General features: G+C 60.5%; 61 protein-coding genes (2 of these 61 running past the window's edge). 36 read left to right on the top strand and 25 right to left on the bottom strand.

Going from position 1 to position 56,540, the window contains the following annotated elements; translation table 11 throughout:
- Positions 1-684, top strand: partial view of a methyl-accepting chemotaxis protein gene (locus VFI82_09200; protein HET7184852.1) — the 3' portion only. Its footprint begins 753 nt before the window's first position; only the last 684 of its 1,437 coding nucleotides appear in the window; the start codon falls outside the window, past its left edge; the stop codon is at positions 682-684.
- Positions 685-699: 15 nt separating this feature from the next.
- Positions 700-1,065, top strand: coding sequence for a response regulator (locus tag VFI82_09195; GenBank protein HET7184851.1), 366 nt, complete (start codon positions 700-702; stop codon positions 1,063-1,065).
- Between the two features lie 15 nt (positions 1,066-1,080).
- Here VFI82_09195 and uvrB read toward each other — a convergent pair whose 3' ends face one another.
- From uvrB to VFI82_09180, 3 genes are all read right to left on the bottom strand, one after another.
- Complete coding sequence (uvrB, locus tag VFI82_09190; GenBank protein ID HET7184850.1) at positions 1,081-3,075, bottom strand: excinuclease ABC subunit UvrB; 1,995 nt, start codon at positions 3,073-3,075, stop codon at positions 1,081-1,083.
- A 133-nt stretch (positions 3,076-3,208) separates the two neighbouring features.
- The gene (locus tag VFI82_09185; GenBank protein ID HET7184849.1) at positions 3,209-5,002 is read right to left on the bottom strand and encodes a mismatch repair protein; all 1,794 of its coding nucleotides are present in this window, start codon (positions 5,000-5,002) and stop codon (positions 3,209-3,211) included.
- Positions 5,003-5,004: 2 nt separating this feature from the next.
- Complete coding sequence (locus tag VFI82_09180; protein ID HET7184848.1) at positions 5,005-5,619, bottom strand: hypothetical protein; 615 nt, start codon at positions 5,617-5,619, stop codon at positions 5,005-5,007.
- Between the two features lie 169 nt (positions 5,620-5,788).
- Here VFI82_09180 and VFI82_09175 point away from each other — a divergent pair, with 169 nt between their 5' ends.
- Complete coding sequence (locus tag VFI82_09175; protein HET7184847.1) at positions 5,789-6,541, top strand: class I SAM-dependent methyltransferase; 753 nt, start codon at positions 5,789-5,791, stop codon at positions 6,539-6,541.
- A 103-nt stretch (positions 6,542-6,644) separates the two neighbouring features.
- Here the strand turns inward: VFI82_09175 and VFI82_09170 are convergent, their stop codons facing one another.
- Entirely contained in the window at positions 6,645-7,391 is a 747-nt protein-coding gene (locus VFI82_09170; protein ID HET7184846.1) for an HAD-IA family hydrolase, read from the bottom strand.
- Positions 7,392-7,502: 111 nt separating this feature from the next.
- Between VFI82_09170 and VFI82_09165 the strand changes: the two genes are divergently transcribed.
- Entirely contained in the window at positions 7,503-9,707 is a 2,205-nt protein-coding gene (locus tag VFI82_09165) for a dehydrogenase E1 component subunit alpha/beta (GenBank protein ID HET7184845.1), read from the top strand.
- Positions 9,708-9,868: 161 nt separating this feature from the next.
- Positions 9,869-10,363, top strand: a complete 495-nt coding sequence (locus VFI82_09160) for a ferritin-like domain-containing protein (GenBank protein ID HET7184844.1) — start codon at positions 9,869-9,871, stop codon at positions 10,361-10,363.
- A gap of 65 nt (positions 10,364-10,428) precedes the next feature.
- Here VFI82_09160 and VFI82_09155 read toward each other — a convergent pair whose 3' ends face one another.
- The 4 genes from VFI82_09155 to VFI82_09140 all read right to left on the bottom strand — a co-directional run bounded on the left by VFI82_09155 (position 10,429) and on the right by VFI82_09140 (position 12,916).
- Positions 10,429-10,860 (bottom strand): DoxX family protein, encoded by a 432-nt coding sequence (locus VFI82_09155; protein HET7184843.1) that lies wholly within the window; start codon positions 10,858-10,860, stop codon positions 10,429-10,431.
- The gene (locus VFI82_09150) at positions 10,857-12,044 is read right to left on the bottom strand and encodes a saccharopine dehydrogenase C-terminal domain-containing protein (GenBank protein ID HET7184842.1); all 1,188 of its coding nucleotides are present in this window, start codon (positions 12,042-12,044) and stop codon (positions 10,857-10,859) included. The genes VFI82_09155 and VFI82_09150 overlap by 4 nt, the downstream gene beginning before the upstream one ends.
- An 89-nt stretch (positions 12,045-12,133) precedes the next feature.
- Positions 12,134-12,694: a Clp protease N-terminal domain-containing protein gene (locus tag VFI82_09145; protein ID HET7184841.1), complete on the bottom strand. Its 561-nt coding sequence runs from the start codon at positions 12,692-12,694 to the stop codon at positions 12,134-12,136.
- A gap of 33 nt (positions 12,695-12,727) precedes the next feature.
- Positions 12,728-12,916, bottom strand: a complete 189-nt coding sequence (locus VFI82_09140) for a hypothetical protein (protein HET7184840.1) — start codon at positions 12,914-12,916, stop codon at positions 12,728-12,730.
- A gap of 3 nt (positions 12,917-12,919) precedes the next feature.
- On the opposite strand from VFI82_09140, the gene VFI82_09135 reads away from it, so the two are divergent.
- Together VFI82_09135 and VFI82_09130 are read left to right on the top strand one after the other, a co-directional pair.
- Positions 12,920-13,681: a methyltransferase domain-containing protein gene (locus VFI82_09135; GenBank protein HET7184839.1), complete on the top strand. Its 762-nt coding sequence runs from the start codon at positions 12,920-12,922 to the stop codon at positions 13,679-13,681.
- 104 nt (positions 13,682-13,785) lie between these two features.
- Positions 13,786-14,226, top strand: a complete 441-nt coding sequence (locus VFI82_09130) for a hypothetical protein (protein ID HET7184838.1) — start codon at positions 13,786-13,788, stop codon at positions 14,224-14,226.
- Position 14,227: 1 nt separating this feature from the next.
- Here VFI82_09130 and VFI82_09125 read toward each other — a convergent pair whose 3' ends face one another.
- The 3 genes from VFI82_09125 to VFI82_09115 form a co-directional block, all read right to left on the bottom strand.
- On the bottom strand, positions 14,228-14,488 hold the full coding sequence (locus VFI82_09125) for a hypothetical protein (protein HET7184837.1): 261 nt from the start codon (positions 14,486-14,488) through the stop codon (positions 14,228-14,230).
- 216 nt (positions 14,489-14,704) lie between these two features.
- The gene (locus VFI82_09120) at positions 14,705-14,860 is read right to left on the bottom strand and encodes a hypothetical protein (GenBank protein ID HET7184836.1); all 156 of its coding nucleotides are present in this window, start codon (positions 14,858-14,860) and stop codon (positions 14,705-14,707) included.
- A gap of 33 nt (positions 14,861-14,893) precedes the next feature.
- Positions 14,894-15,247 (bottom strand): hypothetical protein, encoded by a 354-nt coding sequence (locus VFI82_09115; GenBank protein ID HET7184835.1) that lies wholly within the window; start codon positions 15,245-15,247, stop codon positions 14,894-14,896.
- A 135-nt stretch (positions 15,248-15,382) separates the two neighbouring features.
- Here VFI82_09115 and VFI82_09110 point away from each other — a divergent pair, with 135 nt between their 5' ends.
- Entirely contained in the window at positions 15,383-16,051 is a 669-nt protein-coding gene (locus VFI82_09110; GenBank protein HET7184834.1) for an ankyrin repeat domain-containing protein, read from the top strand.
- Here the strand turns inward: VFI82_09110 and VFI82_09105 are convergent.
- Together VFI82_09105 and VFI82_09100 are read right to left on the bottom strand one after the other, a co-directional pair.
- A complete protein-coding gene (locus VFI82_09105; protein ID HET7184833.1) occupies positions 16,048-16,185 on the bottom strand; it encodes a hypothetical protein in 138 nt (45 codons plus the stop codon). The two genes, VFI82_09110 and VFI82_09105, sit on opposite strands and share 4 nt — an antisense overlap.
- 162 nt (positions 16,186-16,347) lie before the next feature.
- A complete protein-coding gene (locus tag VFI82_09100; GenBank protein HET7184832.1) occupies positions 16,348-17,283 on the bottom strand; it encodes a nuclease in 936 nt (311 codons plus the stop codon).
- A gap of 134 nt (positions 17,284-17,417) precedes the next feature.
- Here VFI82_09100 and lnt point away from each other — a divergent pair, with 134 nt between their 5' ends.
- The 6 genes from lnt to VFI82_09070 all read left to right on the top strand — a co-directional run bounded on the left by lnt (position 17,418) and on the right by VFI82_09070 (position 23,319).
- Positions 17,418-19,109, top strand: coding sequence for an apolipoprotein N-acyltransferase (gene lnt / locus VFI82_09095; GenBank protein ID HET7184831.1), 1,692 nt, complete (start codon positions 17,418-17,420; stop codon positions 19,107-19,109).
- Positions 19,110-19,236: 127 nt separating this feature from the next.
- Positions 19,237-20,350 (top strand): peptide chain release factor 2 gene (gene prfB, locus VFI82_09090; protein HET7184830.1). Its coding sequence is split into 2 segments (ribosomal slippage): positions 19,237-19,305 and positions 19,307-20,350, totalling 1,113 coding nucleotides; the frame shifts between segments, so codons are not numbered across the junction.
- A gap of 14 nt (positions 20,351-20,364) precedes the next feature.
- Positions 20,365-21,003 carry a cation transporter gene (locus tag VFI82_09085; GenBank protein HET7184829.1) on the top strand — a complete coding sequence of 213 codons (639 nt, stop codon included), beginning with the start codon at positions 20,365-20,367 and terminating at the stop codon, positions 21,001-21,003.
- Between the two features lie 6 nt (positions 21,004-21,009).
- Positions 21,010-21,690 (top strand): HD domain-containing protein, encoded by a 681-nt coding sequence (locus VFI82_09080; protein ID HET7184828.1) that lies wholly within the window; start codon positions 21,010-21,012, stop codon positions 21,688-21,690.
- On the top strand, positions 21,678-22,796 hold the full coding sequence (locus tag VFI82_09075) for a hypothetical protein (GenBank protein ID HET7184827.1): 1,119 nt from the start codon (positions 21,678-21,680) through the stop codon (positions 22,794-22,796). The genes VFI82_09080 and VFI82_09075 overlap by 13 nt, the downstream gene beginning before the upstream one ends.
- A 112-nt stretch (positions 22,797-22,908) precedes the next feature.
- Positions 22,909-23,319 carry a CoA-binding protein gene (locus VFI82_09070; GenBank protein ID HET7184826.1) on the top strand — a complete coding sequence of 137 codons (411 nt, stop codon included), beginning with the start codon at positions 22,909-22,911 and terminating at the stop codon, positions 23,317-23,319.
- Between the two features lie 68 nt (positions 23,320-23,387).
- Here VFI82_09070 and VFI82_09065 read toward each other — a convergent pair whose 3' ends face one another.
- Positions 23,388-24,740, bottom strand: coding sequence for a replication-associated recombination protein A (locus tag VFI82_09065; protein HET7184825.1), 1,353 nt, complete (start codon positions 24,738-24,740; stop codon positions 23,388-23,390).
- Positions 24,737-25,594, bottom strand: coding sequence for an RNA methyltransferase (locus VFI82_09060; GenBank protein HET7184824.1), 858 nt, complete (start codon positions 25,592-25,594; stop codon positions 24,737-24,739). Before VFI82_09060 ends, VFI82_09065 begins: the two co-directional genes overlap by 4 nt.
- A gap of 123 nt (positions 25,595-25,717) precedes the next feature.
- Here VFI82_09060 and VFI82_09055 point away from each other — a divergent pair, with 123 nt between their 5' ends.
- Positions 25,718-26,362 (top strand): L-threonylcarbamoyladenylate synthase, encoded by a 645-nt coding sequence (locus VFI82_09055; GenBank protein HET7184823.1) that lies wholly within the window; start codon positions 25,718-25,720, stop codon positions 26,360-26,362.
- Between the two features lie 35 nt (positions 26,363-26,397).
- Positions 26,398-27,024: a YdcF family protein gene (locus VFI82_09050; protein ID HET7184822.1), complete on the top strand. Its 627-nt coding sequence runs from the start codon at positions 26,398-26,400 to the stop codon at positions 27,022-27,024.
- A gap of 12 nt (positions 27,025-27,036) precedes the next feature.
- Here VFI82_09050 and VFI82_09045 read toward each other — a convergent pair whose 3' ends face one another.
- The 3 genes from VFI82_09045 to VFI82_09035 all read right to left on the bottom strand — a co-directional run bounded on the left by VFI82_09045 (position 27,037) and on the right by VFI82_09035 (position 28,761).
- Complete coding sequence (locus tag VFI82_09045) at positions 27,037-27,546, bottom strand: cyclase family protein (protein HET7184821.1); 510 nt, start codon at positions 27,544-27,546, stop codon at positions 27,037-27,039.
- Between the two features lie 85 nt (positions 27,547-27,631).
- Positions 27,632-28,045 (bottom strand): arsenate reductase ArsC, encoded by a 414-nt coding sequence (locus tag VFI82_09040; protein ID HET7184820.1) that lies wholly within the window; start codon positions 28,043-28,045, stop codon positions 27,632-27,634.
- 5 nt (positions 28,046-28,050) lie between these two features.
- Positions 28,051-28,761 carry a DUF92 domain-containing protein gene (locus VFI82_09035; GenBank protein ID HET7184819.1) on the bottom strand — a complete coding sequence of 237 codons (711 nt, stop codon included), beginning with the start codon at positions 28,759-28,761 and terminating at the stop codon, positions 28,051-28,053.
- A 124-nt stretch (positions 28,762-28,885) separates the two neighbouring features.
- Between VFI82_09035 and VFI82_09030 the strand changes: the two genes are divergently transcribed.
- The 14 genes from VFI82_09030 (at position 28,886) to holA (ending at position 40,436) form a co-directional block, all read left to right on the top strand.
- Positions 28,886-29,752, top strand: a complete 867-nt coding sequence (locus VFI82_09030) for a Ku protein (GenBank protein ID HET7184818.1) — start codon at positions 28,886-28,888, stop codon at positions 29,750-29,752.
- A 130-nt stretch (positions 29,753-29,882) separates the two neighbouring features.
- On the top strand, positions 29,883-31,127 hold the full coding sequence (locus tag VFI82_09025; protein ID HET7184817.1) for a YncE family protein: 1,245 nt from the start codon (positions 29,883-29,885) through the stop codon (positions 31,125-31,127).
- 46 nt (positions 31,128-31,173) lie between these two features.
- The gene (locus VFI82_09020) at positions 31,174-31,467 is read left to right on the top strand and encodes a DUF962 domain-containing protein (GenBank protein ID HET7184816.1); all 294 of its coding nucleotides are present in this window, start codon (positions 31,174-31,176) and stop codon (positions 31,465-31,467) included.
- Positions 31,468-31,654: 187 nt separating this feature from the next.
- The gene (locus VFI82_09015) at positions 31,655-32,797 is read left to right on the top strand and encodes an acyl-CoA dehydrogenase (protein ID HET7184815.1); all 1,143 of its coding nucleotides are present in this window, start codon (positions 31,655-31,657) and stop codon (positions 32,795-32,797) included.
- A 66-nt stretch (positions 32,798-32,863) separates the two neighbouring features.
- Positions 32,864-33,817: a methylmalonyl Co-A mutase-associated GTPase MeaB gene (gene meaB / locus VFI82_09010; GenBank protein HET7184814.1), complete on the top strand. Its 954-nt coding sequence runs from the start codon at positions 32,864-32,866 to the stop codon at positions 33,815-33,817.
- A gap of 88 nt (positions 33,818-33,905) precedes the next feature.
- The gene (gene mce / locus VFI82_09005; GenBank protein ID HET7184813.1) at positions 33,906-34,313 is read left to right on the top strand and encodes a methylmalonyl-CoA epimerase; all 408 of its coding nucleotides are present in this window, start codon (positions 33,906-33,908) and stop codon (positions 34,311-34,313) included.
- Positions 34,314-34,384: 71 nt separating this feature from the next.
- Positions 34,385-35,101, top strand: a complete 717-nt coding sequence (gene tsaB, locus VFI82_09000; protein ID HET7184812.1) for a tRNA (adenosine(37)-N6)-threonylcarbamoyltransferase complex dimerization subunit type 1 TsaB — start codon at positions 34,385-34,387, stop codon at positions 35,099-35,101.
- A 63-nt stretch (positions 35,102-35,164) separates the two neighbouring features.
- Positions 35,165-35,632, top strand: a complete 468-nt coding sequence (gene rimI, locus VFI82_08995) for a ribosomal protein S18-alanine N-acetyltransferase (protein ID HET7184811.1) — start codon at positions 35,165-35,167, stop codon at positions 35,630-35,632.
- A 153-nt stretch (positions 35,633-35,785) separates the two neighbouring features.
- Complete coding sequence (locus tag VFI82_08990) at positions 35,786-36,016, top strand: DUF465 domain-containing protein (protein HET7184810.1); 231 nt, start codon at positions 35,786-35,788, stop codon at positions 36,014-36,016.
- Between the two features lie 140 nt (positions 36,017-36,156).
- Positions 36,157-36,837 (top strand): phosphatidylserine decarboxylase, encoded by a 681-nt coding sequence (locus VFI82_08985; protein ID HET7184809.1) that lies wholly within the window; start codon positions 36,157-36,159, stop codon positions 36,835-36,837.
- Entirely contained in the window at positions 36,834-37,703 is an 870-nt protein-coding gene (pssA, locus tag VFI82_08980; protein HET7184808.1) for a CDP-diacylglycerol--serine O-phosphatidyltransferase, read from the top strand. The genes VFI82_08985 and pssA overlap by 4 nt, the downstream gene beginning before the upstream one ends.
- Entirely contained in the window at positions 37,700-38,758 is a 1,059-nt protein-coding gene (locus VFI82_08975; GenBank protein ID HET7184807.1) for an Asd/ArgC dimerization domain-containing protein, read from the top strand. Before pssA ends, VFI82_08975 begins: the two co-directional genes overlap by 4 nt.
- A 28-nt stretch (positions 38,759-38,786) precedes the next feature.
- The gene (locus VFI82_08970; GenBank protein HET7184806.1) at positions 38,787-39,311 is read left to right on the top strand and encodes an LptE family protein; all 525 of its coding nucleotides are present in this window, start codon (positions 38,787-38,789) and stop codon (positions 39,309-39,311) included.
- The gene (gene holA, locus VFI82_08965) at positions 39,312-40,436 is read left to right on the top strand and encodes a DNA polymerase III subunit delta (protein HET7184805.1); all 1,125 of its coding nucleotides are present in this window, start codon (positions 39,312-39,314) and stop codon (positions 40,434-40,436) included.
- Here holA and VFI82_08960 read toward each other — a convergent pair.
- Both VFI82_08960 and rpsT read right to left on the bottom strand, forming a co-directional pair.
- Positions 40,396-42,186 (bottom strand): tetratricopeptide repeat protein, encoded by a 1,791-nt coding sequence (locus VFI82_08960; protein HET7184804.1) that lies wholly within the window; start codon positions 42,184-42,186, stop codon positions 40,396-40,398. The two genes, holA and VFI82_08960, sit on opposite strands and share 41 nt — an antisense overlap.
- An 84-nt stretch (positions 42,187-42,270) precedes the next feature.
- A complete protein-coding gene (rpsT, locus tag VFI82_08955) occupies positions 42,271-42,537 on the bottom strand; it encodes a 30S ribosomal protein S20 (protein ID HET7184803.1) in 267 nt (88 codons plus the stop codon).
- Positions 42,538-43,029: 492 nt separating this feature from the next.
- Here rpsT and VFI82_08950 point away from each other — a divergent pair, with 492 nt between their 5' ends.
- The 4 genes from VFI82_08950 (at position 43,030) to era (ending at position 46,943) form a co-directional block, all read left to right on the top strand.
- Positions 43,030-44,097 (top strand): PhoH family protein, encoded by a 1,068-nt coding sequence (locus VFI82_08950; protein HET7184802.1) that lies wholly within the window; start codon positions 43,030-43,032, stop codon positions 44,095-44,097.
- A gap of 2 nt (positions 44,098-44,099) precedes the next feature.
- Positions 44,100-44,666, top strand: coding sequence for an rRNA maturation RNase YbeY (gene ybeY, locus VFI82_08945; protein HET7184801.1), 567 nt, complete (start codon positions 44,100-44,102; stop codon positions 44,664-44,666).
- On the top strand, positions 44,663-45,919 hold the full coding sequence (locus VFI82_08940; GenBank protein HET7184800.1) for a hemolysin family protein: 1,257 nt from the start codon (positions 44,663-44,665) through the stop codon (positions 45,917-45,919). Before ybeY ends, VFI82_08940 begins: the two co-directional genes overlap by 4 nt.
- Before the next feature lie 76 nt (positions 45,920-45,995).
- Positions 45,996-46,943 carry a GTPase Era gene (era, locus tag VFI82_08935; protein HET7184799.1) on the top strand — a complete coding sequence of 316 codons (948 nt, stop codon included), beginning with the start codon at positions 45,996-45,998 and terminating at the stop codon, positions 46,941-46,943.
- 10 nt (positions 46,944-46,953) lie between these two features.
- Here the strand turns inward: era and VFI82_08930 are convergent, their stop codons facing one another.
- The 5 genes from VFI82_08930 to VFI82_08910 all read right to left on the bottom strand — a co-directional run bounded on the left by VFI82_08930 (position 46,954) and on the right by VFI82_08910 (position 53,762).
- Positions 46,954-48,306 carry a sigma-54 dependent transcriptional regulator gene (locus VFI82_08930; GenBank protein HET7184798.1) on the bottom strand — a complete coding sequence of 451 codons (1,353 nt, stop codon included), beginning with the start codon at positions 48,304-48,306 and terminating at the stop codon, positions 46,954-46,956.
- A 93-nt stretch (positions 48,307-48,399) separates the two neighbouring features.
- On the bottom strand, positions 48,400-50,637 hold the full coding sequence (locus VFI82_08925; protein ID HET7184797.1) for an ATP-binding protein: 2,238 nt from the start codon (positions 50,635-50,637) through the stop codon (positions 48,400-48,402).
- Positions 50,638-50,781: 144 nt separating this feature from the next.
- A complete protein-coding gene (locus tag VFI82_08920; GenBank protein ID HET7184796.1) occupies positions 50,782-51,642 on the bottom strand; it encodes a hypothetical protein in 861 nt (286 codons plus the stop codon).
- Complete coding sequence (locus VFI82_08915; GenBank protein ID HET7184795.1) at positions 51,608-53,239, bottom strand: hypothetical protein; 1,632 nt, start codon at positions 53,237-53,239, stop codon at positions 51,608-51,610. Before VFI82_08915 ends, VFI82_08920 begins: the two co-directional genes overlap by 35 nt.
- Before the next feature lie 157 nt (positions 53,240-53,396).
- Positions 53,397-53,762 carry a Smr/MutS family protein gene (locus VFI82_08910; protein HET7184794.1) on the bottom strand — a complete coding sequence of 122 codons (366 nt, stop codon included), beginning with the start codon at positions 53,760-53,762 and terminating at the stop codon, positions 53,397-53,399.
- 38 nt (positions 53,763-53,800) lie between these two features.
- Between VFI82_08910 and VFI82_08905 the strand changes: the two genes are divergently transcribed.
- Together VFI82_08905 and VFI82_08900 are read left to right on the top strand one after the other, a co-directional pair.
- A complete protein-coding gene (locus VFI82_08905; protein ID HET7184793.1) occupies positions 53,801-55,273 on the top strand; it encodes a TldD/PmbA family protein in 1,473 nt (490 codons plus the stop codon).
- Between the two features lies 1 nt (position 55,274).
- Positions 55,275-56,540, top strand: partial view of a TldD/PmbA family protein gene (locus tag VFI82_08900; protein ID HET7184792.1) — the 5' portion only. Its footprint extends 114 nt past the window's final position; only the first 1,266 of its 1,380 coding nucleotides appear in the window; the start codon lies at positions 55,275-55,277; its stop codon lies off the right edge, out of view.

The following is a 56,540-nucleotide window of genomic DNA, read 5'->3' as shown; positions in this document are numbered from 1 at the left end:
GAGCAGGGAAGCCGGGCGGTACGGGACACCGCGGAAGGCATGCAGCGGGTTCGCGTCTCCATGCAGGCAACAGCGGAGAAAATCAAATCGCTGGCCGACCGCTCCCTGGAAATCTACGAGATCATTAACCTGATTCACGAAACCAACCTGCTGGCACAGAACGCGATTGTGGAGATGTCGCGCGGCAACCAGGGCAGCCATGCGCTCGAAGTACTGTCCGCCGAACTGAAAAAACTGGCCGAGCACTCGCGTTCTACGACACGCGACATCGTGAGCTTGCTGAAGTCCATCCAGGCGGAAGGGAACCAGGCGGTATCCGTAATGGAAGAAGGAAATCGCGTCGCCGCCAACGGCACGCAACTGATGGAACAGGCAAACCGAGCCTTCACGGGCATCTCCACCGTGCTGCACCAGACGGCGGACTTCGCACAGGCTATTTCGGCGGCTTCCTCGGAGCAGGTGCAGGGCACTGAACACGTCGCCGGCGCGGTGCAAGAGCTCGCTGCCAACTTGCGGCAAAATTCGACAAAGGCTAGACAGAGCGCGAAAATCGTGGAGCAGGTGGTACGATCAGCCGAGCAGCTCACACAGGCCATCCCCCAGTCGAAGCCGGCACTGGGACCGGCAGTCGTCAAGACCGATAAACCGGAAGCGGCATCGGCGGCGGTGTTCGGGCGAGCCTAACAGCTGGCAAGATCGATGCCGCGAAGAAAACACACCATCCTCTGCGTCGACGACAACCAGGTTGCCGTTTCCGGCTGGTCCCTGTACCTCCAGCAACACGGATACGCGGTGATCAGCGCATTTAGCCCTGACGAAGGGTTACAACGGTTTGCCACCCAGCCGGTGAGCGCGGTCATTCTCGATTACAACATGCCGGAGCGGGACGGCACGGCGGTCTCGGCGCTGATGAAGCGCATGAAGCCTGAGGTGCCGATCATTCTGTTCACCGGCGTCTCCGAGATGCCAACCGATGTTCTGGCGACGGTGGATGGATTCATGGTGAAGGGCAAGCCGCCAAGCGAAATGTTGCAGATCATCGATAAGCTGTTAGGAATCGAATAACGCGCCGCCTTGTGCCTAGGACGCGAAGAGAAATTCCTTGGTGCGTAGTTCGCGGATGCTGTCGCGCAGCTTGGCGGCCTTTTCAAATTCGAAGCGCTTGGCGGCCTGGCGCATTTCCTCTTCCAGCTTTGCGATGTAAGCATCCAGGTCTTCCTGCGATTTGAATTCCGGAATGCCCTCGGCCTGTTCGGTCACGTCCACGTAATCGGCCTCGATGATGTGCGCCAGCGACATGTCGAGGGGCCGTACGATGGACTCAGGCGTGATGCCGTGCTCTTCGTTATAAGCCTGCTGGATGGCGCGGCGGCGCATGGTTTCGTCCATCGCCTTCTTCATGGAGTCGGTCATGCGATCAGCGTAGAGAACAGCGCGCCCATGCAAGTTGCGGGCGCAGCGGCCCATGGTCTGGATGAGCGATCCCGCGGAACGAAGAAAACCTTCCTTGTCGGCGTCCAGAATGGCCACCAGCGAGACTTCCGGCAGGTCGAGGCCTTCACGCAACAGGTTGATGCCGATGAGAACGTCGAACTCGCCCTTGCGCAGGTCGCGCAGAATTTTTACCCGCTCCAAAGTCTCGATCTCGGAATGCATGTAGCGACAGCGCACGCCGACCTCACTGTAGTATTCGGCCAGGTCCTCAGCCATGCGCTTGGTAAGCGTGGTGACGAGCACGCGCTCACCATTCTCAACACGTGCGCGGATCTCGTGCAACAGGTCGTCAATTTGCCCCTTGACCGGACGCACTTCGACTTCAGGGTCGATCAATCCAGTCGGCCGGATGATCTGTTCGACCACCACGCCGGCGGATTTTGTAAGTTCGTAGGGGCCCGGCGTCGCAGACACGTACACTGCCTGGTTGACGCGGTGTTCGAATTCTTCGAACGTCAAGGGGCGATTATCGAGCGCCGACGGCAGGCGAAAGCCGTACTCGATCAGCGTTTCCTTGCGGGAGCGGTCGCCGTGCCACATGCCGTGCAGCTGCGGGATGGTCTGGTGCGACTCGTCGATGAACAACATGAAGTCGCGCGACACATAATCGAGCAGCGTGGGGGGAGGCTCGCCCGGCAACCGCCCGGTGAAATGGCGCGAGTAATTTTCGATGCCGTGGCAGTACCCGACTTCCTTCATCATCTCGACGTCGAAGCGCGTGCGCTGGTGCACGCGTTGTGATTCCACCAGGCGGCCTTGTTTTTCCAGTTCGACCTCCCACCAGGCGAGTTCCTTCAGGATGGACTCGATGGCGGAATTCTTGGTCTCCGGTTTCATGACGTAATGCGTTTTCGGATAAATCGGCAGCCGCGCGTACTTCTGCTTCACCGTGCCGAAGAGAGGATCGATCTGGGCGAGCGATTCGACTTGATCTCCCCAGAGCTCGATGCGATAGGCATTGTCCTCGTAGGTGGGGAAGATCTCGATGACATCGCCACGCACGCGGAAGGTGCCGCGGCGGAAATCGGTATCGTTGCGCTCGTAAAGAATTTCGACCAGCTTGCGGAGGATGTCCTCGCGCTTGATTTTTTGCCCTTTTTCGAGGAAGAGCAGCATGCCGTAATAGGCTTCCGGCGAGCCCAGGCCATAAATGCAGCTCACGGAAGCGACAATGATGCAGTCACGGCGCTCGAACAGGGACTTGGTAGCCGACAGGCGCAGCTTGTCGAGTTCGTCGTTGATCGTGGCTTCTTTTTCGATATAGACGTCGGCGGCAGGAATGTAGGCTTCCGGCTGGTAATAGTCGTAATACGACACAAAGTATTCGACCGCATTATGCGGGAAAAAGCTCTTGAATTCATGGTAGAGCTGCGCCGCCAGCGTCTTATTGTGCGCGAGCACGAGCGTTGGACGGTTGACCTGCTCGATGACCTTGGCCATGGTGTAAGTCTTGCCGGAGCCGGTGACGCCGAGCAGCACCTGGTGCTTGTCGCCATCAAAGACACCGCGGCCCAGCGACTCAATCGCCTTCTCCTGGTCGCCCCGCGGCTTGTAGTCGGAAACCAGCTTGAAATCAGCCATTGAAAGCTCTTTTAGACACCTGGCCGGCCTTGCTCCGTCGGCGTTTGGCGCCCACAGAAACCAATCTCGACGGGTAGATATCTCTTGATTATAACGCGAGCTTCGGTCCCAACAGTCGCAACGCGCAGAATCACTAAACGTCGAGGCCGATGCTGCGCATCAGTTCCAGGGCGTTGCTCTTGGTGACGACGCCATCGCGCAGGATGTAATCGAACCGCATCCGGCCATCTTCGACATGATCTTCAAAATGGGCGTTGCGGACCCGGCCATCCGGCGCAGTATTAGCGATCGCGGTGAGCGCAAGATCATGGGTGGTGGCGATCCCGATCGCTCTCCGTTCCAGCAGTGCGCGCAGGATTCCTTCCGCGCCGATCTTGCGATCGTGAGAATTGGTTCCGTGCAGCAGTTCGTCGAGCAAGAACAGCACGGGCTTGCCGGCCTCGGTAAGCGACATTACTTGACGCAGGCGAACAATCTCTGCGTAGAAGCCAGAACGGCCGGCCTGGAGCGAATCGGTAACGCGGATCGAAGTTCCCATTCGCACCGGGGACATGGTGAGGCGAGCGGCTCGGACCGGCGCGCCCGCCTGTGCGAGCACCGCGTTGACGCCAATGGCGCGCATGAGCGTGCTTTTGCCGCTCATGTTGGAGCCGCTGACCAGCAGCAGTTGCGTGGGGTTGCCGAGACAAACCCGGTTGCGAACGCAGCCCGCAGCGGGTAAGAGCGGATGTCCGATCGCTTCGGCGTCGAACAGGCCAGGCACACGCTGGGGAACAAATTCAGGGAAGGGATCCGATGGGTGCTCGAAGGCGTATGCAGACAATGAGACCAGCGCCTCGACATCTCCCATCGCGCGCAGCCACTGTCCGACCGAACGGCCGTGCTTCCGGCGCCAGGATTCGGCGGCGAAGGCAACCTGGACCGAGTATAGCAGCGGGATATCGATTAATTTTACGAACAGGTTATGGGTGCTGTTGGCGAGATCGGCGAGCTGGCGAAGCCGCGCCAGGCTGCGCGATGGAGTCATGCCGGAACTCGCCAGTCCGGCGGCGCGAGCGCGAAGCCAGGCTGTGGTGAAGGGTTCCCGTTCAATGCGCGCCATGAGGGCAGAGACGAGCGCGAGTTCATCGGCAGCCGCGCTGAGGGCGTCGAGCACCAGGTGAACCCGGTGCCGTAGCCGGTTGGCGATCAAAGAAGTCGCGGCGACGACCAACAGCAACGGGACCCAGTCACGGTGTAAGCCGCCATAGACCAGCGTTGCCACCCCCGCCAACGCCAGTAAAGCAGCCAATACGCGCAATGCCGGACCTTGCAAGGCAATCGGCGACTCGCCCCATTCCACGAGCCACTCGGGCCGGCGAGGCGAGGGTAAGTCGCCGCCGGTGATGGCAAGGTCTTCGCGAAAATCGAGACGGAAGCGGAGTTCGTCGATTGATTTCTGGCGCGCCTGAACTTCCTCGGCAGGTGCGGCGTCAAGGAGCCAATTGGCGAGGGTCTGTCGGCCCATGGGGGTGCGGGCAGTGCAGAGCAGTTCGAAAAGGCTGCCGCGCCCAAACAGGTCAAGATCTTCAGCGTAGACGTGATCAGGTAAGCGGAACTCTTCGCCGGGATCGCCCGCCCCGGACCAGCGATCCTCGATCCGAGCCAGGCCGCGGCGGTAATAATCGCCGGCTTTTTCGCTGCGTTGCCTGGACCTGATCACGCGATCGTGTACGACAACGAGGACGGCAAACGAGATCACCGGGATGAGCAGCCAATACGGCGAGAAGGAATGCTGCTTGACGTAAAACGCGCCGGCGACGAAGAAGGCGATTACGGCGGCGAGCTTGATGTTGCCAAGCAGGGCCGAGCGGCGGTCGAGGCGTGCGGCTTCAGTGGTGCGGTCCGCGGTGCGGCGGGTGTACTCGGCGAGTGGCGACGTCGTCACGGTTACTTCCAGCGGTGGTCGGTCAATTCGGCGCGAAAAAGGCGATCATCGACCGGGCGGAAATGCTTCGCCATGGCAGGGGTCACAAGTTTGAAGTGGGGAATCTCGCACAGATATTCGGCGATGAACCAGGGATCTTTTTCGGCGGTCATCCAGTGGAGGTGGTCAAAGCGAGCAAGGTTGACCGGGCGCGAGTAGCGGCGGAGAGTGCGCTGCTTGCGGCGGTTGCAATAAAGGTTGAAGAAGGTCAAGGCCAGCTCGCGCAGGCTGCGATGAATGGGCTCCCGATATCGGCAGCCGCTCCAGTTCGATTTGGCGACCGCGCCCCAGTGACCACGAACTTTGAAAATCGCCAGAACGTGGTCGGTGTCGTGGTCCGCTTCCAGGTCCCAGAGCAGCGGGGGGAAGCCGATGACTCGAAGCGCCGCAGCGGCAAAAATCGCGCCTTCCAGGCAATGCGCGGTGCGCTCGTGGAGGACCCTGCGTGGTGACCACGAAGTGTCTTCCAAGTGATAGGGGAGCGAATCGAGAAACTTCTGGACGCCATACGGAGTTTTCAGCGAGCGCAGCTTGCGCAGTTCGGCAGGAGTGAAGCCAAAGGTCGAATTGGTGGACATTGAAGGTTTCAGTTTCAGTTTCGGTTTCGGCAGGACAAGACACGTCGGTCTTTCTCCAGCCGTCACTCGAAACGAACTCTTGAACCTGCAATAATGCGGGTTAAGGCGCGAATGCGCAAGCGCAGATCGAAGGCGGATCATCGCGCGCGCGAGCGCCTACAGTATCGATATGGACGCGACCCAACGATTCTCGAATCGAGTGGAAGACTATGCCCGGTACCGGCCCGGCTATCCGCCGCAGGTGCTGAAGACGATGCAGCGAGAATGCGGGCTGAAACGGGAGTCGGTGATTGCCGATGTCGGATGCGGAACGGGAATTCTGTCGCGCCTGTTTTGCGACGCCGGAAATCACGTGTTCGGAGTGGAGCCGAACGCATCCATGCTGGAGGAGGCGCGGAAGTCTCTGCGGGACTGCGCCAACTTTGTGGCCGTGCTTGGCCGGGCAGAAGCGACCACGCTCAAGTCCGGGCTCGTCGATTTCATTACCGCGGCCCAGGCATTTCACTGGTTCGATTTACACGAAACGCGCCGCGAATTCGCGCGCATCGGGAAAGCCGGCGTATGGGTGGTGCTGCTGTGGAACGAGCGCCGCATGCAGGCCACGCCGTTCATGATCGCTTACGAACAGTTGCTGCTGCGCTTCGGCGTGGACTACCACAAGGTAAAGCCGCTGTGGAACAAGAACTCGCTGCCGGAATTCTTCGCTGACCATAAATTCCAGAAGGCAGTGTTCGAAAATTCGCAGCGATTCGATCGCAAGGGGCTGACAGGACGAATCCTGTCGGCGTCTTACATGCCGCATCGCGGACATCCGAACTTTGCGCCCATGCTGGGAGCGATCGATAATCTCTTCGACGAGTATCAGAAGAATGGGATCGTCAAACTGGAACAGGAGACGAGGATGTTCTATGGGAAGCTGTAACGCGCTCCACGCATTCCGGGATTGCCGAATTACAGAATTGCGGGATCGCAGAAATTAGGAATGATGGCCTAATGCCGACGTTCGACAATTCGCAATACGGAAATCATGCTGTGATCCCGGGGATTTCGGCGTATTCGTCCCCTTCCGGCGGGTGATTTTCAAATACCAGCGGCAGTTCGTGGGGTGAGGTGACCAACACGTCTGGTGGCGCTTGCTCGAGGGAATGCGGCGCAAAGCCGTAGCTTACGCCGCAACTCCACATGCCGGCATTGCGGGCGGTGAGGACGTCGATATCAGAGTCTCCGACGATCAACGTGTCGCCTGGTTCTACCTCGTTTTCTTTCGCCAGAGTCAGCGCCCCGAGCGGGTCAGGCTTCTTGGTGGGAAAGCTGTTGCCGCCGTAAACCTGGGTGAAAAATTCTGCCAAGCCGAGCGCTTCCACGATCGCACGCGAAGGGTTCACCGGCTTATTGGAAAGCACGGCCATGCGACGCTCACTTCCGGCGCCATTGGCCGGAATGCGCACGGCCCGCAAGGCTTCGATGATGCCGGGATACACGACCGTGGTGTCGAGCTTGTGCTCGCGGTAGTAGGCGAGAAAAAAATCAATTGCGGCGCGCAGGTACTTCTCGTCTTCTGGATCGCCCAAAGCGCGGCGGACGAGCATGGGTGCACCGTCGCCGACATAGCTGGCGATAACCTCCAGCGGCAACTCGGGACGGCCGAAATGACGCAGCATGCCATTCACGGAATTGGCAAGGTCAAGACGCGAATCGACCAAGGTGCCGTCCAGGTCGAAAATGACCAGCCGGATCGTATCTCCCGGAACGCGCTTGTTGATTTTTAACATCTGACGAAAGTAACCGGGCGGCAATCCCCCGCTATCCAATTGAGTATATCCGCTGTTTGCGCAGGCATTTACAATGTCGCCTGGCACATCTAAGGGGTTGAGGAACCGCGCATGGCAACTACCAGAACCGAGCCGAAGACGGCGCGGCGCGAGAGCAAGCCCGAGCGCAGCTATGAAGGGCTGACGGCGGAGCAACTGGTCCGCATGTATCGCCTCATGTTCATGTCTCGGCGTGTGGACGATCGCGAAATCCTGCTCAAACGGCAGCAGAAGATTTTTTTCCAGATCTCCGGCGCCGGACACGAGGCCCTGGGCGTCGCAGCAGGAATGGCGCTGAAGGGCGGCTACGACTGGTTTTATCCCTATTACCGCGACCGCACGCTATGTCTGACATTGGGCATGACGCCGTACGAGCAGCTGCTGCAGGCCGTGGGCGCCGCCGAGGATCCCGCGTCGGGCGGGCGACAAATGCCGTCTCACTGGGGCAGCAAGAAACTGAATATCGTCACCCAGTCCTCGCCGACCGGCACCCAGCTTCTCCAGGCGGTGGGCTGCTCCGAGGCTGGACGCTACTTCACTCGCCATCCAGAAGCGGCGAAAAAGAAGAGGGGCGATTACCGCGAGTTCAAGGATGTCATCTTCCATCCCGACGAAGTGGTGTACGTCTCGTGCGGAGAGGGCACCACCAGCGAAGGCGAATTCTGGGAGGCCATGAACACCGCCTCAACGGGCAAGCTGCCGCTGCTGTTCTTGGTCGAAGACAACGAATACGCGATTTCCGTGCCAGTCGAAGTGCAAACGCCCGGCGGCAACATCTCGCGGCTGGTAGCCAATTTTCCGAATTTTTATTTCGCCGAAATCGATGGCACCGACGCCATTGCGAGTTACGCAGCCATGACCAAAGCGGCAGGGTACATCCGCGCCGGCAACGGGCCGGCGTTCGTACACGGCCACGTCGTCCGTCCGTACTCACACTCGTTGTCCGACGATGAGCGGCTCTACCGGCCCACTTCGGAGCGTGAAGACGAAGCTAAACGCGATCCGATCACGCGCTTGCAGCTGCTGTTGCTGCGTGAGGGCATCCTTGACGAGGAGGGAATCAACAAGCTGGAGAAGGAGGTCGAGGAAGAAGTGCAGGAAGCAAGCGACCGTGCCGCGACCGCCGCATTCCCGGAAGCGAAGAGCGTAACCAACTTCGTGTACTCACCGAATGTCGACCCACGCTCCGAAAGCTTCCACACGCAGCCGCAGTTCCCGCATGCCGAGCCCGGCAAGCCAGCGCCCGGTGACAAGACCATGGCTGACCTGATCAACGCCACGCTGAAGGACGAGATGCGGCGCGACGAACGGATCGTGATGTTTGGCGAGGACGTGGCGGATTGTTCGCGCGAGCAGTACCTGCAGCAAAAGCTGATTAAGGGCAAAGGCGGCGTATTCAAGCTGACGTCCGGACTGCAGTGCGAATACGGCTCCGACCGCGTGTTCAATTCGCCTCTCGCCGAGGCCAACATTATCGGAAGGGCGATCGGCATGGGCACCAGGGGCCTGAAGCCGGTGGTGGAAATCCAGTTCTTCGACTACATCTGGCCGGCGATGCAGCAACTGCGCAATGAAATGCCGCTGATCCGGTGGCGTTCGAACAACGCTTTCTCGTGCCCCCTGGTGGTACGCGTCGCCATTGGCGGGTACCTGACTGGCGGCTCGATTTATCACTCGCAATGCGGCGAGAGCATCTTCACCCACATTCCCGGATTGCGAGTGGTGTTTCCGTCGAACGCGCTGGACGCAGCCGGGCTGCTGCGCACCGCCATCCGTTGTGACGACCCGGTCCTGTTCCTGGAGCACAAGCGGCTCTACCGTGAAACGTTCGGACGCGCACCCTATCCGGGGCCGGATTTCATGCTGCCGTTCGGAAAGGCCCGCGTCGTGCAGCACGGGGAAGACCTGACGGTCGTGACCTACGGCGCGGTGGTGCCGCGGGCGCTGCAGGCGGGGCAACGGCTGGAGCGCGAGCATGGACTCAAAGTCGAGCTTCTCGATTTGCGCACGCTGAATCCATACGACTGGGAGGCGGTGGCGGCGTCGGTGCGCAAGACCAGCCGAGTGATCGTGGCGCATGAAGACACGCAGAGCTGGGGCTACGGCGCCGAGATTGCTGCGCGCATTGCCGATGAACTCTTTGAGCACCTGGACGCGCCCGTGAAGCGGGTTGCGGCAAAGGACACCTTTGTCGCTTATCAGCCGATTCTCGAAGACGAGATCCTGCCGCAGTCGGAGGACCTATACCGGGCCATGCTCCAGCTCTCGGAATTCTGAGTTACGGTTCCGTTCAGGCCTTCAGCAGATTCACTGGAAATGCGGGAGCTGCAACTCCCGCATGACAACCCATACCTCCCTCCTGGATTCTTACTAACCCCAAATCAAGACCGATTGAGATCAGCTCGACCGAAACCCTACTTCCAAAGAAGGAGAACCCTGTGAAAATCGAGAACCTGCAACAACTATTTGTGGATGAACTTCAGGACTTGTACTCAGCGGAAAAGCAGATCATCGAAGCGTTGCCGAAGATGGAGGAAAAGGCTTCATCTGGTGAATTGCGCCAGGCTTTCAACAAGCACCTGGAGCAATCGCGCGTGCACCTGCAGCGCCTGGACCGCGTTTTCGACCAGCTCCGAGGCGTCGATCGTGAGGATAAAACCTGCGATGGCATCAAAGGGATCATCAAGGAAGGCGAAAAGCTGATCAAGGACGCAAAGGATCCGGACACGCGGGATGCGGGCATGATTGCCGGCGCGCAGCGAGTGGAACACTACGAAATTGCAGCGTATGGAACGGTGCGCACCTATGCCGCCCTGCTGGGGCAGCAGGAAGTTGCGCGTATCCTGCAGGAGACGCTTGACGAGGAGAAGGAAACCGATCGCCTGCTGAACCAGATCGCAGAACGGATTAACGTGGAAGCGCGTGCGGCATAGCTCAATGACATAAACATTCCCCACTCCCGTGGCGCCCAGTGGGCGGTACGGAGTGGGGATAATTTTTAGCGCCCGCGATCGAGAGTGGGCCTTCCGCTGAAGATGGTGTCGAGCGAGATGGGTCCGGCGCCGAAGAAAATCAACGCGAATGCGATTGCCACCACGGCCAGAGGAAATTCAAAACCGCCGGGCCCGCGCAGGCCCGCTTTCGCATGCACTTTCACGATGGCAACCGCCAAGTCGATCGTGATGGCCAGCGCGCCCAAGCGCGTCAAAACGCCGAGCAATACCAGGATGCCGCCCCCGAACTCGGCCGCTGCCGAAAGATAGGCCATCCACGCCGGGAAGCCAATGGCGGACACCAGTGACTCGTGCCGCGGCATTCCGCCGAAAACCTTCTGCGAGCCGTGCGCGATCATGATCGTCGCCAGAACCAGGCGCAGGATCAGCAGGGCCAGAGGCTGCAGACGGTCGAGATACTTGGTCAACGCTTTCATCTCTCTTCGTAATGAATTTGGATGCCGCGGCGAGCCATGGCAGCCAGAAACGCTTCCGCCGGGACATCCAATTCCTGCCGGACCGCGCCGCGCGTTGCGATTTCACCGGCGGCGAGCATCTGCACGATGATCGAAGCCGGCCATGCGGTCGTGCGCATCATCGAGGTCATTCCGGTGCGCGGGTCGTAGTGGTCCACCAGGGTGAACGAGAGAACGCGAGCCGGGCGTTTCTCCGCCAGCAACGCGCGCAGGCCGCCGGGACGCTTTTCGTGCACCTCGATGCGCAGGATAGTGATGTCAGGATCCATGCCCGCGAAGCGTTCCTCGAACAACTGGGCCATCAGTTCGCGCGGGCCGACCTCAACTTTTCCCAATTTCCTTTTCTCTTTTGCAAACAGACCCAGGTCATAGAGCGCGCGAATCATCGCCAAGTGACCGCGGTAGCGCAGCGTCTTCTCGAAACATTCACCCACCTTGCCGCGATAGGTTTCGGGCAGCGTTGAGGTGCCTCCCGAAGTGTGGAATGCTTCCAGCGGTGGAAAGCCTTCGAGGCGGAAGACCTCGGGCTCGGTAAGCGGCTCGATTTCGACGATCTTTCCGTTGCGCAGGATTTTCGCTGGTTCGGCGTATTCGTTGATGAGACCTTCTACGGAAAACACGAGCTGGTAGTTGAAAGGTGGCTTAGGATTTTCAGGCAGTCCGCCGACATAGATTTTCAGCGCGGCGGCCTCGCCGCCGATCCTCCGCATCAATTCGCCCGCAAGAATTGACGCCATGCCGGGGGAGAGGCCGCAATCGGGCGCAAGGGCGACGTCACGCTTGGCGGCCTTGCGGTCGAGAGCGAATTCCTGGCGGACGACGGTGTTGTTTCCCCCGAGGTCGGCGAAGTGGCAACGAGCCTCCACCGCCGCGCGTGCCAGACCCAGATTGAAGAAGTACGGCACCGCGGAGAGCGCGGCATCATGTCCGCGCATCAGTTTCACAGCCGATTTTTCGCTTCGCGCGTCGACCTCGACGGCCCGCACTTTTTTCGTTCCGGCCAACTTGTTGATGTGCGTTGCCGCTTCTCTGGCGCGCTTGCGGTCCATGTCAGCCAGCGTGACCGACTCCACCGTTTCCGCGCGCGCCATGTCGTATGCTGCCGCCGATCCCATCATGCCTGCGCCGATCACCAACAGCTTCAACTCCGCACCTCCCTACCGGAGGCAGGTTATCGAACCAGCGGGTGCAAGCGCAATGCGAGCGCCGGAATCGGCCCAACCGCCAGGTGAGGTTATTCCTGCCAGCCGCCGAGCGAGGCACGCAACGGGTCGAGTCGGAGACCGCGTTCGCGAAGGATGAGCGCGGCAAGGGAAGTATCGGAGTGGAGCAATCCGAGCAGCAGGTGCTCGGCTCCGATCTGGCGTGAGTTGAGGCCGCGAGCTTCACGCGCCGCCGCCACCAGGGCGCGCTGCGCATCGTCACTGAAGGGAAGGTCATCGCGGTAATCCACGATGGCCCCGCCGCCGACGCGGTCCCTGATCTCCTCCCGAATGGCTTGGTGCGAATCGGCAGGCAAGTAGCGCACGATCGCTGGCACGGCGACATGCAGCAGCCCAAGAAGCAGATGCACGGGTTCGATGGTCGGCGATTGCAAGCGTTCGGCCTCGACGCGCGCAAAGGCGATGGCACGTTGCGCTTCGCTAGTGAAGCGAGTTTCACGATGTCGCGCCGAGCGCAGCAGCCACAGATAAGCAAACAAAAGCAGCAGCACCGCCGCCAGCGCAGCCAAGTCGGCGCCGGTGACGTTGTATCGCAACCCGCCTACCGGCAGTCTGAATACAACCCTGCCCATCACTTCTACTATACGGTGTTTGTGCCGCCGGGATCAGGCGATCCCGAGTTCATCCGGCGACTCCAGTGGAGTGCCGCAGGCACGGCAAATCACTGCCGAGCAGTCGCCGCAGGTGAGCGGGTCGGAGACTTCGCGGGCGCAATTGGGGCAATAGAGGATGGGCAGCTGAGTCTGCGGCCGGTTGGGATCAGCCATCGGCGCGTTACTGTAGCACACGTGCACGAAATGAAATCTCCTCGCTACAATAAAGGCATGACTCCCGAACAGCAGCTACGCGATGAGTTCAACCACTGGGCCGAGACAGGCCGCGGCGCGGAGATGGAAAAACACCATCTCGACATCACCGAAAAAACGATCCGGATCATGGACCTGCGGCCGGGCGAGCGTGTCCTGGATTTGAGCTGCGGCACCGGCTGGGCTACGCGCCTGCTGGCCCGCCTGGTCGGCGAAGGGCCGCAAGGCTTTGGGCAAGTGATCGGCGTTGACATTTCTGACGAAATGATCCGCCAGGCGCGCGTCGCGTCGAGAGATTTCGAAAACGTCATGTTCATATGGGGCTCGGCGCAACAGATTCCCTGGGAAGAGAACTTCTTCGACAAAGCGCTATCGGTCGAGGCCTTTTATTATTATCCCGACCAGGAGCGCACGCTCGCGGAGTTGTTCCGCGTGTTGGCACCGCGCGGCCGGTTTTTCCTGCTTATCAACCTGTACAAAGACAATCCTTATTCCCTGCGTTGGGTAGAGGAGTTGAAGATCCCTGTCCACGTGCGTTCCGAGGCCGAGTACGTGCAGTTACTGAAGGCGCATGCTTTCGAAGATGTCGAAGCCATGCGCATCCCCGACGAGACACCCACACCCGATGAATACAGTGGAAAGTGGTTCCGCAATGCCGCGGAGCTTCGCGATTTCAAACGTATTGGAGCGCTGCTGCTGACCGGGCGCAAGCCGGACGTTCGCTCGATGGCTCCTGCCTACCAGATCTACTGAAATGGATTTACGAATCGGCGCGGATGTAGGACACTGGGGCCACCGTGCCCGCCACCGAAGCTCCAAAGCGTAAACCCATCCATCTTTCGGAACCCTTTCGTCCCTTGCCAGTCCGCTTTTTTGAATTGTGGGAGCACAACGGATGGCGCGTCAAGGTGTATGGAACATCAAGCCAGCATCAACGACCTGCGCAATCGCTGGTTGACACCGCGAAGCGCATCGCGGCACAGCGGCTGCCCGTTGCGTGCGACGACAACGGCGCGCATAGCGTCGGATTCCTTGCCATCCATGAGGGTCGTGACGCCAACTTTGTTTTTGTTGCCTGGTGGAGCCGGGAAAACGAGTTGCAGCGCTACGTTTACCGCTCGGCAACCGGAAATCCGGAAGCGCTGGACGACGTCACCGCCACAGGATGTTTTGGGACGGTCTGGGACCTGCAGATTCTCTGGTTTGAGCGCAACGCCTGGGTCGAGAAGGTGCTCGGAAACGCGCGCGGGCCGGACATCGAAGCCTACCTAAAGAAATTGTTGAGCGACCAGGCCTGAGCTACGCCGCTTTTCCTGGCTTCCCAGAATCCAACCCGATTTGCCGCTCCAGCAATTTCTCCTCGCGGGTGGCGAAGGAATCCTCCGTGCAGGGGTCGGGAAGACTGGAAGGCGGATCGCTTGTGGGGAAGCTGTCGGCGATCGTCTTGTCGAGCATCTTGTCGCGAATGGATTCCGGCGCCAACGCAACGAGCCGGTCTTCGGGATCGCGTGGAGTTTCTTCTTGGAACGTGACCTGCGGCTCGGCGGCGAATTTCGTCATCGTGACAAACCTCCCGGTATTGGATGCTCGCGAATTGCGGAAGGAAGCGGGCAACCCGCCTCCACAAGACATCTTCGCGCCTGCCTTCTCCATCCCATTCTTGAATCACCTATAACCAGGAGCACACATGCGAACACGATGGACGATGATTGCTGTCACTTTGCTATTCGCGACCGGAATGGCCGTGGCGCAAAGCACAGCCGGTACAACACCGGGTCAGGCAACCGGAGCAGCCGGCACCACCGCCACTCCGGCCCAGGGCACCAACACAACGCCATCAACCACCGGCACAAACAACACGGCGACGACCACCGGTATCACTCCGTCGAATACCACTACCGGCGTCACCGGCCCGACGACCACCACCGGCACTCAAGTTGGAAATACTGCCGGGACTGGGACGAATCAAGCCGGAACCACTAGCGTTCCGAGCGCCACCTCCAGCACCGGGGCAACCGGCACGAGCGGAGTTTCGAATCCGTGCCCGGTGACGCCGAATCTCGGTGCGGGCACCACCGCCACCGGAACGGGTGCGGGCACGACTGCCTCCGGAACAGGTGCCGCGACCACGGCCACTGGAACGGGCGCGACAACCAATCCGTCCACAACCGGCGCCACTGCGACCACTGGAGGAACCACCACGACGCCGAGCGGCACCGTAACCGGCACAACTCCAGGCGCTTCCAGCACGTCTGCCAATCCGAGCTCGGCGACGAGTCCCAAGACCACCACCAGTGCGACGGTTGGCACTGGCGGCATGGCGAACTGCCCGCCCCGATAAATTGACAGTCCACTCTTATGAGAAGAGACCGCCGCGGCGCTGACCGCGGCGGATTTCTTTACACCGATCATTTCCCGGGACTAGCATTGTCGGATGGTGGCAAGGGGTGAATCGTGGCTTCAGGCAATGATCTGATTGCAGGCATCAAGGCGAATGACCTCATCCGCGCCCGGGAAGCTTTGCGGGCCAATCCTGCACTCGCGACCGAACGCGACGAAAACGGCATTTCCGCGGTAATGAACGCACTTTATCGCGGTCAGACCGTGGTCGTGCAACTGCTGCTTGCATCGGGTATCTCCCTCGACGTGTTCGAAGCGGCGACGCTGGGCAACATCGCTCGTTTGCGGGAGTTGCTGGATGAGAACCGCGCGCAAGTGAATTCCTGGTCCCCCGATGGCTTCACCCCTCTCCATTTGGCTTGCTTTTTTGGACAAGAAGAAGCAGCGAAGTTCCTGTTAGACCGTGGCGCGGAGGTGACGGCGATAGCGCAGAATCCAATGCGCGTGCAACCTCTGCACAGCGCTGCCGCGGGACGCCGATTGCCTATCGTCCGCGTGCTGCTGGAGCGCGGAGCGCCCGTGAATGCGCGTCAGCACTTGGGCTGGACGGCGCTGCATGAAGCGGCGAACCAGGGAAATCGTGAAATGGCGGAGTGTTTGCTGCGGCACGGGGCCGATCCAGCTGCGGGCAACGATGAGGGAAAGACCGCCATCGAGATCGCGAACGAGCGCGGGCACACTGAACTGGCGCAGATGTTCAGCCGGAAGCGGGCGGCCGGTTAGTCTTCCGCGTTGACCGCCGGATCGAACGGGGATTCCAGTTCCAGCAAGTCGGCATGGCTGTGGTTGCCTGACTGGATTTCTTCCCGGTTCGTCCGTCTGCGGCACTCGAAGCAGATAATGATCGCTTCTTTCATTGGTTCACCCCAGTTGCATCAACTGTAGCCGCATCGACACGCGGGAGAAACGTTGCGCCCGTAACCAGGTTGGGTCACGAAGGTAATGTCCGGCGGCAAATGTTGAGCTTGGAGGAGTTGGAGGCCGGATCGGATTCCACGATTTTTTCAATAGCTCGTCGCTTATTTTCCGCTTGCGGGAGTTGGGGAACGCGGTGGCACGGGCAATGCGCTTTCCTCCCACGCTGTGTACCAGAGGTTGAGCAGCATCTGCGCGCCGGCGGCCAGGCGCTGGCGCAGGAATTGGCGTGATTCCGGAGTGCCCGTGTCCTTCCATTCGCCAGCCTTTTCGAGTTGATAGACCTTTTCGACCAGATGGTTGGAATCGCGAAGGTATTGCAGGTAATCGTGCCAGGGATCCTTCTGGCGTACAGGCTCCTGCACCAGGCTCGCGATCTCCATCTGGTCCAGCGTGCGAGTGACAAAGCGTCCTTCAAACTCTGCGTGAATGCCCTTCTGCGTGGTGTAGCCGTTCGGGTTGGGACCGACCCAACCGTCGTAACTGATCGTGGTGTGCAGGGGGTTGGACCCGTCAGCAACGTAGTGCCCGAGCCATCCCGCGTACAAGACGGCGTTCTGCTCGACCGCTTCGGTCGGCAGGTTCTGCTGCTTCATACGCCGGTATTCACGGAAAGCGACTTTCAGCCGATCATAAATCTCGATCGTAATGTAGGGCTGCGTGCCAACCGTTTCCGGCAGAAACTCGTCGCCGTTTTTTTTCGCGGCCACGCGCTTGGCATAGAGCAGGCGGTAATAATCGTAGCGTCCCTGGGGAAGGTCAGGAACGTCGGCAACCATCTCCATGTTGAGGTAGTGGTCGGGCTCTTGTGAATTCTTGAGAGAGAACTCGGAACGCTCGCGCCAGCGATCCGGTTCCGGGCCGAGGTAGGCGAGGCGTTCGGCGGCCAGGCGCATGAAAGAAGGCATGCTGGCGGGCACCTTCAGCGCCGCGGTCCGATTGATCAAGACGTGCCCGTTGTCCCACCATGGAGAAGCGGGCTGAATGGCAAGAATCGTCAGAACGATGACCAGGAAAATGCGTTGCACAACCGGGCGCATGAAATCTCCAGGTTTTGATCGTGTCCCGTTTGCCCCACCAGCAAGTGCGGAATGTTGGGCTGAGGAGTTTTATTCGGGAACCGCATACTGTAACAGAGCTGAACGGATTCAACGCGGTAGAATCGCGACAGGCCATGGATGATGCCAACGGCAATGATCGCAAAGACGCCCGGCTGGTGGAACTGGGTCGGGGCGCGCGTCCGTTCCTGGTTGCTCGCGGCGAACTCGCGAGTCAACCTCGCTTGGCCCGCTCGGCATGGATCCTCGCGGTTGCATCGGGCGTGCTGCAGAGCCTCATCTATCCCCTGCCTGCATTAAGTTTCCTCGCCTGGCTTGCCTTAGCACCCGTCTTCGTGGCCATTGTGCGCGGCCAAAAAGTAGCCGGGGAGGACTTCGCGCCGGTCAGCGCCCGCCAGGGTTTTCTGCTCGGTTATGTGGGCGGGGTGATTTGGTCGTTTGGAACGACGTACTGGATCTACCACGTCATGCACAGCTATGGCGGGCTGGACGGTCCCACCTCATTGGGTGTCCTGATTCTGTTTTGCCTTGCGCTGGGCGTGATGTGGGGGGTCTTCGGCCTGCTGCTGGCGATCCTGGCCAAGGGCCTGCTGCGCCAGAAGGCGTTGTTGCTGGCGCCGTTCCTGTGGGTGCCGCTGGAGATCGTCCGCGGATTCCCTTTCGATTTTCCCTGGGATCCGCTCGGCACTGTGGTGGTGAATAACATTCCGCTGACCCGCATCGCGACCGCAACCGGGGTCTACGGCCTGTCTTTTGAAATCGTTCTGGTCAACACCGCATTCGCCGCGGCCTTCCTGGTAGACGCGAAACGGCGTCGCATGGTGCTATTGGCAACCATATGTGTGGCTGGCTTGCTGCAAGCGGGCGAACTAGTGCAGCCGGCGCGGCTCCCCGCCGATCGCACCGCCCGGCTGGTGCAGGCGAATATACCGATCCTCAACGGCGAGCAGTGGACCTCACAATATTTCCAGAGTACCTTGCGCGAACTGAACGAACTCAGCGTGCCGCGACCCGGCGAACTCGGCCCCACCGAGTTGTCGCCCGACCTGATCGTGTGGCCGGAGTCGCCGGCGCCGTTCTTCATCAACAATCCCGAGTTTCGAGCTGCCGTCAGCGAAGTTGCGCGCCGCACCCACGCGACGCTGGTGGTGGGCAGCCTGGGCTTGCCCAACGGTACTCAGTCAGCGTCACAGCTGTACAACTCGGCCGCGGTTATTGCCCCGAGCGGCGACTGGATCGCACGGTACGACAAGATCCACCTTGTGCCCTTTGGCGAGTATGTTCCCTTCAAGCGCCTGTTGAGCTTTGCCGGCAAACTCACGCGCGAGGTTGGCGACTTCATTCCCGGCACATCGCGCCAACCCCTCGCTCTAGGCGACTACCGCATGGGCGTCTTTATCTGCTACGAGGCGGTGTACCCGGCGGAAATCCGCGAGTTCGCGAAAAACGGCGCGCAGGTCTTCGTCAACATCTCCGACGACGCCTGGTTCGGCCAGACCGGCGCGCCGGTGCAACACCTGAACCAGGCGCGCATGCGCGCGATTGAAAACAATCGCTGGCTGGTGCGCGCCACCGATACCGGCATCACCGTTGCTATCGATCCCTATGGCCGCGTGGTGGCGCAGGCTGCGCGCAACGTGAGGACTTCCATCGACGTGCCTTACAGCGTCGTGCGCGGTACCACGTTTTACACCCGGCACGGAAACTGGTTCGTCTGGCTGTGTGCGATAATTTCCTTGATAGCGTTGCTCGCAACTCTGCCCTTTGTTCGTCACCTGTTATTCGAGGGCTGGCATTTCAATCGATGAATTGCCACCTTACCTTTAGGGTCGGCACCGGACTGGACAGAGCCCGCCGGGCGGCAGTTCATAGCCCGGCCCGTAAGTGCCGGGACCGAGCGTAATTTCATTCTGAGTCCCGTAGGGACGGTACGAGATGCTGGAAGAATTCGAACAGCAATATCTCCCGTTGCGCGACAAAGTGCGTGAGCTGCGGGAGTATCTTTGACGTTCCCCGGCTGCGCGAGCAGATGCAGCGGGTGGAAAAAGAAGCTTCCAACCCCAACCTCTGGTCGAATCCTGAAAAATCCCAGACTGTGATGCGGGAGCGCAAGCGCCTGGAGGACATGCTGTCCACGGAAGCCGAACTGGCGCGCCGCATTAGCGATCTCGACGCCTATTTCGAACTCGGACGCGAAGGCGAGGATGTTTCCAACGACCTGCAGCGCGAGCTTGCGTCGCTGCGTGATCGCGTCGAGAAGCTTGAAACTGAAACGCTGCTCTCCGGCGAGAACGATGCGCGCAATGCGATCGTCACCATCCACCCTGGCGCCGGCGGCACCGAGTCGCAGGACTGGGCCGAGATGCTGCTTCGCATGTACATGCGATGGGCGGAGCGCCAGGGCTTCAAAGCCGAACTGAACGATTACCAGCCCGGCGAAGAAGCGGGCATCAAGTCGGCTACTTTCACGGTCAACGGAGATTACGCTTATGGGCTGATGACCAGCGAGATCGGCGTGCATCGCCTGGTTCGCATGTCGCCCTTTGACCAGGCCAAGCGGCGCCACACTTCCTTTGCCAGCGTCTTTGTGTCGCCGGAAATCGATGAGTCCATCCAGGTGGACATCCGGCCGGAAGACCTGCGCGTCGATACCTATCGATCCGGCGGCAAGGGCGGACAACACGTCAACACCACCGATTCGGCCGTGCGCATCACGCACTTGACCACCGGCATCGTCGTGAGCTGCCAGAACGAGCGATCGCAGCACAAGAACCGCGATCGCGCCATGAGCATGCTGCGCTCCCGGCTTTACGAGCATGAATTGGAAAAGAAGCGCGCTCAGAGCAAGAAGATCGAGGACTCCAAACTCGAGATCGATTTCGGCTCGCAGATCCGGTCCTACGTGCTGGCGCCCTATCGCATGGTCAAGGACCTGCGCACTCGTTTCGAGATGGGGGATGTAGACCGCGTGCTCGACGGAGACCTGCAGCCCTTTATCCGGGCTTACTTGCTCATGCGGCGCAGCGAGCAGCAACAGTTAAACACCTAGGGCTTCACCCTGCTATGGTGACAGCATCTTCTCAAGATTTTTCGGCCGTCCGGCTTGGGCGAAGACTCGAGTACCTCACCCTGGCGTGGAACTCGCTCGAAGCGTTCGTCGCCATCGTGGCTGGCGTCATCGCCGGCTCTATCGCGCTGGTCGGGTTTGGGCTTGATTCCGTCATTGAGTGCTTCTCCGGCGGCGTCCTGCTATGGCGGCTTCGGGCGGGAGAAGAAGGCGAGCGGCGAGAACAATTGGCGCTGCGGCTGGTCGGCCTGAGCTTTTTCGCGCTCGCAATGTACGTTACGTATGACGCTGTCGCTTCACTGGTGAAGCATGAAAAGCCGGAAAGCAGCTGGTTCGGTATCGCGGTTGCGATCGCGTCATTGATTGCCATGCCGCTGCTTGCGCGTGCCAAGCGGCGGGTTGCGGCCCAATTGAACAGCAGCGCGCTGCGCGCAGATTCGCGCCAAACCGACATCTGCGCTTATCTCTCGGCCATTCTGCTCGGGGGACTGCTGCTGAATGCGCTGTTGCGGTGGTGGTGGGCCGATCCCGTCGCCGGGCTCATCATGGTGCCGATCATCGCTCGCGAGGGCCTGGAAGCTCTGCGCGGAAAAACTTGCTGTGAGTCCCCAACATGCGATAGGAATCATGGGTAAGCATTCATGCCCGATTCTCACAAGCTCAAGAAGCGCATCCTCTCTCGCCCACTGAGCGAGAAGTTCAACGACGCGCTGGTCTATGCAGCTCGCCTGCACCGCGACCAGCCGCGCAAGGGGCAGGACATCCCTTACCTCGGGCACCTGCTGGGGGTGGCCTCGCTGGTGCTGGAATCCAGTGGCGATGAAGAGATGGCGATCGCTGCGCTTCTCCACGACGCGGTCGAAGACCAGGGTGGACGGCCGCGCCTGGAGGAAATCCGCAGGATATTCGGCGCCAAGGTTGCGCGCATTGTGAACGGCTGCACCGACTCTGATGAAATCGATCCCGACTGCAAGGCGCCATGGTGCGAGCGCAAGGAGAAGTACATCGCCCACGTCGAGCGCGAAGCCGATGCCGAGGTGAGGCTCGTGTCCGCGGCGGACAAAGTCCACAATGCCCGAGCCATTCTCTCCGACCATTACGAGATTGGCGACCGCGTCTTCGACCGTTTCAGCGGAAAGAAGCAGGGCACGTTATGGTATTACCGCGCCCTGGTAGGCGCATTTCGCATCGCCGAGGGACGCGACGATGCAGATCAAGCGGCTGCTCACGGCCGCAAACGCCTGGTGAACGAATTGTCACGCGTGGTCGAGGAACTGGAACGGCGCGCCGGCGGCCCAGGAGTGAACCCATGCCGCGGATGATCGACCTGATCAAGCAATCCGAGGTGCCGGCTAACGTAGTGCGCTCAGCCGCGAAAGGCGCGCTCGCCCTTCCACCCGCCGAGATGATCGAGATTCTCGTACACCTGGCCTCCACTCCGATCTTCGGGGAGGATGCCCGCCTCACGCTCGCCGGCTGGGACGAGGCCGCCTGTCGCCAAGTCTGCTCCGATCCCGACAGCCCCAGGGAAGTTCTCGATTATTTTCTGAAAAACCGGCGGCCCCGCCTGATGCCGGCGCTGCTCGACAACCCCGCGACCCCGGAATCGGCATTGCTGGAAATGGCGCAGGAACATTCCACCGAGTCAGCGCAGTTGCTGCTGGCGACCGCTCGCGCCAGGGCATCGCGCGAAATTTTGCAGGCGCTCAGTTCGAATCCGGCCCTGCTGGCCTCGCAGGTGCAGCAAGTGAAAGCGGCGCTCGAACAGATGCCGCCACCGGAGACTGCGCCCGAGCACGCGGATGACCTCGTGGTCGAGGAAGCCGCCATTCAATATATAGCGGAGCACGCTGACGAAATCGCGGCCGACGAGGGCAAAGAGTTTCAATTGGTCGGGGAAGATGAATCCGAGGCGCCGCATGCCGAAGAGGCGCCGGCGCCGCCACCAGTGCAAGACTCCGGACACAGGATTGCGAAGCCTTCGAATAGGGATCAGGAGCGCATCTCGCCGTTACAGAAGATTGCGCGCCTGACCGTCGCCGACCGCGTGCAGTTGGCGATCAAGGGGAACAGGGAGGAGCGCTACATCCTGATCCGTGATGCTTCCAAGGTCGTCTCTTCCGCCGTGCTCGAGTCACCGAAGGTGAACGAGCAGGAAGTTGAAGTTTTCGCTTCCATGAAAAACGTGCAGGAGACAGTCCTTCGTGGCATTGCCGGAAAACGAAAGTACATCAAGATCTACGCCGTCGTACGGGCCCTGGCCAACAATCCGCGCTGCCCGCTCGATGTGCAACTCAACATCGTCAAGAACCTGCTGAACATGGACTTGCGCGCGCTGTCGATGAACAAAAATGTCACCGACACCATTCGCAAGGTCGCACTTAAATTGTTCCGGGAGCGCACCGAGAAGAAGAGCGCATTGGAGTGATCGATGCGTAGTCGGCATTCGGCCGGCCGGTCGCGTCGTTATATGTATCGTCATGCGACCTCTGGTCGCCGTGCGGATGCTATACAATGGCCGGTTGCCGGCGGAGTATCACGTGCCCCTCACGAAGTCCGATCAGATTGGCGACCTTCTTAAGAACGCGCGAAACATAGCCGTCGTCGGGCTCTCCGACAGCCCCTTGCGTGCCAGTCACGGGGTGGCTGCGTACATGCAGTTGCAGGGTTACCGCATCATTCCGGTGAATCCCACGATCAGCGACGTACTTGGAGAGCCGGCATATGCCTCGCTGCTCGACGTCAAAGAAAAAATCGATGTCGTAAACATCTTTCGGCGGCCGGAGTACGTGCCCGAAGTCGTGGACCAGGCAATCCAGTTGAAAGTTCCCGCCATTTGGATGCAGGAGGGTGTGGTGCACCAGCAGGCGGCTGAAAAGGCACGCCGCGCGGGCATTTTCGTGGTGATGGACCACTGTATTCTCAAGGAACACCGCGCCCGCTTCGGATAACCTGGTAGGTGGGAGTTGGTAGCTGGTAGCTCGGGGGAGTTCGGAGTCCCCAGCTACGAGCTAACCAGCTACGAGCTACTGTCTGTTTCAGTATTTAATTTCTGCGCCTTCCGCCTGCGCCTGATCTCTTCGATTCGCTCCCGAATCCGTTTCTCCACCCCTTCCGCGGTCGGATGGTAGTAGCTACGATTGCGCAAATTGTCCGGCAGGCATTGCATGTCGGCGACTTTTTCCGCGGTATCGTGCGCGTACTGATAGCCAGCGCCATATCCGAGCTCCTTCATCAGTCCCGTCGGCGCATTGCGCAGGTGCAGCGGCACCGGTTCTGCCGCCGTCTTTTCGACGTCCTCCTGTACCGAGCCATAGGCGGTGTAGAGCGCGTTCGACTTCGGCGCGATTGCCAGATATACCGCAGCCTCGGCCAGCGCGAGATTCCCTTCCGGCATGCCAATGAAGTCGACCGCATCGCGCGCGGCCATGCACAGCGAGAGCGCATTGGGATCGGCTAGTCCGATGTCCTCCACCGCCATGCGTACCAGGCGTCGCGCCACGTACAGCGGGTCCTCTCCCGCTTCCAGCATGCGCCCCAGCCAGTAGAGAGATGCGTCGGGATCGCTGTTGCGCACCGACTTGTGCAGCGCCGAGATCAGGTTGTAGTGCTCTTCGCCGGTCTTGTCGTAGAGGAGCACCCGCCTTTGGAGCGCGTCATGAACCAGCGAGTCGGAGATCTCTCCGTTTTCGCCCGCGCTGGCGGCCGCAACTTCCAGCACGTTATACGCAGACCGCGCATCGCCGCTGGAATAGGCGGCAATCTTCTGCAGCACTTCATCATTGGCCCGCAGGTTCATCTCACCCAGTCCGCGCTCGCGGTCCTCCAGAGCGCGCCGCAATAGCAGCACGATCTGCGCTTCCGTAAGCGGGTTCAGCACGTAGACGCGCGTGCGTGAGAGCAGCGCGCCGATAATTTCAAACGACGGATTCTCCGTCGTCGCGCCAATCAGCCGGATGTTGCCTTTTTCCACGTGCGGCAGGAATGCGTCCTGCTGCGCCTTGTTGAAACGATGGATTTCGTCAATGAAGACGATCGTGCGCGTGCCGAACTCGCGGGCTTTGGCTGCGTCCGCCATCACCTGCTTGATTTCCTTGATCCCGGAGAGCACGGCGGAAAATTCGATGAAGTCCGCCTTGGTCACGCGTGCGATGATTTTCGCTAGCGTAGTCTTACCGACGCCCGGCGGTCCCCAGAAGATGATCGACCCGGGATCGTCGCGCTCAATCTGCAAGCGTAGCGGTTTGCCGGGCGCGAGCAGGTGTTCTTGCCCGACAAACTCATCCAGGGAGCGCGGTCGCATCCGATCGGCCAGCGGCGTCGATCGGTCCGGCGGCTCATCTCTGCTGGGAACTGGCTGGAACAGGCTCATTCTTTGGTCCGCCTCTGCCGTGCAGCTTCGTACAACACGATAGATGCTGCAATTCCTGCATTCAATGACTCGACCTTGGATTTGTGCGGAATGGCAATCTGCTTGTCAACCTGCCGCATGATCTCTTTCGGCACGCCAGCACCTTCATTGCCGATGAGCACGACAGCTCCAACTGTCAAGTCCGCTTCGTCCACGGGTGTGCCTTTATGCGACGAGGTGGCCAGCAGTTTCAGGCCGCGCTCGCGCAGTTCCGCCAGGACCGGCTCCAGTTCCACCACCAAAACCGGCAATCGGAACAGCGATCCTGCCGAAGCCCGCACCACCTTCGGATTGTAGGGAGACACCGTTCCCTCCCCAGTCAGCAGGCCGGCGGCGGCAAATGCTTCGGCGGACCGTATCATCGTGCCGAGATTGCCGGGGTCCTGCACGCCGGCGGCGGCCAGGATCAGCGGCTTTGTCGCGGCGAGAAGGTCCTCAAGCTTGTGTGTTTTCAGGCGGACCAGCGCCGCGACCCCCTGCGGCGTCTCGGTCGCAACCACACCCTGGAAAACCTCGTCGGGCAAGAGCAGCGTTTCCACCTGGGTCGAGAGCTGGGGCAACAGCCGCTCTGCCCGGGCCTGCCCAGATTCGCTGAAGAACACGGTGCGGAAACGTAATCCACTGCGGATGGCTTCCTCGATCGTGCGGACACTCTCAATCGCTATCGAGCCGTCGGAGGCGGGCTCCCCGTCGTGAAACGCGCGCCGGAGCTCCTTGACCAGCGCGTTGTGGCGGCTGGAAACGCGACGCAGGCGATCCTGGTGTGGCATCGACAAAATAATACGCTCCGCGGTTTCGCCATCGTGCGGGTCCAATTCGGGCCTCGGCCCGCCTGGCCAAGGGCGCGCTCGCGACTGGTTTGCTTCCCTTGCGATTGCGCCGATGGTAAGTTAGTATTCGCGGTTTCAGCCATGCAGTCTGTGCCTATAAGGATGAGTGTGCGCGCCGAAATCCTGAAAATCAGCAGCGACACGCCCGAGTCTTCTTTGGTGCATTACGCGGCGGAACAGATCAAGTCCGGGCAAGTGCTGGGCATGCCGACCGATACTTTTTACGGTCTCGCGGCCGACCCGTTCAACCTCCGCGCCGTGGAGCGTGTCTACGAAATCAAATCGCGGTCGCGCCACAAGCCGCTCTCGCTGCTGATCGAGAGCGAGGAGCAGGCGGAGATGCTCGCGCGCGATCCCCTGCCGGACGAATTCTATGAACTGGCGCGCAAGTTCTGGCCCGGGCCTCTGACCATCATTGTCCAGGCGGCCTCGCGCCTTCCCCTGAAAGTGACGGCGAACACCGGCCACATTGCGATTCGCGTGCCTTCGGCGAACATCCCGCTGTCGGTGATCCGCGCCGCCGGCGTGCCGATCACCGCGACCTCGGCCAACCTCAGCGGCGCCAGCGAGTGCACCACCGCCGCCGCCGTGCGCGACCAGCTGCAGGAACGGATATCGATTATCGTGGATGGCGGCCCCTCCCCTCGCGACGTTTCTTCCACCATCGTGGATCTCAGTGAGGGCGGATGGCGCCTGCTGCGTGAAGGCGCCGTTCCACGCCAGGACATCGCCGCTACGCTCGGCGGAGAATGAAACCGGGCTCTGAACCTGCTTTGAACGTACCCGTCGTGTCCTCCCGACAACGTGTTCGCCACACGGGTGCGATCCTGGCCCGACTGGCGCTGTGGTTCGTGGCAATTGCCGCGGTAGCCTTTGCGGTCTCGGCTTTGCTGATTGTGCGGCAGGCACACATTGATGAAGCCCAGCGCGCCGACGCCATCATTGTTTTCGGAGCCGCGGAATATTCCGGCCGGCCTTCGCCCGTCTATCGGGCTCGTCTCGATCATGCCTACGATCTCTTCGAGCGTGGTTTGGCGCCGATGGTCATCACCACTGGGGGCGCCGGTGCAGATCCCAAATTCACCGAGGGAGGAGTGGGCCGCGATTACCTGTCGCGCCGCGGCATTCCCGACGGCAACCTGATTGCCGAGACGCAGGGGGAGGACACGGCCGAATCGGCGCAGCGCGTCAGCGGTATCCTGCGCACCAACGGCATGCGCACCGTGGTCGCGGTCAGCGACGCTTACCACATTTTTCGCATCAAGCGGCTGCTGTGGCGCTACGGTATTGTCGCGTACGGCTCGCCGCGCCCGGCTTCGGTGCCTCGTACTACGAGCGCCAAACTCTCGGCCGCGCTCCGCGAGGCGGCTAGCTATATTTTTTGGCGGATTTATCCGTCGTGGTTTCCGCAGTAGGCCAGTTTTCGCTTATTGGTTGACGCCGCGGTAAACCAGAACCACCGAGCGCCCGCTGTCAGGAGTCTCGGTGCCGAGGCCATAGACGCCTCGCGCTTCTACCAGGAAGCGGATTGCGTCCTCACTGAAGCCAGGGAAGTGCCCGGCGTTTCCGGCTTGCGGGCGAAGGTCCCGAACCAGCCAATCGGCGGATACGTCACTACGCGAAAGAACGACCGCATTCCAAGGGACATGTCCGTGTACTTCTTCCCAGGCGGCGATATCATCCATGGTCAGGCGGTAATGCGCATTGGAACGCACTTTCGAGGTGACATCTACGACCACCAGCGGCGCGACCACCCGCTGCGGGTGGCCGGAATTGGGATTCCACTGCCGGTTGGGTGCGGAATGGGGTGTCGCGGCGTAGGTAAGTTCAACCACTGCCGTGCCTACATCATGGTTGGCGCTTCGCCGTTTGGGATGGGCGATGAGCAGCACCAGCAGTGCCATCGTCCAGCCGATCATGAAAGTCCGCCAACGCATCGAGGAGAGCTCCCTCACTTAGACGCAAATCGTATCCCAGATGTTTCGCCAAAAAATACAGAACTGAAGAATTAGCACCTTGGAGTTAACAGGAAGGATTCGCCAGAATTCCCTCGGACCGGAGAAGGTCGATGACCCGGCCCTTGATTTCATCGCGAATCGTGCGCACGACCTCGATCGGTTGCCCGCGGGTGTCGGCGATCGGCCAATCCCGGCGTTTTACTCCAGGGATGACAGGGCAGGATTCGCCGCAGCCCATCGTGACCATGTATTCAGCGCCACGCACCAGTTCCGGGGTCAGCAATTGCGGTCGAATGCCGGCGAGGTCAACGCCCGCCTCCCGCATGGCTTCGACTACCTGGACATTGAGGTGCGGTCCTGGTTCTGTTCCGCCGGAGAGCACTTCCACGCGCCCCCCGGCAAGATGACGCGCCCAAGCGGCGGCGATCTGCGACCTTCCCGCATTGTGCACGCAAGCGAAAACAAGTTTCTTAATCATCGCGTTTACCGGAGCAGCAGCGCCAGTAGTCCCGCCGAAACCGTGCCCGCGAAATTTACGCCGTTATTGCCGATTGCGCCGCGCGTTTCGAGGGTGGCGCCAAGCACGCTGTCAACGATGGTTCCCAACACGCCCGCTGCCGCAATCGCAGGCAATGCCGGCCACGGCACGACGTGCGTGACGGCTGCAATCGTCGACACGATCGCTGCAGCCACCACTGCGGCCAGAGTCCCCGGTGCGCTGATCCCGCCATTGGCGCCGGCGGGAACGGAGCGCATCGAGACAATCAAGTAGGCTCGTTCGCTCAGCGCCTGGCCGCACTCGCTGGCGGCAGTGTCGGCGGCAGCTTCGGCAAATGACGCCATAGCCGCGACCAGCAGGGTGCGGTGACCTGTGATGGCGGCAGCAACGGAGAATCCAGCGGCGGCGCCCAAGTTGGCAAGCACCTGAGCCGCCGAGCGGCCGCGCGCGTCCTCCGCGGTGCCCAGCATTTGCTTGCGCCGATAGCCCAACCTGGTGGTAAGCCAAGCCACCGCAAACACCGTGACCAGCACCGCAAAGCTGCCAGGGCCTGAGGTGGCGAAGACTGCCAGCGCAATCAGAAATCCCGCCATCGCGCCGCCCGGAGTGACTCCGCGCAGCAGCCATGCGCCCCCCGCAAATGCCGTGGTGACGGCCACCGCGACCAGCGCTTCCGACCTGATAAGAGTCTGCACGACGGCTGGCGACACCAGATTCGCTGACCAGCATCGTACCAAAGGGCGGGTGTTGCGCGTTTTCGGCGCTGAGGCTGGATATCGGCGCAGAAACCACTTACTCAACTTTGCTCTGGAGCTTTGAATGCCTTCCTCCGTTTGGTCTGGTTACCTGACGTTTGGTCTGATCTCGATGCCGGTGCGCTTGTTTTCAGGCGCCCGCGGCAGTCGCATTTCCTTTCACATGCTGCATCGCGACGATCTCACGCGTATCAAGCAGCAGCTCTACTGCCCGCACGACGAGCGCGTGGTGGAGCGCAACGAGATCGTCAAGGGCTATGAGTACCGCAAGGGTGAGTACGTGGTTGTCGAGCCGGACGAAATCAAGAAAATCGAGCCTAAGACCGCCAAGGCGATGGAGATCCTGGAATTCGTCAAGGATGATGAGGTCGATCCTATCTATTACGAGACCTCTTATTACCTGATGCCCGAGGAAGCGGGCCGACGTCCCTATGTGCTGCTGGCCCGGGCGCTGGAAGACACGCAGACCGTCGCCATCGCTAAGCTCACCATGCATAACCGCGAGTACACGGTCATCCTGCGGCCGTACAAGAACGGCATCCTGCTGCACACCATGTATTACGCCGATGAGGTGCGCCAGATGGAAAATTTCGGCAATGAAAATGTCGAGGTGCGCGAGGGGGAGATCAAGATCGCTCACCAACTCATCCACGCCCTGCAGGGAAAGTTCCAGCCGGAAAAGTTTCACGACACGTTTGAAGACAACGTTAAGGCCCTGATCAAGGCGCACTTGGAAGGCAAGGAAGTCACGGCGATCCCTAAGCCCAAACCGGCGCCGGTCACCGACCTGATGGCCGCCCTGAAACAAAGTTTGGCGCAGATGGAGAAAAAGAAGCCTGCGGAACGCGTCAGCCAAGTGCAGGAAGCGTCACAATCGCACATCAAGGGTGGTCGTGGAAAGACGACAGCGGGACGAAAGAGAGCTGCCTAGCGGGCTGCGCTTACGATGTTCGGCTGCCACGCGTGTTGGGTGATTCGTCGTGTGCATTGCTTTGCCGGTCGTGCACCGCGGAACCGCCCTAGCGCCAAAGCTGCGCTGCCGATACAATAGAAATTTCCTCATGGGCAGACCTGCTGAATGTCCGGCGTTGCCGGTGCAATCATCCGCCAGTTCTTGGAAGACACGCGGCAGCGTGCTCGCCGGTCTAGCCGCCGCGCTCGCTTGGGTCATCCTGACGGGCTGTGGAGACGTCTATCGGCCGGTTGCCAACCCGGTTCTCAAACCCGGAGGCGACCCGCAGGCATCGCGCGCGGCAGTCGTGCTCAGCAACAACAACGGCTCTCCCGGCGTGGCAACCGCCATTGACATTTCCGGCGATACCAACATCGGCAATTTCACGGTTGGACGCGGCCCCGTGCACGCCGCATTTTTGCTTGGCGCGGGTGCACTGTTCGTCGCCAACAAAGGGGATGATTCGGTTGCAACATTCCAGGCTTTTTCGCAGGGTTCCACGGTCAGCATTATCACCCTGCCGAGCGGATCGGCGCCTGTCTTCGTAGGCTCGACCGAGAGCTCTTTCATTTACGTGGCCAATTCGGGCGCGAACACCGTCGGGCAGATTTCGACTGTCTCGCACGCGCTGCAGAAAAGCTTTCCCGTCGGACGCACGCCGGTGGCGCTCGCCGAGACCCCCGACGGTACAAAGCTGTATTGCGTTAACCAGGGAGACGGGACGGTCAGCGTGATTACTCCGGCCAACGGAGCGGTTGTAGCGACCATTCCCGTCGGCAGCTTGCCTTCGGCGATTGCCATTAATTCCGACGGCAATACGGTCTACGTCGCAAACCAGGGCAGCGGGTCGGTGACGGCGATCAATGTGGCCAGCAATTCAGTAGTTGCGACGGTTGCCACCGGCGCCTCGCCGCGCTTCATGATTTTCGACGCACGTTATCGCCGGCTTTACGTGGCGGATGCCGGGTCGAACACAATTTCGATCTTCAACGCCGATGTCGGCCTGACCTTGTTGACCAGGGTAACGGTCGGCGCCGGCCCTACTTCGATCGCCCCGCTGCCGGACGGATCACGAATCTACGTGGCGAACGCCGGTTGCGCCGACGCAGTCAACCTGACCGGTTGCACCGGCAATACGGTGTCCGTGGTGGATGCGGTCAGTCTGGCGGTGCGTAAGACCATTACCGTGGGCGCCGCACCGGTATCTCTCGCAGCCGACGCTGGTTCCACCAAAGTCGTGGTCGCCAATCGCGATTCGAACAACATCTCCTCGATCCGCACCTCCGACGACACCGTGGTCAACACCAACGCTTCGGGCTCGCCACAGCCCATGTTCGTAACCATTAGCCAGTAGAGCCATTTTTGGGTACACTCTCCCAACCGCGGGGGAGGATGGCACGATGAAGCTCTTGTCGCTCTACGACGATCAGCACACGCATCCCGTGAACCGTGCGCTGCACCTGGTCGCGATTCCATTGGGATTTTCCTCGGTCGTAGTGGTGTGGTGGCACCCCATCCTTGGCCTGCTTTTGATTCCCGCAGCCCTAGGGCTGGCCACGCTTGGCCACGTGATCGAAGGCAATCAACCCGCGTTCACGAAGAACCCTGCCGCTATCCTGATAGCGCCGGTATGGCTGTGGAAGTTCGTTGCCAGCAAGATGCACAAGAGCGAAACGGTTTCTTCCGCGAAATAAGTACCTGAGCATCTAATTACTCAGATACTTCGCCCTTTCTACCCTGTCAAATTCTTGACATCTGGCTCCTCTAAGTTACTGAAGTTCCTCACTTCTTCATAAGCGACTCTTTGCCTTACCCCCAGCGTATGTTATATGTGTTTGGGTTCGGTTTGCGGTCGACCGCCGCACTGGTCGGAGGCAGGATTTGGACTTCCAACTCAACGACGAGCAGTTGCAACTGCAGCGGAGCGTGCGCGAGTTCGCAGAGCGTGAAATTCGTCCCCACGTGATGGCTTGGGACGAGGAATCACGTTTTCCCCTGGAGACGATCAAGGAACTGGGCCGGCTCGGGCTGCTGGGCATCATCTTTCCGCCTGAATATGGCGGCGCGGGAATGGGCTATATCGAGTACGTACTGGCGATCGAGGAATTGTCGCGCGTGGACGGCTCGGTGGGCATCATCGTTGCCGCGCATACTTCGCTGTGCGCGAATCACATTTTTGTCGCCGGGAACGAGGAGCAGAAGCGGAAATACGTTCCCAAACTCGCCACCGGCGAACACCTCGGCGCCTGGGGCCTGACCGAGCCGGGCAGCGGCTCTGACGCCGGCAGCGCGCGCATGACCGCCGTCCGCCGCCGCAATTGCTGGGTCCTGAACGGCACTAAGACTTTTATCACGAACGGCCACTACGCCGATGTTGTGGTCGTACTCGCTGTCACCGACAAGGCGGCGCATACGCATGGGCTGTCCGCGTTCATCGTTGAGAAGGGCATGAAAGGATTCCGTCCCGGCAAAAAAGAAAATAAGCTTGGCCTGCGCGCCAGCGATACCGCGGAGCTGATTTTCGAGGACTGCTGCATTCCCGCGGAAAACCTGCTCGGCAAGGAAGGCGACGGTTTCATCGATGCCATGCGCATCCTGGATGGGGGCCGCATCTCCATCGCCGCGCTCGGCTTGGGCATGGCACAAGGCGCGTTCGAGGCGGCTCTGAATTACTCAAAAGAGCGCAGGCAGTTTGGCAAGGCGATCAGCGAATTCCAGGCCATTCAGTGGAAGCTCGCCGACATGGCCACCGAGATCGATGCCGCCCGCCTGCTCACCATGCGCGCCGCCGATATGAAGGACAAGGGCATGAAAACCACGCAGGAATCCTCGATGGCGAAGCTTTATACCAGCGAAGTCGCGGTGCGCTGCGCCAATGAGGGCGTGCAGATCCACGGCGGGTATGGCTTCATCAAGGATTATCCGGCGGAAAAGTTTTACCGGGACGTCAAGCTGTGTACCATCGGCGAGGGGACCAGCGAAATTCAAAGGCTTGTGATTGCACGCCAGCTTCTGAAAGACTAGCTTTTGGCTTTTGGCGCTTGGCGGCTGGCTTATTCCGGCCAGCCAATTGCCAATGGCTAATAGCCAATGGCATTGGATATAAAAAATTGGGTTGAGCGCATACGCGCCGGCGATCCTCGCGCCCTGGCGCGCGCCATCTCCTCAGTAGAAAACCGTTCTCCCGAATCCCTGGAACTGCTGAAGGCGCTGTTTCCCCATACCGGACACGCGCGGATCATCGGCCTGACCGGCGCGCCGGGAGCCGGCAAGAGCACGCTCGTCGACCAGCTCGCGAAACAATACCGGAAGCAGAACAAGACTGTCGGAATCATTGCGGTCGATCCGACCAGTCCCTACACCGGCGGAGCGATCCTCGGTGACCGCATTCGCATGGGCTCGCACTATTCCGACCCCGGTATCTACATCCGCAGCATGGCCACGCGCGGCTCGCTGGGCGGGCTGGCAGGCACCACCTCGGATGTCGCAACTGTGCTTGATGCCAGCGGGCGCGACCTTGTGCTCATTGAGACCGTCGGCGTCGGCCAGGATGAGGTGGACATCGTGCGCCTCGCCGAAATCACGGTCGTCATGCTTGTGCCCGGCATGGGCGACGACGTGCAGACCATCAAGGCCGGCATCATGGAGATTGCGGACGTCTTCGTCATCAATAAGAGCGATCGTGAAGGCGCCGAGCGGGTGGAGCGCGAAATACGCGCCATGCAGTCGCTCTCCATGCGCTCCGACAATTGGACGCCCCCGATCGTGAAAACCGTCGCCAGCGAAGGCCAGGGAACGCTGGAGCTGGCCAACGCGATCGCCTCCTATGAGAGTTTTTTGCGGCAGAACAATCTCGGATTGTCGAAAAAAGTGCAGAACTGGCAGGAGCGCCTGGTGGAGATGTTGCGCGAATCGCTGCTGGAGCGCGTGCTGCGTGATCAGATGGGCGACGGCGCGGTGAAGCGCTATGCCGCTGAAATCGCCGAGCACAAGCGCGACCCGTACTCGCTGGTAGAAGAGATCGTAGCTAAACTGGGACGATAAAGAGTACCTGAATACCTAAGTACCTGAGTGTTCCTGAGTCGATGCTCAGGACACAACTGAGGTACTCAGGTACTGAGGTACTGAATTTATGTTTGAAATCGATCATCTCGGAATCGCGGTCAAATCCCTCGCCCAGGCGAAATTGTTTTACGAAAAACTCGGTATGACGGTCATGCCGGAAGAAACCGTCCCGCAGGAGAAGGTTCGCCTGGCCATGGTGCCGATTGGCGAGAGCCGCATCGAGCTGCTGGAACCGCTCTCCGACGACTCCCCCATTGCCAGGTTCCTCGCCAAGCGCGGCGAAGGCCTCCATCACGTCTCGCTGCGGGTCGATGATTTGGCGTCCACGGTGGAGAACCTGAAGAAGTCAGGCGTGCGATTGATCAATGAGCAAATCCAGGTAGGCGCCGGCGGGCACCTTTACGTGTTCGTCCATCCGTCCAGCGCCGGCGGCGTGCTGCTGGAGCTGTGCGAGGAGCAGCCAGAGGGGGTTTAGAGAATTGTGTAATTGGGAATTTGGGTGCAAGTCCGATTAAACAGTTACCGCTTACGCAGTTACTCGGTCCAATGTTGATTCTTTCCATAGACACGGCCGGTGCGAGTGGCAGTGTAGCCCTTTGCAAATGTGGCGCGGACGGCCGCGACTGTGAGTTGCTTGAAATTGTGTCCCTCGCCGGCCGCACCTATTCGGCGCAACTGATGCCGCAAATTTCTGCTCTCCTGGCGCGCCACAACTTCGACAAAAGCGCGATTGACGGCTACGTCGCGGCCTCGGGTCCCGGCTCTTTCACTGGTTTACGCGTCGGGCTCTCAACTGTGAAGGCACTGGCGGAAATTACGCAGAAGCCGATCGCTGCCGTGTCGCTGTTGGAGGCGATGGCCTGGGCGGGTGTGGATCGGGGTTCTTTGCAATCCAACAGTCACTCCGATCTGCCGGTCATCGCCGCTCTCGATGCCATGCGAGGTGAGGTTTATGTCGGCGAGTACGTCATCGTCGAAAGTGCGCTGCCGAAGCTCCAGCGCGAGGTTCTGATGCCGCTCCAGGAATTCGCGGCAGAAATGCAGGTCGCGCCGAATATGCCTGTCGTTACTACCGACGAATCCATCGCGACGGCGCTGCGCGAACGTGGCGCCGAGGTGCGGGTGGCGCCGCGTCCGCAAAGTGACGTGATCGCTCGCCTGGGTGCCATGAAGATCGCAGCCGGCCATGTCACCTCACCCGAAGCGCTGGATGCCAATTACATCCGCCGCTCGGATGCGGAGATCTTCTCTAAGCAGACTTGAATTGAAATTTGAAAATCTGAAATTTGCCCAGCGGCGAACATCCGTCTAATCTCAATTTTCCAAATGAGTATTCGTCCCGCTACTCCCGGTGACATTGCCGCCATGCGCTCCATCGAAGCGCAGGCGGGCACCGGCACGCGCTGGAGCGAGCAGGCTTACCAGCGCATCTTTTCCGGCAATCCGCCCCGTCTCGCACTTGTGTTCGAAGATAACGACGTGCAGGGCTTTCTCGTCGCCAGCCAACTCGGTCCCGAGTGGGAGTTGGAAAACATTGCGGTGGTTCCCCACGTCCAACGACGGGGCATCGGATCGGCACTCCTGACGCATTTCATTGCTGTGTTCAAAGACCACGGCGGGATGAGTGTGTTCCTGGAAGTGCGAGAATCGAATGCAGCGGCCCGGAAGCTCTATGAAAAGCATGGATTTGTCGAGGCAGGCCGCCGTCGTGACTACTACCATAATCCCGCGGAAGACGCGGTGCTGTACCGTAAAACCGGTATTCCGCCGTTAAAGAACCCGGCGTGCGGCTGAATGCCGACGGCCGGTCGCTGGCGGCTGCAGTCTCAAAATTGCACTTCCATTGGGGCAGTTAAAAAAACCAAGGCCGCTCCTGCAAATCCGATTGAAGCCGCTCTGGCCTCGTGCTAGCCTTTAGCAGGATTGAACCCTCCGGAGGTCTGCTGGATGGCTTCTCAGGTTCGGGATGTGCTCATCGCCAGCAATGAAGAATTTCGCCGCCTCGCTACAGAACATTCACAATACTCACAACGGCTCGAAAGCCTCATCCAAAAGAGATTTTTATCCGAGGATGAGAAGATCGAAGAGGTTCGTCTGAAGAAGCTGAAACTGCGCCTCAAGGACCAGATGGAGTCCCTGGAGCAGCAGTTCCGGCACCAGGGCAACAACGTAGCGTAATCATTGACTAGCCCCCTCTCGGGGATATTGCCGCCACGCGGCAAATGAGTTTCGTGTACGACCAACGCGGCTTCGGTCGCGTTTTTTGTTGCCCGGTCGCCCGGTCAACCTGCCCCCGCCCTTTATAATTGCCTAAGCCCATGGTTCGCGACGGCTACTATTACGCGCTCGGTTCGCTGGTCGCTGCCGGACTGCTTGCCTGGCTGGCTTCTCCGGCCTGGGCGATCATTCCGCTGGCGCTGGGCGCGTTTTGTGCCTGGTTCTTCCGCGATCCGGAGCGTGAGATCCCCGCGGTTCCCGGCGCCATCGTCTCTCCCGGAGACGGTCGTGTCACCGACATCGTTCCAGTCGAGATCGATGGTCGTCCACGCACGCGGATCAGCATCTTTCTCAGCGTGTTTGACGTGCACGTGAACCGTTCGCCGATGGGGGGCATCATCCGCGACGTCCAGTACCGCAAAGGGCTGTTCAAGAATGCGTTGGGCGCCGGCAGCGCAGACTGCAACGAGCAGAATATCGTCACCGTGGATGACGGCTCGCAAACCGTGATCTTCAAGCAAATTGCGGGACTGATTGCGCGCCGCATCATCTTCACCAAGCACGTGGGCGACACCGTGTCGCGCGGTGAACGGATCGGCATGATTAAGTTCGGCTCGCGTTGCGACGTGATTTTCGACTCCACATTCTCCGTTCAAGTCAAGGTCGGCCAGCACGTTTCCGGCGGTTCGAGTATCCTTGCCGTCGCGCCGGTTGCCGCGCCAGCGGGTGAACGTGGCGATGTACTCACCGGGGCGCAACGCGAGAAGGGAGCACGTCCATGAGCGGACCATTGCTGCGCCGCGCCGGCGATCGTCCCCGTTCCCGCCGTTTCCGCCGCGGCATCTACCTCCTGCCCTCGCTGTTCACCACGCTCAACATGGCGCTTGGCTACTACGCCCTCTATCACGCGGTTCAGGGCTCGGTCGCCGAACCTTGGCATTACGACAACGCTGCCAAGGCAATCGGCTTCGCCGTAATCTTTGACGGCCTCGATGGCCGCATCGCGCGCATGACCAACACGGAAAGCGATTTCGGCCGCGAGTTTGATTCCCTGGCCGACGTCATTACTTTTGGTGTCGCGCCCGCCTTCCTGGCCTGGATGTGGGGATTCCGCACGCTGGCACCGTTGAATGGCAATGACATGATGGCGCGCATCGTGCAACTGGGAGCGATCGCTACATTTCTGTTCCTGATCGCCGGCGCCAGCCGACTGGCCCGCTTCAACATCCAGGTCAACCCGCAGCCCTCGAATCCCGGGCGTCCCGGCAAGAAGTATTTTGTCGGCATGCCGATTCCGGCCGGGGCGGGCGTGATTGCCGCCATCGTGCACTTCACTGATGGCGCGCCCGTCATGACTTGGTGGATGGGTCTGATCTGGGCCGCGCTGGTATTCGTAACCGGTTACCTGATGATCAGCACCTGGCGTTTTTACAGCTTCAAGGACCTCGATTTTCGCAGCCGCCATCCCTTCTGGGTAGTGCTGATCGTCGGCGGCATCATCGCCTGCATCCGCTACTTCTCCGAGTATTTCCTGTTTTTCCTGGCCTTGTTCTATATGCTGTCGGGCGTATTCGCGCGGCTGCTGTATATCATCCGGCGACGCGGCAGCCCGCCCGCGCCTCCGCTGGAGGCCACGCCCGCCCGATGAACCGCCCTCACCAACTCGCCAGGTCAGAAAACGGGCTGTACAAGGTTGCCATCGTGGGCGCCGGCACCCTGAAGGGAAAAGAACTTGCTGAGGTGCTGCCACAGACCAGTTTTCCCGCGGTGGACGTGAAGCTGCTCGATGACGACGAATCGCTCGGCCAACTGGAGGCTGTCGGCGAGGAAGTTACGTTCGTGCAAAGCGTGCGCCCGGAAAATTTCCAGCACATCGATTTCACTTTCTTTGCTTCTCAACCCGATTTTGCCCGCAAGCACTGGCGCGTGGCGCAACAGGCCGGAAGCATGATCGTCGATCTCTCCTACGGGCTGGAAGACGTGCCCGGCGCCCGCGTCCGCTCGCCCTGGTTGGAGCGCGAACTGGGCCACTTGCACATGCCGGAGCTGGAGCCCGCGCCGGTGATTGCCGCCCATCCTGCTGCTGTCGTTCTCGGGCTGCTCATCACGCGCGCCCAGAAGCTTGCCAACGTGCGCTCCGCCGTCGCCACCGTTTTTGAGCCCGCCTCCGAACGTGGCCGCGCCGGCATGGACGAACTCCACGAGCAGACCGTGAACCTCTTGTCATTCCAGGAACTGCCGAAGAATGTCTTCGACGCGCAGGTCGCTTTCAATCTGCTGGCGCGTTATGGCGAGATGTCCTCTCCGTCTCTAGACCTCGCGGAACGACGTATTCTTGCGCATTACCGCCAAATCAGCGGCCAGGATGCGCTGGTACCTTCGCTGATGCTCATCCAGGCGCCCATCTTCCACGGCCACGTGTTTTCGCTCTACATTGAGCTGGACGAGTCCCATTCGTTGGGCGACTTCTCCCAGGCCATTGCCGGCGAGCATGTGGCGCTGACCCGCGGCTCGGAGGAGTCGCCGAGCAACGTTGCCGCCGCCGGCCAGGAGGATGTGATGGTGTGGATCCGCGCCGATGCGCAGCGCGAGACCGGTTTCTGGATTTGGGCCGCAGCCGACAACCTTCGCGTGATGGCATTGACCGCCATCGAATCCGCCCAGCAGATGGCAACGGCGATGCCGAAGGGAAAGCTGCAGTAGGAATACGCGCGAAGGTACTTCTCGAATTGTGACGAGGATTTCACTCATCGCCGCTCTCAGTTTGTTTACACTGCTCGCCGCGAGCTGTGGTTACCACACGACCACGCATTACGTCCGCCTGCCTGACTCGATCCACGCCATCGCCGTTCCTGCATTCACCAACCAGACGCAGAGCTATCGCGTGGAGCAGGTGCTGACCTCTGCCGTGGTGCGCGAATTCGTTACGCGGACGAAATTCCGCATTCTCAGCGAAACGAAAGACGATGCCGACGCCATTCTCCACGGCAGCATTACCACCATGCAGCTGGCGCCGCTCACCTACGATTCGCAGACCGGACGCGCCTCCAGCGCGCTGGTCACCGTTACCATGCGCGTCTCCCTGGTGGACCGCAAAGGCGCGGTGCTGTTCGACAACCCGAATTACACCTTTCGCGAGCAGTACGAAGTCTCGCGCGAGCTGACCAGCTTCTTCGAGGAAGACTCGCCCGCCGTGGATCGCCTCTCCCGCGATTTCGCCCGCACCCTGGTCTCCAACATTCTGGAGGCTTACTGAATGCGCGCATTCGCGGCCGCGGAAAAATTCGTTACCGAGATCAAGCAGCGCAAGCTGAAGTCCTGCTACCTGCTCGCGGGCGACGAGGCGTTTTTTCGCCGACAGTGCCGCGAGGCGGTTCTCCAGCACCTGGTTCCGGCTGATCTGCTCGACTTCTCGCTCCACGAATTCGATCTTGCCGAAACGCCGCTGGTCGAGATCCTGGACGCCGCTCGCACGCCGTCGCTGATGGCGCCATTCCAGGTGTTTTTCATCCGCAGCGTAAAAGCGCTCTACACTCGCGGCTCCCACGATGCGGAATTCAAGGCGCTGGAAGACTACGTCGCCAATCCCAATCCCGACGCTCTGCTGATTTTTGTCGCCGATCACATCAGCATTCCCGCCGACGTGCGCCGCATGGAACTCACTGACCGGGACCGCTACGAGCGCATTCGTGAAACGCTCGGCCAGTTCTGCGGCATTATCGAGCTGGCGCGGGTTGAGGAGGGCGAGGCGGTGCGCTGGGCCATTGAGACCGCATCCGCCGAAGGCGTGAACACTGACCCGGATGCCGCCCGCGAACTAGTGGACGCACTCGGCGGCGACATGATGCTGGTCGCCAACGAACTGGAGAAGCTCATCCTCTACGTCGGGGACAAGAAACGGATCACGCTGGGCGACGTCGAGACCATGGTTCTGGCCGCCAAGCAGCGCTCGCTCTACGAGCTGACCGACGCCATTTCCGCAAAGGACCGCGTGCGTGCGCTGGGTGTGCTGGAAGCGATCTTGTCCTCTGGGGAAGGCGAAGAGGCTGCCATTGGCCATCTTTACATGCTGGCCAAATCCTTCCGCCAGATGCTGGTCATCTTCGAGAAGCGTGTGCGCGACTCGCGTGCGCTCTGGGCGGCGCTGTGGCAAGGCTTCCGCGTGCCTCCGTTTGCCGCCGAGGACATCCTCAAGCAAGCCCGCCGCTACAAATCGCGCCGTGAACTCACGCGCGCCTTGCGGCTCATCGCGCGCGCCGATCTCGATCTCCGCTCCAATCCGCCCAGCAAGCGGTTGGTGCTCGAACGCCTGGTGCTGGATCTCTGCTCCGAGCCGCCTGTCACCGAATCCGGCTGGGAGCAGCAGCAGTTGCCGGTTTAGTTCCCAACCTCGTCGCCAGCTGCTCCGCCCGCTCGCGGATGGCCGCATTTCCGGGAGCATGCGCCAGTTCCGCCCGTGTTTCCTGCAGTGCGCCCCTCAAATCACCCTTGCTCTCCAGCACGTAGCTGAGAGCGAGATGGAAACCCAGATGGCCCGGCCGCATGCGGACTGCCTGCCCGACTTCGCGCTCCGCGATATCGAGTTTTCCTTCCCGCATCGCCGTGAGCCCCAGGTAGAGGTGCATGAAAGGATTGGACGGCTCGCCTGCGGTCGCCCGCACCAGGTGCGGCTCCGCTTCGGCGTAACGCCCCTCGCGATACAGGGTGTAGCCCAGGTTGTAATGCGCAAGAGCCGAATCCGGGTTGCGGCTCAGGATGTCGACAAACAGGGTTTCGGCGCCGCGGAAGTCCCCGCGTTCGGCCAGCACGCGGCCCAGGTTATTGCGCGCCCGGTCGTTGCCCGGCGCGATCGCAACCCCGCGCTGGTAGAGCAGATAATCATTTGCCCAGTAAACCTGTTGCGGCAAGTTCAGTGCAACAAGAACGACGGCCAGCGCTATGGCTGCTGCCGCAGTCACTCGCTCGCGGTTGGCAGGCGCTGTACTTGCCAGCATCTGTTCCAGCCCGAGCGCGATCAGGATCGAGAACCCCATCGACGCCAGGTAAAGATAGCGATCGTGCGCCGCGCCGTCGTGTGGGAGTTTGCGAACATCGAGTGCCGGCGCCAGCGTGAGCACGAACCAACAGGTGGCGAAGGCGATCAGCCGCGATTCTTTTGCCCTGCGCTGCCACAGCCAGACTGCGCCCGCTACCACCGCAAGCACGATCAACGGCAAAAAGAAGTCTCCGAAGCTTGCCGTCCTGATATACGGGTTGTCGTAGAACCCGCTCAGGCCGATCGGCACGAACAGCTTCTTCAAATAGAACATCACCAACGACGGTACGGTGAGCAGCGCCGTGGTGAAACTCAGGTTCATTTGGTTGCCCACCACCGATCGTGTCAATTCCTCGTGCACGTATAAATACGCCGCGGTGATGACAGCGAAAGGCAGAGCGCTTGAGATAGCCCGTCTCGCCTTGTCTTTCCAATTGCCGTCGGTATAGATGGCGGCATAGGCGACGATCAGCGCCGGAAGGGCAACCGCGCCTTCCTTGGTTAGAAGCGCCAGCACATACGCGGCCGCGGCTGCCGCTTTCCATGTTGTGGAAGATCGCTGCTCCCCGTGCACCCACGCCAGGAACGCAGCGAGCAAGAAGATCGCGCTCAGCGGATCGCAGGCGTCCGATATCCAGGCTGCGCTCTGGATGTGAATCGGGTGTACTCCGAAGATAAGCGCCGCGATTAGGGCCACCGTCGTGGTTCCGCCGAGGCGTCGCGCCAGCGCATACACCAGCGCCGTCACTGCCACGTGCAGGGTCACGCTGCACAGGTGCCATCCTGCGGCATTCGCTCCGAACAGGGCATCGTTGATTCGGAACCAGGCCAGCAGCAGCGGCCGATAATAGGGCGTCGCGAAGGTCGCAGAAGTGAAATATCCGAAAAAGTAACCCCACGAGTGGATGGCGGCCGTGTCCAGTACCTGGTAAACGTCGTCGAGCACGAATCCGAACCAGGCCGTACCCAGGTACAGCACGAACGTCGCTGCGCAAATGCAGGCGAGAATTGCGCCCGGCCTCGCAACGAAGGTGGCCCTTTTCTCCGCTGCCGGAACTGCCACGGTGGCAATCATCTCGGTTGTGGTGAAACCCATTGTCACCGATTATGTCATCGTCTTGCTTGCCGCAAAACAAAAACGGCAGGCACGTAGCCTGCCGCTAACTCCTAAAAAATCCGACTACTTTCCAACCGCGTTCAGTCTCTTGCCCAGCCGCGATTTATAACGCGATGCCGTTTTCTTGTGCAGCACGCCTTTCTGCACTGCTTTATCCAGCTGCGAAGCGGTTTCGCGGTACCCGGCTTGCGCCTGTTCCTGGTTGCCGGCGGACAGCGCCGCGCGGAAGGTGCGCAGAGCGCTGCGCAGGCGCGACTTGTTGGCGCGATTGGCGGCGGTGCGCTTTTCCGTCTGCCGCGCGCGTTTCAGAGCCGAGAAGTGATTTGCCATATGGAACTGATTATCCTCTGAGAATTTTTCCTGTGGGCCAAACCTGTATTTTACGGGTTGATGCCGCGCCGGTCAATTGCGCTCTGCCCCCAATCGCGGCGAATTTGCTGATAACGAGCTATTTAGGCGCGGCGCAGCCCTCATTCGCCGGCCAGAATTGCGGCCCAGAGCCGTTCTTTTCATTGCCTTTTGACATCTAATTCGGTGGAAGACATCTAAGCTGGTGGACGAAGGGGCTTGTATCTGGTGGACGAAAGGGCTTGTCAACGTCGTCCGTTCCCGTTTAGTGGGCAGGGGGAGGCTGTTAATGCACGCCCTCGAGGCGCGTTGGCATTGACTCTGTCCAGAGCACGTCGTACTCTAGGCTCAATGGTAGTTGCTTCCACCTGGTGGCGAGCATCGGCCCTTCTGACCATTCCAGACATGTCCATGTCCGCAGACGCAGGCGCCGGAGTTCCCGGCGTCACAGCGGGAGGCTACGCTCAGCATTAAATGAAGAAAAACGTCGACATTACTCCAAAAATCGAGACCCTGTTTGGCACCCGGGACGAAAACCTCCACCTCCTCGAAGAAGGCCTTAACGTTACCATCGACCTGAAAGCGGACTTCGTCGAGATTGAAGGCGCCGCTCGTGACGTCGCCCGCGCCGAGCAGGTCTTCACCGATTACGATCACCTCCAGCGCACCGGCTTCGTCTTCAACAACGGCGACCTGGGTTCCATGCTGCGCGTTTTGGGTTCCGACCCGACCGCCACGCTGCGCGGTCTCGCCGAGGCCGGACGCCAGCGCTCCTTCGGCAAACGCACGGTTCAGCCCAAGAGCTTGAATCAGCGCCGTTACGTGGAGGCGATCGAGAAGAACGACATGGTCTTCGGCATCGGTCCGGCGGGCACCGGCAAGACCTATCTTGCGGTCGCCATGGCCATTTCCGCCCTGGTCGCCAAGACGGTGAACCGGATCATCCTTGCCCGGCCCGCGGTTGAGGCCGGCGAGCGCCTCGGCTTTCTGCCCGGCACATTGCAGGAGAAGGTTGATCCCTACCTCCGGCCGCTCTATGACGCGCTCTACGACATGATGGACCCGGAGAAGATCGACCGCTACCTGGAGAAGAACATCATCGAGATTGCGCCTATTGCTTTCATGCGCGGGCGCACGTTGAATGATTCCTTCATCATTCTCGACGAGGCGCAGAACACGACCTCCGAGCAGATGAAGATGTTCGTTACCCGCTTGGGCTTTAATTCCAAGGCGGTGATTACCGGCGACGTCACCCAGATCGATCTGCCTGCGACCAAGCGCAGCGGGATGCTGGAGGCGGTGGACATCCTGGGCAACGTCAACGGGATTTCGTTTGTGCATTTCGACGAAAGCGACGTGGTCCGCCACCACCTGGTACAGCGCATCATTCGCGCTTACGACGATCACAAAACGCGCGTGAGCAGCGACCAGATGGTGTTGCCGATTCACGGTAAGGCAAACGGCAAGAGCAACGGCGCGCCTCCGCCGGTTGAGGTCGTTTTGCCCGACCAGGACGACGCGGCTCAGCACGTCGAAGAATAGAATTGTTGGCAGTCGCGGGAGGGTACCCCTATGCCCTCCCGTTCGCTTTTATGGTCATTGTCAGGAAAGCGGCGCCGGGAACCTCCCAGGTGGCGCTGCAGCGTTTTGCGCAGCGCGCGCGCGAAGCTGTTGGCTTGCGCGGGGAGGTCAATGTCCTGCTGACCTCCAGTCGCGACCTTCGCGCGCTGAATCGCCGCTTCCGCGGCAAAGACGCGCCCACCGACGTGCTGTCGTTTCCGCCGATCCCCGTTGTCCCCCAGAAATTTTCCGGTGACATTGTGATCTCGGCCGACATTGCCGCCAGCAATGCCCGTCTGTACGGTCATGACGAGACGCAGGAGCTCAAGATCCTGATTCTTCACGGCATGCTCCATCTCGCCGGTCACGATCACGAAACCGACCGCGGCCAGATGGCGCGCAAAGAGGAACGCCTCCGCCGCCAACTGGGGTTGAGCAAAGGTTTGATAACTCGCACAGAAGAGAGGCCGCCCAATGCCAATGGCGGTCAACATGGTCGAGCCAATGGCCAACGGCCACAGGCCAATGGCGTTCGGAGGCGATTCCGATGACACTCACCATCGCCTTCATTATCCTTTTGTTTGTTCTTGCGCTGGTGTCGTATGTCGAGCGTGTCTACACCGAGCGCGGCAAATTTCTTTCCCGGGAATTCGAAGAGAACATCGAGACGTTCGAGCAACACGTCGAGCCGCGCCTCGGCATGGGACGCGATCGCGCCTCTCTGTCGGTCGCAGTTCTCGAGCAGCTCTCCACCGCCGCGGTGGCCATGCTGGCCGCGTATGCGGTGTTTCGTCACGGCACCTGGACCGCCGCCGAGCTGGCGCAAGCGGCCCTGGGGATGGTTCTGGTTGTCGTCATCTTCAACCGCCTGCTTCCGTTCCTTCTGTTCTCGCGCACCCGCGGCGCATGGATGGCAAAGTTCATCCTTCCGCTGCGCGCGTTGCTCTATCTTGCGCTGCCCGTCACTCTGGTGATCGGCTTCTGCCACTCCGTGCTCGCTCTGACCAAGGAACACGCGGAGCGCGAACCGGAGCACCCGTCGGAAGCCGTCGATGCGCTCATCGAGGCCGGCCAGGAGGAAGGCATCCTGGAGGAGAGCGACCGCGAACTCATCCAGTCGGTCGTCGAATTCGGCGACAAAATTGTCCGCGAGGTCATGAAGCCGCGACCGGAAATGTTTATCGTTTCCGCCGACACCACCGTCGAGAAGCTCACCGACATGTTGCGCACCCAGACCTTCTCGCGCGTCCCGGTGTACGAGGGCACGATCGACAAGATCGTAGGCATCGTGCACGCCCGCGACCTGCTCCAGGTCCCAGATACGGAAGCGCGCACCCGCACCGCGCGAGAGCTGATGAACCCCGACGTCAAGTTCGTCCCCGAGAGCAAGCGCGTCAGCGACCTGTTACGGGAGATGCAACGCGACAACATCCGCATGGAGATCGTGGTTGACGAATACGGCGCCGTCGCCGGCCTGGTCACCATCGAGGACATGGTCGAGGAAATCGTCGGCGAAATCCGCGACGAGCGCGAAAAGGACATCGTCCGCGAGAACGATCATTCCTTCATCGTTCCCGGCAGCATGGACGTGGACCGGCTCGACGAGTTGTTCAGCATCCGCATCGAGGGGCACGAGGCCACGACCGTCGCGGGCCTGGTGAGCGAGATTGTGGGCCGGATACCGCAGCAGGGGGAAGTGCTCAATGCCGAGGGACTCCGCTTCGAAGTGCTGCAGTCCACCGACCGGCGCGTGGAACGCTTGCGAATTTCGACCTTGCAGCATGCGAAGACGAGTAGTAGTTAGGAGTTGGTAGTTAGGAGTCAGTAGTTAGGCGCTGTTCCCGCTAACTCCTAACTCTAACTCCCAACTCCTAACTCCTATGAAATCCGGCTTCGTCACCATTCTCGGCCGTCCCAATGCGGGCAAGTCGACGTTGCTGAACGCGCTGGTAGGCGAGAAGCTCGCCATCGTGACCCACAAGCCGCAGACCACGCGCAATCGCATCCAGGGCATCCTGAATCTTCCCGCGAGGAAGGGAAGGCCGAAGGCCCAAGTCGTCGTGATCGACACTCCCGGCGTGCACCGTCCCGAAACCCGCCTCGACAAGAAAATGATGCAGGAGGTCCGCGAAGCTCTCGAAGGCAGCAACCTGGTGCTGCTTATCACCGACATCACGCAGAGATTCGGCACCGGCGAGCAGATCGTGATTGATCTTGCCCGGCGTGCGAAGACGCCCGTCATCCTGCTGCTCAACAAGATTGACCTGGTCGACAAACGCCGCTTGCTGCCGCTGATTGAGCAATGGTCGAAGCTGCACGAGTTCTCCGAGATCATTCCCATCAGCGCGCGCAAGAAGCAAGGGCTGGAAGAATTGCTGGACGCGGTGGTGGCGGCGCTGCCCGAAGGGCCGGCGTACTTTCCCGCCGACCAGCTTACCGATCAGCCCGCGCGCTTTCTCGCCGCCGAAATCATTCGCGAGCAGGTGCTGATTCAAACCCAGCAGGAGATCCCCTACGCAACCACGGTGCTGGTCGACAGCTACGAGGAGGAGCAGCGCTTGGTGCGCATCGCCGCGACTATCTACTGCGAGCGCGAAGGGCAGAAGGGAATCCTGATCGGCAAAGGCGGCGCCATGCTGAAAAAGATCGGCACGGAGGCGCGCCACCAGATCGAGCGTGCGCTCGGCAAAAAAGTTTTTCTCGAACTGTTCGTCAAGGTGCGTCCTGGCTGGCGCGATTCCAGCGACTTCGTCGAGGGCCTCGACTGGCGACGCCAGTTGGAAGACATCGCCGCCCGCGCGGAGTGGAAACGGGAAAACAGGGGCTAGCGACAAGTCGCTATTCCTTCACCGCAATCCCCAGCGTCTTCATCTTGCGATACAGGTGCGATCTCTCTAATCCCAGAACTTCCGCGGTGCGGCTGACGTTGCCGTGGTTCTGGTCCAGGGTCTTGAGGATGAAGTCGCGCTCGTAGGCCGCTCGAGCCTGGTGTAGCGTGGAAAAGCCGTCGCCGCTCTTGCGCGAGCCGTCCCGATAGACCAGCGGCGGAAGGTGCTTGCGGTCGAGCTTCACCACCGTAGGATTCATGATCACGATGCGTTCGATCACGTTTTTCAGTTCGCGCACGTTGCCCGGCCAGGAATAGCGCATGAGCGCTTCAATGGCGTCGTCGGTCATCTCCTTGGGGTGGCGGCTGTATTGCGAAGAAAAGTCCTTGAGGAAGTGCCGGGCCAACAGGGGCACGTCTTCCAGGCGCTCGCGCAGCGGCGGGACGTAAAAGGGAATGACGTTCAGCCGGTAAAAGAGATCTTCGCGGAAATTCCCCTTGGAGATTTCTTCCTCCAGATCATGATTGGTAGCGGCGATGACGCGGGCGTCCACGGTGACTACCTCGTCGCCACCCACCGGCGTGAAGCTCTGCTCGTCGAGCGTGCGCAGCACCTTGGCCTGAGTCTTGAGGCTCATGTCGCCGACTTCGTCGAGGAAGAGAGTGCCGCCGTGCGCTTTCTGGAACTTGCCTTCCTTGTCGGCGCTGGCCCCGGTGAACGAGTTCTTGCGATGGCCGAATAGCTCGCTTTCGATCAGGTCTTCGGGAATCGCGGCGCAGTTGACCTCGACGAACATGGCTTCGTTGCGCGGGCTCTCAGCGTGAATGGCCCGCGCCACCAGTTCCTTGCCGGTGCCGGATTCGCCGAAGATGAGGACGCGGCCGTTGGTGGGGGCCATGAGCACGATCTGCTGGCGCAGCGCCTTCATGGGAATGCTGCTGCCCACGATGACGCTCTTGGGCTGTTGCCGCTTGAGGTCGCGGTTCTCCAGCCGCAGCCGCCGCGCCTCGACCGCGTTCTTCACCAGGATGAGCGTTTTCTCAATCGACAGCGGTTTTTCCAGGAAATCGAAGGCGCCGAGCTTGGTGGCGCGCACCGCGGTTTCGATGGTGCCGTGGCCGGAGATCATGATGACCTCCGGTGGATTGTCGGCTTGCTTGATCTTGTGCAGCGTCTCCAAACCATCCATGCCGGGCAGCCAGATGTCGAGCAGCACCACGTCGAAGGGCCGCTTGTCGAGCATCTGCAGGCAAACCTCGCCGCTGCCGGCCATGCCGGTGGCGTAGCCTTCGTCCTCGAGCACACCTTTCAGGGAGTCGCGAATTCCGGGCTCGTCATCAACGATGAGGATGTTGGATGTCATGCACGCCCCGTCCCGGGGGAACAGGTGATTCTAGCGGAGTTTGACTGCGGACGGTCGTCCTGGGCTGCGATGCGTCTGTCTTCACCGAATGCATCAGCCATTAGCAGCCGCTTGGACGACGGCATCGCCAGCAACCGGCAACTCCACAATGAAGCGCGCGCCGACCGGCTTATTCTCCTCGACGCGAATGGTGCCGTGATGGTCCTCAATGATCCGGCTGACAATCGCGAGCCCCAGCCCGGTGCCACGCTGCTTGGTGGAGAAGTAAGGAAGGAACAATTTTTCCTTGAGCTCGCGGGTGACGCCGTGGCCGGTGTCGGCGACAACGATTTCGATGGCTTCGCGCGAGCCGGCCAGCGAGGTCGTGATCTCGACTTCGCGGACCATGGCTTCCTGCATGGCTTCCGCGGCGTTGTCCACCAGGTTGGCGATGGCGCGCTTGATGGCCTCCGGGTCGGCCATGACCTTGGGCAGGTCGGGAGCAAGCTGGGCCTGGACACGGATGCCGTCGAGCCGTCCATTGAACATGGCAAGGGCCGATTCGACGATGCTGTTGACATCGGCCGGCTGTGGCTGGGCTTGCGGGAAGCGCGCGAAGGTGGAGAACTCGTCGACCAGCGTACGCACGGTCTCGACCGCTCCGCCAATGGTTTCGGCGCAACTGGTGATCACGTCCAGAGACTGCTTGTCCGGCGGAGTCCCTCGCTCCAGGTGGCGGCGGATTCGCTCCGCGGAAAGAGCGATCGGAGTCAGAGGGTTCTTAATTTCGTGCGCCACACGCCGTGCGACCTCGCGCCATGCCGCCTGCTTCTGCGCCTTGAGCAGGTCGGACAAATCCTCGAATACCAGCACGTACCCCTGGCCCTGGCCGTCATGTTTCAGCGATGCCGCCGTCACCGCAACCGTGAGGTGATGACGCTGAAAAGGAATTTCCATCTGACTCGTGGCCGAGCCCATGCGATCCGCCTTGCGCAGCAGGTGATGCATCTCCTGCATGACTTCGGGCGGAAAGATGTGGTCGATGCGGACGCCGTCATGGACGCTGTTGCCTTCCGGCCAGAGGATGCGATGGAGCGCATTGTTGGTGTGGGTGATGCGGCGCTCGGCGTCGAGCGAAAGCACGCCAGTAGGAATACTCTCGAGAATGGTCTCCATGTGCCGGCGGCGCTGATCGAGGGCGGCGTTGGCCTCCGCCAGTTCGTGGCTGGAAGCTTCGATCAGGCGGCGCGACGATTCCAGGTCCTCGGCCATGCGATTGAACGAGCGCACCAGTTTGCCGAGTTCGTCGCCGGTATCAACCGGGACGCGGTAATCGAATTTTCCGCGGGAGATCTGCTCGGTGGCCTCCGCCAGGGCGGCAACCGGCCGGGTGACGAACTTGGACAAAAACAGCGCCAGCCAAGTGGCGGCGAACAGCACCAGGACGGTGAGGAGCAGCAGCAAGCCCATGTAGGTTCGTCGGACGAGCTTGCGTTGCTGAGCGAGTTCCAGATAACGGCGCTGGCTGGCTTCGATCTGCGTCATGGTGCGCGAGAATTCCTGGGGCAGGGGCATGCCCACCAGCAGCCATCCGCCGCGGCCGCCGACCATGGCGGCGCCGAGCATGTATTCGACCCCGTTCAGATGGAGCGATTTCGGTAACGGGAGCAACGTGCCCTGGTGCTCGCCGATTCTCTGGCGCAACATTGGCCAAGGCTCGGGAAGGTGGTAGGCAGCCTCGGCTTCGCCATCGACGATGGCCACCGCGAAGCCGCCCTGTAGCGCCGCATCGTGATGCCGGAAGACCCCGACCACAGGGCCGAAATCACCCTTCTCGAAACCCCGCTGTACCGGCGCCGCCTCCGCGATGGAGGTGGCTTCCGCCTTGGCGTTATCCAGTGCGTAAGCAGAGAGCATGGCGCCGACTTGCGCCGTGTCCTGCCGGACCTCCTCGATGGGGCGGGAGAACCACTTATCGATCGATCGGTTCATCAACCCGTAGGCGAACATGAACAGGAACAGCACCGGTCCGAAAGAGAGCACCAGCGCGCCCAGAACCATCTTGGAGCGGAATCTCGAACCCAGCACGCCGCCACGCGTCTCGGCAAATAACTTCAGCAGCGTGCGCACCAGCACGACCATCAGCGCGAGCAATAAAAGGAAGATGAGGGCGGAAAGAGCGGAAAAGATCAGCGTTTGCTCGCTGCTGGTCGGACGCAGGAAGGGGAGGTCAAACGCCTGCTGCGACGAGACCACTAACAGCAGTAAGAAGATGATGATCGCCAAAACAATCAGCGCAGTGCGCCGACGGCGCGAACTTTCCGGCGTACGAATTGGCGCAGTGGCAGACAAATTGAACTTCCCAGCGCAATGAGGCGTCTTTAGAGGCGGGGTAGCAAGGGACATTATAACGACAGAAATCACGCCTCAGGTGGCTCGTCGAAAGAGGCGTCTGCGTTTGTTACAAAAACTTACAAATGCAAAAAGGGCGAAGACTCACTTTGTACGCGGCGCGAGCGTGTTCCTTTTAGGTCCGGCACCGGGCAGGAACGGCCGCAAAGGGCAGGCGTCGCAAAGCGGCTTGGATTTCAAACAGAAATTCTTGCCCACTCCAACTATCAGTCCGTGCATTTCATTGAACACCTGTCCAGTTGCGGTACGACGAGCGGTGCTCATGCGCGACGGTGAATGACAGGAACCTTGAGGAAGAGCCTCCGGTTTTAGGCGTTCGAGCGAAGTGAACTCGGTTTCGCAGTGGGAAACGAATTCAGGCGTTCCCAGTGCTCCTTCGAACAAGGCGCGGATTTGCTCGTAGGGCGCGTTTAGCGGCAGGATGCGATGCCGGTCGAGGATCCTGCGGGTGTAAGCATCGACCACGAAAACGGGGTGATTGCCCGCGTATAAGAGGATGGAATCGGCAGTCTCCGGGCCGATGCCGTTCAGCGCCAGCAGTTCCTCGCGCAACTCGGCGGTCGGGCACGCGAACATCCGGTCGAGAGAACCTCCGTAGCGATGATCGAGATAGGCGACGAAGTTTTTCAGGCGCTGCGCTTTTTGACGGAAGTATCCCGCCGAACGGACCAGCGTTTCCAAGTCTCGCAACGGGATGTTGCGAATTCCCGAAAGGCTGAGCACGCGCGCTCTGCGTAGTTGCGCCATGGCTTTCTCGACGTTGGTCCAGGCTGTGTTTTGCGTGAGGAATGCGCCTGCGATGACCTCGAACCGGCTCTGTGCCGGCCACCAATGCTGATGTCCCCAGGTACGAAACAGGGTTTGATAGAAGGCGCGAATTTTATCTGCCCGCGAAGCCACCAACTCCAGTTTAACCGGGGGCGGCAGGGCTGCGGGAATCGGCAATTGCAGTCCCCAGCCGGATCAGCGCCTGGCGAAGTCTCGAATGTTCGCGCGTGAGACGCAGGCAATCCCATTCCTCGCCGTCCATCTTGGCGCGAATCACCTCGAGGAGCTTGGATTTTTCCGCCGCACTCCAGGTACGCAAGTCGGAGGCGGAATGGAGGGCGAGGGCAAAATTACTGAAGGCATAGCGTTCATCAGTTGATAGTTGGCGCAGCGAGACATTCAGCGATGAAGCCAAGCGCTCACTGCAGGCCGCTCGAAAGGCATTGGGACCCAGGCCCGATTTTGCCATGTCGCGCAGCACGGCCATGCCGAGCATTCGCGCGCGAAAGCGATCCCAGTCTCCACGCGGCTTGCCGGGGAGTTCATAAAAAACGTGGCCCGAGGCGAGCTTCCGCAGAGTTTTCGCTGGAGTTCGGTAACGCGGATCAGCCGCGATCTTTTTTTCTTCCGATTCGACCAGGGCGGCGAGTTCGGGCCGGCCGGGCCGAAAACCGAGCTTGCGGTAAAACCAGAATGCGCCGGAGGCAATCGCTTCTTCGTTATCGTCGCCGAGCTGATACGGGTATACGGAAATGGTTTCCATGCCGAGCATTTGCCGCAGCGACCGCAGCACCTGTGCGTAAACCCATCCGGTTTCGCCCTCGCGAAAGGCATAGAAGGTGTTGAAGCCGATTTCCATCCAGTCGGCGAGCGCAATCGCTTCCAAGTAATTGATCGGCACTCCATTCTTCAGAGTGAACCCAGAGGCGTAGGTGCGCAGAGGAAAACGGTGGCTGGGCGGAACTCCCCAGATATAGATCTGGGTGCCGCGCCCGACTTCAGCCGCGTAAACCGGAGGTGCGCCGAAGGTCATGCCGTACAGGCCGCGATAGCGAACGGTCAGCACCTCGCGCCCCATGTCGATAATCCTGGAGCTTTCACGCGGAGACAGTGTTTCCAGTCTTAGCGGCGCCGCCAGCTCCTTCGCCAGCGAGACTTCGGCACGGCGGATGAGCGGTTCGCGATGATAGAAGGCCGGACCTGTGCCGCGCCGGGCCAGCGTACGGCTGGCGGTAAGCGTGCCGAGGTTCCACTGCACCGGCAATTGCAGCGACTCGTACAGCTCAGCCTTCTCGCGCTCGGATTTGTCGAGAGCGGCAAATTGCCGAAGCAGCCATCGCAAGCCGTCCTCGCTGCCGCGGGCGGCGTCGAGCCATGCTCGGTAGGGGACATCGGGTTCCACGAATCCGTCTTCATCAAGGAGGGGCATGAACCGTGGCCAGGTGTTAGCCAGGCGCGCCGAGTTGATCTCCGCATCCCAACAGATTTCCACATCCTTGGGGTACGAGGTGGCGAGCCAGGTTGCGATCTCGTAGGGAAGGGTGTCGATCAGCTCAATGCCGGCAATTCCGGCGACCGATTCATCATCGAAGGGCGACATGTCGGCGCCGGCGGATCGCAGTTCGGCGACGCGAGCGTGGATTGTCGAGAGCAGCTTGTCCGCCTGCCGCGCCACGCCGGGGCCTGGCGCAAAAGCGCGCAAAAAGAGGAGAGCGTCGTGAAAACGGATCAACGGCGGCGCGTCGCGAAACCGAAGCTTGTCCGCGGCCGCCATCGCTTTTTCGGCACGCGCGGCTTCTCCCGGACCGAAGCGTCGCTTACTCTCCTCAAGGCGAGCCAGGAGCCGCTCTGAATTGTTCGTCGCCATGGATGAATAGTGGCCGGAAGTCTAAACGTACGACTCGCAAATCACAAATCAGGTAGAACTCAACTCACAGGACAACCAAGGAGATGCCTTTGTTCCCTCGGCCGAGGTCGACGTCCGCTTTCAGCTCGGGGCATTTCTGCAGCAGGGCCCAACTACGCTCATCGGATATCCGCCAGTCTTCGCCGGCGATGAAGGCGCGAACCTCGCCCGCCTGTTCGTGCCGCATGAGCGCGGCCTGCAGGGCGCTGCGGAGCGCTCCGCCTATTCCCGATGAACCATAACCGTGCACAATCTTAAGAGCGGTGAACCCTTCCATCCGGCCGGAGCGCAACGCGTCATTCAGCAACGACAGCGCGAGCGGCACCGATGGCATGCCGTTTTCAAGATTGACCAGCTTCATGGCCTTCGATCTTTTCTGTGGTCTGGCCACGCGTAATCCTCGGCCCTCATTTATCATGTCTGCCTGTCATGAGCATGAAGGAAATTGCCAGTTGGGTGCTGAACGTTTGCCGGGTGCGCGGAGTGCAATTTGCCGATTGCCGGGTGGTGGACGAACGCCAGCGCGCGCTTGCCACCAAGAACGGCAAGATCGGGCACGTCGCCGACAGCCAGTCGCTGGGCATCGGCATTCGCGTGCTCGCCGATGGGGCCTGGGGATTTGCCGCCACCGACGATTTGAGCCGTAGCGGCGTTGAGACCACTGCCGGGGAAGCGGTGGAAATCGCGCGTGCTTCCGCGATGGTAAAGCAACACGACGTCCGGCTTGCCCCGGAGAAGGCTTACGTAGATGACTGGACCAGCCCCTGCCAGATCGATCCATTCAGCATCTCGGTAGAACAAAACCTCGACCTGCTGATGAAAATTGACGCCGAAATGCGCGCCGTCAAAGGCGTTACGCTGGCGGAAACCAACATGAATTTTCGCCGCTACGAGCAGTGGTATTACTCCTCCGACGGCTCCGACATCCACCAGGTCAAGTACACCACCGGCGTCGGCTATGCTGCCTATTCGTTCGCCGGCTCGGAGATCATGAAGCGCTCCTACCCGACCTCATTTGGCGGACAGTGGCAGGACAAAGGGTATGAGCTGATCCACGAATTCAAACTGGTCGAGAACGCGCGGCGCATCGCGGAGGAATCCGTCGCGCTGCACAAGGCCGACCAGTGTCCGGAGGGTAAGTTCGACATCATCCTCGACTCGTCGCAACTGGGACTGCAAATCCACGAATCTGTCGGCCACCCCATCGAACTCGATCGCGTGCTGGGAATGGAAGCAAACTTTGCCGGCACCTCATTTCTTACTTTAGACAAGTTGCGTAAGCTGAAGTACGGCAGTGAACTGGTAAACGTGGTGGCGGACGCGACTCCGCAGCACGGCCCCGGTCTCGGAACCTTCAAGTATGACGACGAAGGCGTGCCTGCGCAGTGCACGCCGATCATCAGCCACGGTCTGTTCACAGGATATCTAACCTCGCGTGAGACGGCCGCCATGGTCGGGCTGGAGCGCAGCGGAGGAACGGTTCGTGGCGAAGGCTGGAACCGGCTACCCATGATTCGCATGACCAATGTCAGCATTCTACCGGGCGAGAAAAAACTCAGCCCGGATGAACTGATTGCCTCCACCGATCACGGCATTTTCTTTCAGACCAACCGCTCCTGGTCGATCGACGACAAGCGCTACAACTTTCAGTTTGGCACCGAGATGGGATGGGAGATCAAAGGGGGAAAGCTCGGGCGCATGCTGAAGAACCCATCGTATTCGGGGATCACGACAGAGTTCTGGAACTCGATGGACGCAATCTGTTCGCGGGAGCATTGGACGTTGTGGGGCACGCCGAACTGCGGGAAGGGGCAGCCTCAGCAGGTGATGGGAACGGGACACGGAGCCAGCCCGGCAAGATTCCGGGGAGTCAAAGTGGGGACAGCGTACAAAGGAAATTGAAGTGCTGACGAAAGACAAAGCACAAGACACTTTCGACCGGGTAAAGAAGTTCTCCACCGCGGACGAGATCGAGTTGCTGATCTCTGGTGGAAGAAGCGCTCTAACCCGCTTTGCCAACAACACGATTCACCAGAATGTCGCGGAAGAGAATTACATGTTGTCGGTGAGGACGGTATTCGACGGCAAAACCGCACGCGCCACCACCAACAAGTTCGACGAAGAGAGCGTCCGCCTCTGCGTGAAGGCAAGTGAAGGCCTGGCACGCGTGCAGGCCAAAGATCCCGACTTGCTGCCGGTCCCTGGGCCGGAAGTGTACGGCGAAGACGCGCAGGCGGGACGCACGTTTTTCGAAACCGCGAGCATCACACCTGCCGACCGCGCCAGGGCGGTGGGAAAAATTGTCGGAGTGGCCAAGCGCGAAAACCTCACGACAGCGGGAATTTTTGCCACCTCCGAATCGGTCGAGGCAGTGCTGAACTCGCGTGGCCTGTGCGCTTACCACACACAAACTTCGGCGGAAATTTCCGTCACCATGCTGGCCCAAGATTCGTCCGGCTGGCAAAAGGCGAACTCGCCCGACGTGCGCAACTTGAATCCGGTGGAGCTGGCAGAGATTGCCGCCCGCAAGGCGCAGCAATCGGCGGTACCGCAGGAGCTGCCGCCGGGCAAGTACACTGCGATCCTGGAACCTGCAGCGGTGCTCGACCTGTGTGGATTCATGTTCTGGGATTGGGGTGGGCAGGCAATTCTCGACGAGCGCTCCTTCCTCAACAACCGCATCGGGACACAATTGTTCGGCGAGAACATCAGCATCCACGACGATGTTTGCCATCCGTTGCAGTCCGGCGCGCCATTTGATGGCGAGGGCGTCCGTCGCCAGCGCGTGGAACTGGTGGGGAAGGGCGTGCCGAAGGCCCTGGTATTTGCACGCGTCACAGCCGAGAAGATGAAGAAATCGGAGCATGCTGCCAAGGTCGGGCCGATTGCGGCGACCGGACACGGCCTGCCGTTGCCGAATGAAATCGGCGAAATCCCGCTCAACATAGTTTTTGATCCTCCGCCCAATCCGCAGACTGTGGAACAGATGGTCGCCGGCACCGACCGCGGCGTGCTGATCACTCGGCTGTGGTACATCCGGGAAGTCGATCCCTACGAGAAAATCCTGACCGGGATGACGCGTGACGGCACCTTCTATGTTGAAAACGGCAAGGTCCGCCACGGAATCCGCAATTTTCGTTTCAACGAGAGCCTGGTTGAGATGCTGGCC

It is taken from the genome of Terriglobales bacterium, from assembly GCA_035691485.1.
Taxonomy (GTDB): Bacteria; Acidobacteriota; Terriglobia; order Terriglobales; family Acidobacteriaceae; genus JAIQGF01.
This window is presented reverse-complemented; position numbering and strand designations above follow the sequence as displayed.

Excerpts from the sequence above, each read along its gene's own strand:
- VFI82_09195 (HET7184851.1), top strand. The coding sequence starts at position 700 with ATGCCGCGAAGAAAACACACCATCCTCTGCGTCGACGACAACCAGGTT.
- uvrB (HET7184850.1), bottom strand. The coding sequence starts at position 3,075 with ATGGCTGATTTCAAGCTGGTTTCCGACTACAAGCCGCGGGGCGACCAG.
- VFI82_09180 (HET7184848.1), bottom strand. The coding sequence starts at position 5,619 with ATGTCCACCAATTCGACCTTTGGCTTCACTCCTGCCGAACTGCGCAAG.
- VFI82_09175 (HET7184847.1), top strand. The coding sequence starts at position 5,789 with ATGGACGCGACCCAACGATTCTCGAATCGAGTGGAAGACTATGCCCGG.
- VFI82_09170 (HET7184846.1), bottom strand. The coding sequence starts at position 7,391 with ATGTTAAAAATCAACAAGCGCGTTCCGGGAGATACGATCCGGCTGGTC.
- VFI82_09165 (HET7184845.1), top strand. The coding sequence starts at position 7,503 with ATGGCAACTACCAGAACCGAGCCGAAGACGGCGCGGCGCGAGAGCAAG.
- VFI82_09155 (HET7184843.1), bottom strand. The coding sequence starts at position 10,860 with ATGAAAGCGTTGACCAAGTATCTCGACCGTCTGCAGCCTCTGGCCCTG.
- VFI82_09145 (HET7184841.1), bottom strand. The coding sequence starts at position 12,694 with ATGGGCAGGGTTGTATTCAGACTGCCGGTAGGCGGGTTGCGATACAAC.
- VFI82_09135 (HET7184839.1), top strand. The coding sequence starts at position 12,920 with ATGAAATCTCCTCGCTACAATAAAGGCATGACTCCCGAACAGCAGCTA.
- VFI82_09125 (HET7184837.1), bottom strand. The coding sequence starts at position 14,488 with ATGACGAAATTCGCCGCCGAGCCGCAGGTCACGTTCCAAGAAGAAACT.
- VFI82_09115 (HET7184835.1), bottom strand. The coding sequence starts at position 15,247 with ATGCCGCCAGTGCCAACCGTCGCACTGGTGGTGGTCTTGGGACTCGTC.
- VFI82_09105 (HET7184833.1), bottom strand. The coding sequence starts at position 16,185 with ATGAAAGAAGCGATCATTATCTGCTTCGAGTGCCGCAGACGGACGAAC.
- VFI82_09100 (HET7184832.1), bottom strand. The coding sequence starts at position 17,283 with ATGCGCCCGGTTGTGCAACGCATTTTCCTGGTCATCGTTCTGACGATT.
- lnt (HET7184831.1), top strand. The coding sequence starts at position 17,418 with ATGGATGATGCCAACGGCAATGATCGCAAAGACGCCCGGCTGGTGGAA.
- VFI82_09085 (HET7184829.1), top strand. The coding sequence starts at position 20,365 with ATGGTGACAGCATCTTCTCAAGATTTTTCGGCCGTCCGGCTTGGGCGA.
- VFI82_09080 (HET7184828.1), top strand. The coding sequence starts at position 21,010 with ATGCCCGATTCTCACAAGCTCAAGAAGCGCATCCTCTCTCGCCCACTG.
- VFI82_09075 (HET7184827.1), top strand. The coding sequence starts at position 21,678 with ATGCCGCGGATGATCGACCTGATCAAGCAATCCGAGGTGCCGGCTAAC.
- VFI82_09065 (HET7184825.1), bottom strand. The coding sequence starts at position 24,740 with ATGAGCCTGTTCCAGCCAGTTCCCAGCAGAGATGAGCCGCCGGACCGA.
- VFI82_09045 (HET7184821.1), bottom strand. The coding sequence starts at position 27,546 with ATGCGTTGGCGGACTTTCATGATCGGCTGGACGATGGCACTGCTGGTG.
- VFI82_09040 (HET7184820.1), bottom strand. The coding sequence starts at position 28,045 with ATGATTAAGAAACTTGTTTTCGCTTGCGTGCACAATGCGGGAAGGTCG.
- VFI82_09030 (HET7184818.1), top strand. The coding sequence starts at position 28,886 with ATGCCTTCCTCCGTTTGGTCTGGTTACCTGACGTTTGGTCTGATCTCG.
- VFI82_09025 (HET7184817.1), top strand. The coding sequence starts at position 29,883 with ATGGGCAGACCTGCTGAATGTCCGGCGTTGCCGGTGCAATCATCCGCC.
- VFI82_09020 (HET7184816.1), top strand. The coding sequence starts at position 31,174 with ATGAAGCTCTTGTCGCTCTACGACGATCAGCACACGCATCCCGTGAAC.
- meaB (HET7184814.1), top strand. The coding sequence starts at position 32,864 with ATGGCATTGGATATAAAAAATTGGGTTGAGCGCATACGCGCCGGCGAT.
- mce (HET7184813.1), top strand. The coding sequence starts at position 33,906 with ATGTTTGAAATCGATCATCTCGGAATCGCGGTCAAATCCCTCGCCCAG.
- tsaB (HET7184812.1), top strand. The coding sequence starts at position 34,385 with ATGTTGATTCTTTCCATAGACACGGCCGGTGCGAGTGGCAGTGTAGCC.
- rimI (HET7184811.1), top strand. The coding sequence starts at position 35,165 with ATGAGTATTCGTCCCGCTACTCCCGGTGACATTGCCGCCATGCGCTCC.
- VFI82_08990 (HET7184810.1), top strand. The coding sequence starts at position 35,786 with ATGGCTTCTCAGGTTCGGGATGTGCTCATCGCCAGCAATGAAGAATTT.
- VFI82_08985 (HET7184809.1), top strand. The coding sequence starts at position 36,157 with ATGGTTCGCGACGGCTACTATTACGCGCTCGGTTCGCTGGTCGCTGCC.
- pssA (HET7184808.1), top strand. The coding sequence starts at position 36,834 with ATGAGCGGACCATTGCTGCGCCGCGCCGGCGATCGTCCCCGTTCCCGC.
- VFI82_08975 (HET7184807.1), top strand. The coding sequence starts at position 37,700 with ATGAACCGCCCTCACCAACTCGCCAGGTCAGAAAACGGGCTGTACAAG.
- holA (HET7184805.1), top strand. The coding sequence starts at position 39,312 with ATGCGCGCATTCGCGGCCGCGGAAAAATTCGTTACCGAGATCAAGCAG.
- VFI82_08960 (HET7184804.1), bottom strand. The coding sequence starts at position 42,186 with ATGGGTTTCACCACAACCGAGATGATTGCCACCGTGGCAGTTCCGGCA.
- rpsT (HET7184803.1), bottom strand. The coding sequence starts at position 42,537 with ATGGCAAATCACTTCTCGGCTCTGAAACGCGCGCGGCAGACGGAAAAG.
- VFI82_08950 (HET7184802.1), top strand. The coding sequence starts at position 43,030 with ATGAAGAAAAACGTCGACATTACTCCAAAAATCGAGACCCTGTTTGGC.
- VFI82_08940 (HET7184800.1), top strand. The coding sequence starts at position 44,663 with ATGACACTCACCATCGCCTTCATTATCCTTTTGTTTGTTCTTGCGCTG.
- era (HET7184799.1), top strand. The coding sequence starts at position 45,996 with ATGAAATCCGGCTTCGTCACCATTCTCGGCCGTCCCAATGCGGGCAAG.
- VFI82_08930 (HET7184798.1), bottom strand. The coding sequence starts at position 48,306 with ATGACATCCAACATCCTCATCGTTGATGACGAGCCCGGAATTCGCGAC.
- VFI82_08915 (HET7184795.1), bottom strand. The coding sequence starts at position 53,239 with ATGGCGGCCGCGGACAAGCTTCGGTTTCGCGACGCGCCGCCGTTGATC.
- VFI82_08905 (HET7184793.1), top strand. The coding sequence starts at position 53,801 with ATGAGCATGAAGGAAATTGCCAGTTGGGTGCTGAACGTTTGCCGGGTG.